The organism is Anabaenopsis sp. FSS-46 (assembly GCF_029891665.1).
GTDB lineage: Bacteria > Cyanobacteriota > Cyanobacteriia > Cyanobacteriales > Nostocaceae > Anabaenopsis > Anabaenopsis arnoldii.
In genome coordinates this window covers 1-54,658 of record NZ_JANQDG010000132.1, presented here as the reverse complement: position 1 = coordinate 54,658, position 54,658 = coordinate 1, and the positions used below count along the sequence as shown (strand labels likewise).

At 41.3% G+C, this 54,658-nt stretch carries 50 protein-coding genes; 24 read left to right on the top strand and 26 right to left on the bottom strand.

What is annotated here, in order from left to right; all coding sequences use genetic code 11:
• The first annotated feature begins 135 nt into the window (after positions 1-135).
• From NWP21_RS16185 to NWP21_RS16165, 5 genes are all read left to right on the top strand, one after another.
• Positions 136-1,101 (top strand): transposase, encoded by a 966-nt coding sequence (locus tag NWP21_RS16185; RefSeq protein WP_280793453.1) that lies wholly within the window; start codon positions 136-138, stop codon positions 1,099-1,101.
• 174 nt (positions 1,102-1,275) lie between these two features.
• On the top strand, positions 1,276-3,912 hold the full coding sequence (locus NWP21_RS16180) for a Calx-beta domain-containing protein (protein ID WP_280793450.1): 2,637 nt from the start codon (positions 1,276-1,278) through the stop codon (positions 3,910-3,912).
• Between the two features lie 279 nt (positions 3,913-4,191).
• Positions 4,192-5,069, top strand: a protein-coding gene (locus NWP21_RS16175) for an IS630 family transposase (RefSeq protein WP_280793449.1) whose coding sequence is annotated in 2 segments (ribosomal slippage) — positions 4,192-4,521 and positions 4,524-5,069 — 876 coding nt in all. Because the reading frame shifts where the segments join, the coding sequence is not laid out codon by codon here.
• 107 nt (positions 5,070-5,176) lie between these two features.
• A complete protein-coding gene (locus tag NWP21_RS16170; RefSeq protein WP_280793448.1) occupies positions 5,177-6,085 on the top strand; it encodes a DUF3387 domain-containing protein in 909 nt (302 codons plus the stop codon).
• 18 nt (positions 6,086-6,103) lie between these two features.
• Positions 6,104-7,273, top strand: coding sequence for a homocysteine biosynthesis protein (locus tag NWP21_RS16165; RefSeq protein WP_280793447.1), 1,170 nt, complete (start codon positions 6,104-6,106; stop codon positions 7,271-7,273).
• Positions 7,274-7,406: 133 nt separating this feature from the next.
• Here the strand turns inward: NWP21_RS16165 and NWP21_RS16160 are convergent, their stop codons facing one another.
• Positions 7,407-8,396: a hypothetical protein gene (locus NWP21_RS16160; protein ID WP_280793446.1), complete on the bottom strand. Its 990-nt coding sequence runs from the start codon at positions 8,394-8,396 to the stop codon at positions 7,407-7,409.
• A gap of 375 nt (positions 8,397-8,771) precedes the next feature.
• Here NWP21_RS16160 and NWP21_RS16155 point away from each other — a divergent pair, with 375 nt between their 5' ends.
• The gene (locus NWP21_RS16155; RefSeq protein ID WP_280793445.1) at positions 8,772-9,611 is read left to right on the top strand and encodes a tetratricopeptide repeat protein; all 840 of its coding nucleotides are present in this window, start codon (positions 8,772-8,774) and stop codon (positions 9,609-9,611) included.
• Positions 9,612-9,633: 22 nt separating this feature from the next.
• Here the strand turns inward: NWP21_RS16155 and NWP21_RS16150 are convergent, their stop codons facing one another.
• From NWP21_RS16150 to NWP21_RS16140, 3 genes are all read right to left on the bottom strand, one after another.
• On the bottom strand, positions 9,634-10,248 hold the full coding sequence (locus tag NWP21_RS16150; RefSeq protein WP_280793444.1) for a TMEM165/GDT1 family protein: 615 nt from the start codon (positions 10,246-10,248) through the stop codon (positions 9,634-9,636).
• A gap of 327 nt (positions 10,249-10,575) precedes the next feature.
• Positions 10,576-11,079: an SgcJ/EcaC family oxidoreductase gene (locus NWP21_RS16145; RefSeq protein ID WP_280793443.1), complete on the bottom strand. Its 504-nt coding sequence runs from the start codon at positions 11,077-11,079 to the stop codon at positions 10,576-10,578.
• A gap of 733 nt (positions 11,080-11,812) precedes the next feature.
• Positions 11,813-13,540: a succinate dehydrogenase/fumarate reductase flavoprotein subunit gene (locus tag NWP21_RS16140; RefSeq protein WP_280793442.1), complete on the bottom strand. Its 1,728-nt coding sequence runs from the start codon at positions 13,538-13,540 to the stop codon at positions 11,813-11,815.
• A gap of 427 nt (positions 13,541-13,967) precedes the next feature.
• On the opposite strand from NWP21_RS16140, the gene NWP21_RS16135 reads away from it, so the two are divergent.
• Together NWP21_RS16135 and NWP21_RS16130 are read left to right on the top strand one after the other, a co-directional pair.
• Positions 13,968-14,537: a hypothetical protein gene (locus NWP21_RS16135; protein ID WP_280793441.1), complete on the top strand. Its 570-nt coding sequence runs from the start codon at positions 13,968-13,970 to the stop codon at positions 14,535-14,537.
• 5 nt (positions 14,538-14,542) lie between these two features.
• Positions 14,543-14,950, top strand: a complete 408-nt coding sequence (locus NWP21_RS16130; RefSeq protein WP_280793440.1) for a hypothetical protein — start codon at positions 14,543-14,545, stop codon at positions 14,948-14,950.
• On the opposite strand, the gene NWP21_RS16125 is transcribed toward NWP21_RS16130, so the two are convergent.
• The 5 genes from NWP21_RS16125 to NWP21_RS16105 all read right to left on the bottom strand — a co-directional run bounded on the left by NWP21_RS16125 (position 14,951) and on the right by NWP21_RS16105 (position 19,240).
• A complete protein-coding gene (locus tag NWP21_RS16125) occupies positions 14,951-15,493 on the bottom strand; it encodes a DOMON-like domain-containing protein (RefSeq protein WP_280793438.1) in 543 nt (180 codons plus the stop codon). It abuts the gene before it with no gap.
• On the bottom strand, positions 15,490-16,590 hold the full coding sequence (locus NWP21_RS16120) for an aminoglycoside phosphotransferase family protein (protein WP_280793437.1): 1,101 nt from the start codon (positions 16,588-16,590) through the stop codon (positions 15,490-15,492). Before NWP21_RS16120 ends, NWP21_RS16125 begins: the two co-directional genes overlap by 4 nt.
• 63 nt (positions 16,591-16,653) lie before the next feature.
• A complete protein-coding gene (locus tag NWP21_RS16115) occupies positions 16,654-17,823 on the bottom strand; it encodes an AGE family epimerase/isomerase (protein WP_280793435.1) in 1,170 nt (389 codons plus the stop codon).
• 229 nt (positions 17,824-18,052) lie between these two features.
• Positions 18,053-18,370 (bottom strand): hypothetical protein, encoded by a 318-nt coding sequence (locus NWP21_RS16110; RefSeq protein ID WP_280793434.1) that lies wholly within the window; start codon positions 18,368-18,370, stop codon positions 18,053-18,055.
• Positions 18,371-18,505: 135 nt separating this feature from the next.
• Positions 18,506-19,240 (bottom strand): class I SAM-dependent methyltransferase, encoded by a 735-nt coding sequence (locus NWP21_RS16105; RefSeq protein WP_280793433.1) that lies wholly within the window; start codon positions 19,238-19,240, stop codon positions 18,506-18,508.
• 164 nt (positions 19,241-19,404) lie between these two features.
• Between NWP21_RS16105 and NWP21_RS16100 the strand changes: the two genes are divergently transcribed.
• The gene (locus NWP21_RS16100; protein ID WP_280793432.1) at positions 19,405-19,839 is read left to right on the top strand and encodes a DCC1-like thiol-disulfide oxidoreductase family protein; all 435 of its coding nucleotides are present in this window, start codon (positions 19,405-19,407) and stop codon (positions 19,837-19,839) included.
• Here the strand turns inward: NWP21_RS16100 and NWP21_RS16095 are convergent.
• Complete coding sequence (locus NWP21_RS16095; protein ID WP_271733347.1) at positions 19,836-20,264, bottom strand: hypothetical protein; 429 nt, start codon at positions 20,262-20,264, stop codon at positions 19,836-19,838. The genes NWP21_RS16100 and NWP21_RS16095 overlap by 4 nt on opposite strands.
• A 370-nt stretch (positions 20,265-20,634) precedes the next feature.
• Between NWP21_RS16095 and psbQ the strand changes: the two genes are divergently transcribed.
• The 4 genes from psbQ (at position 20,635) to hemJ (ending at position 24,142) form a co-directional block, all read left to right on the top strand.
• Positions 20,635-21,093 carry a photosystem II protein PsbQ gene (psbQ, locus tag NWP21_RS16090; protein ID WP_271764434.1) on the top strand — a complete coding sequence of 153 codons (459 nt, stop codon included), beginning with the start codon at positions 20,635-20,637 and terminating at the stop codon, positions 21,091-21,093.
• Positions 21,094-21,255: 162 nt separating this feature from the next.
• Positions 21,256-22,353, top strand: coding sequence for an FAD-dependent oxidoreductase (locus tag NWP21_RS16085; protein ID WP_280793431.1), 1,098 nt, complete (start codon positions 21,256-21,258; stop codon positions 22,351-22,353).
• A 26-nt stretch (positions 22,354-22,379) separates the two neighbouring features.
• Positions 22,380-23,228, top strand: coding sequence for an alpha/beta fold hydrolase (locus NWP21_RS16080; RefSeq protein ID WP_280793430.1), 849 nt, complete (start codon positions 22,380-22,382; stop codon positions 23,226-23,228).
• Between the two features lie 353 nt (positions 23,229-23,581).
• On the top strand, positions 23,582-24,142 hold the full coding sequence (gene hemJ / locus NWP21_RS16075; protein ID WP_280793429.1) for a protoporphyrinogen oxidase HemJ: 561 nt from the start codon (positions 23,582-23,584) through the stop codon (positions 24,140-24,142).
• A gap of 66 nt (positions 24,143-24,208) precedes the next feature.
• On the opposite strand, the gene panD is transcribed toward hemJ, so the two are convergent.
• The 12 genes from panD to NWP21_RS16015 all read right to left on the bottom strand — a co-directional run bounded on the left by panD (position 24,209) and on the right by NWP21_RS16015 (position 36,010).
• Positions 24,209-24,574, bottom strand: a complete 366-nt coding sequence (panD, locus tag NWP21_RS16070; RefSeq protein ID WP_271764439.1) for an aspartate 1-decarboxylase — start codon at positions 24,572-24,574, stop codon at positions 24,209-24,211.
• Between the two features lie 149 nt (positions 24,575-24,723).
• Entirely contained in the window at positions 24,724-25,236 is a 513-nt protein-coding gene (locus tag NWP21_RS16065; protein ID WP_280793428.1) for an inorganic diphosphatase, read from the bottom strand.
• Positions 25,237-25,852: 616 nt separating this feature from the next.
• Entirely contained in the window at positions 25,853-26,038 is a 186-nt protein-coding gene (locus NWP21_RS16060; RefSeq protein ID WP_271764440.1) for a hypothetical protein, read from the bottom strand.
• A 341-nt stretch (positions 26,039-26,379) separates the two neighbouring features.
• A complete protein-coding gene (locus NWP21_RS16055) occupies positions 26,380-27,927 on the bottom strand; it encodes an Hsp70 family protein (RefSeq protein ID WP_280793427.1) in 1,548 nt (515 codons plus the stop codon).
• 281 nt (positions 27,928-28,208) lie between these two features.
• Complete coding sequence (locus NWP21_RS16050) at positions 28,209-28,775, bottom strand: molecular chaperone GrpE (protein ID WP_280793426.1); 567 nt, start codon at positions 28,773-28,775, stop codon at positions 28,209-28,211.
• Between the two features lie 133 nt (positions 28,776-28,908).
• Complete coding sequence (locus NWP21_RS16045; RefSeq protein ID WP_280793425.1) at positions 28,909-29,121, bottom strand: DUF2997 domain-containing protein; 213 nt, start codon at positions 29,119-29,121, stop codon at positions 28,909-28,911.
• A gap of 192 nt (positions 29,122-29,313) precedes the next feature.
• Positions 29,314-29,688 (bottom strand): DUF1257 domain-containing protein, encoded by a 375-nt coding sequence (locus tag NWP21_RS16040; protein ID WP_271733333.1) that lies wholly within the window; start codon positions 29,686-29,688, stop codon positions 29,314-29,316.
• A 94-nt stretch (positions 29,689-29,782) separates the two neighbouring features.
• Positions 29,783-31,393, bottom strand: a complete 1,611-nt coding sequence (locus tag NWP21_RS16035; protein ID WP_280793424.1) for an AAA family ATPase — start codon at positions 31,391-31,393, stop codon at positions 29,783-29,785.
• A 174-nt stretch (positions 31,394-31,567) separates the two neighbouring features.
• Positions 31,568-31,741: a hypothetical protein gene (locus NWP21_RS16030; RefSeq protein WP_280793423.1), complete on the bottom strand. Its 174-nt coding sequence runs from the start codon at positions 31,739-31,741 to the stop codon at positions 31,568-31,570.
• Between the two features lie 327 nt (positions 31,742-32,068).
• Entirely contained in the window at positions 32,069-32,866 is a 798-nt protein-coding gene (locus NWP21_RS16025; RefSeq protein WP_280793422.1) for a GUN4 domain-containing protein, read from the bottom strand.
• Between the two features lie 658 nt (positions 32,867-33,524).
• On the bottom strand, positions 33,525-34,496 hold the full coding sequence (locus NWP21_RS16020) for a DUF362 domain-containing protein (protein ID WP_280793421.1): 972 nt from the start codon (positions 34,494-34,496) through the stop codon (positions 33,525-33,527).
• Positions 34,497-34,600: 104 nt separating this feature from the next.
• Entirely contained in the window at positions 34,601-36,010 is a 1,410-nt protein-coding gene (locus NWP21_RS16015; RefSeq protein ID WP_280793420.1) for an aspartate ammonia-lyase, read from the bottom strand.
• A gap of 71 nt (positions 36,011-36,081) precedes the next feature.
• Here NWP21_RS16015 and pgsA point away from each other — a divergent pair, with 71 nt between their 5' ends.
• Complete coding sequence (gene pgsA, locus NWP21_RS16010; protein WP_280793419.1) at positions 36,082-36,600, top strand: CDP-diacylglycerol--glycerol-3-phosphate 3-phosphatidyltransferase; 519 nt, start codon at positions 36,082-36,084, stop codon at positions 36,598-36,600.
• 96 nt (positions 36,601-36,696) lie between these two features.
• On the opposite strand, the gene rfbB is transcribed toward pgsA, so the two are convergent.
• Together rfbB and NWP21_RS16000 are read right to left on the bottom strand one after the other, a co-directional pair.
• Positions 36,697-37,767, bottom strand: a complete 1,071-nt coding sequence (gene rfbB, locus NWP21_RS16005) for a dTDP-glucose 4,6-dehydratase (RefSeq protein ID WP_280793418.1) — start codon at positions 37,765-37,767, stop codon at positions 36,697-36,699.
• Between the two features lie 184 nt (positions 37,768-37,951).
• Positions 37,952-38,890 carry an NAD-dependent epimerase/dehydratase family protein gene (locus tag NWP21_RS16000; RefSeq protein ID WP_280793417.1) on the bottom strand — a complete coding sequence of 313 codons (939 nt, stop codon included), beginning with the start codon at positions 38,888-38,890 and terminating at the stop codon, positions 37,952-37,954.
• 156 nt (positions 38,891-39,046) lie between these two features.
• Here NWP21_RS16000 and NWP21_RS15995 point away from each other — a divergent pair, with 156 nt between their 5' ends.
• From NWP21_RS15995 to NWP21_RS15970, 6 genes are all read left to right on the top strand, one after another.
• Entirely contained in the window at positions 39,047-40,186 is a 1,140-nt protein-coding gene (locus NWP21_RS15995; RefSeq protein WP_280793416.1) for a glycosyltransferase, read from the top strand.
• 140 nt (positions 40,187-40,326) lie between these two features.
• Positions 40,327-41,109: a sugar transferase gene (locus NWP21_RS15990; protein WP_280793452.1), complete on the top strand. Its 783-nt coding sequence runs from the start codon at positions 40,327-40,329 to the stop codon at positions 41,107-41,109.
• A gap of 496 nt (positions 41,110-41,605) precedes the next feature.
• On the top strand, positions 41,606-42,685 hold the full coding sequence (gmd, locus tag NWP21_RS15985; protein WP_280793415.1) for a GDP-mannose 4,6-dehydratase: 1,080 nt from the start codon (positions 41,606-41,608) through the stop codon (positions 42,683-42,685).
• 25 nt (positions 42,686-42,710) lie between these two features.
• Positions 42,711-43,655 (top strand): GDP-L-fucose synthase, encoded by a 945-nt coding sequence (locus NWP21_RS15980; RefSeq protein WP_280793414.1) that lies wholly within the window; start codon positions 42,711-42,713, stop codon positions 43,653-43,655.
• A gap of 29 nt (positions 43,656-43,684) precedes the next feature.
• Positions 43,685-44,251 carry a 5-formyltetrahydrofolate cyclo-ligase gene (locus NWP21_RS15975; RefSeq protein WP_280793413.1) on the top strand — a complete coding sequence of 189 codons (567 nt, stop codon included), beginning with the start codon at positions 43,685-43,687 and terminating at the stop codon, positions 44,249-44,251.
• A 36-nt stretch (positions 44,252-44,287) separates the two neighbouring features.
• Positions 44,288-45,124 carry a carbohydrate ABC transporter permease gene (locus NWP21_RS15970; protein WP_280793451.1) on the top strand — a complete coding sequence of 279 codons (837 nt, stop codon included), beginning with the start codon at positions 44,288-44,290 and terminating at the stop codon, positions 45,122-45,124.
• Positions 45,125-45,181: 57 nt separating this feature from the next.
• On the opposite strand, the gene NWP21_RS15965 is transcribed toward NWP21_RS15970, so the two are convergent.
• Positions 45,182-48,991 (bottom strand): hypothetical protein, encoded by a 3,810-nt coding sequence (locus NWP21_RS15965; protein WP_280793412.1) that lies wholly within the window; start codon positions 48,989-48,991, stop codon positions 45,182-45,184.
• Between the two features lie 411 nt (positions 48,992-49,402).
• Between NWP21_RS15965 and NWP21_RS15960 the strand changes: the two genes are divergently transcribed.
• Both NWP21_RS15960 and cobT read left to right on the top strand, forming a co-directional pair.
• Entirely contained in the window at positions 49,403-50,128 is a 726-nt protein-coding gene (locus NWP21_RS15960; protein ID WP_271731429.1) for a DUF2232 domain-containing protein, read from the top strand.
• 4 nt (positions 50,129-50,132) lie between these two features.
• Positions 50,133-51,263, top strand: coding sequence for a nicotinate mononucleotide-dependent phosphoribosyltransferase CobT (cobT, locus tag NWP21_RS15955; RefSeq protein ID WP_280793411.1), 1,131 nt, complete (start codon positions 50,133-50,135; stop codon positions 51,261-51,263).
• Positions 51,264-51,382: 119 nt separating this feature from the next.
• Here cobT and NWP21_RS15950 read toward each other — a convergent pair whose 3' ends face one another.
• Positions 51,383-51,757 carry a hypothetical protein gene (locus tag NWP21_RS15950; RefSeq protein ID WP_280793410.1) on the bottom strand — a complete coding sequence of 125 codons (375 nt, stop codon included), beginning with the start codon at positions 51,755-51,757 and terminating at the stop codon, positions 51,383-51,385.
• A 295-nt stretch (positions 51,758-52,052) separates the two neighbouring features.
• Here NWP21_RS15950 and NWP21_RS15945 point away from each other — a divergent pair, with 295 nt between their 5' ends.
• Complete coding sequence (locus NWP21_RS15945; RefSeq protein WP_280793409.1) at positions 52,053-53,318, top strand: extracellular solute-binding protein; 1,266 nt, start codon at positions 52,053-52,055, stop codon at positions 53,316-53,318.
• A gap of 146 nt (positions 53,319-53,464) precedes the next feature.
• Entirely contained in the window at positions 53,465-53,668 is a 204-nt protein-coding gene (locus tag NWP21_RS15940; protein WP_271731436.1) for a hypothetical protein, read from the top strand.
• Positions 53,669-54,658: the final 990 nt, after the last annotated feature.

Sequence of the window (54,658 nt, the reverse complement as noted above, 5' to 3'; positions counted from 1 at the left end):
TAGGACTTACGCATTGACAGAATAACAAAATAGTGCATTGATAAATAAGGGTCGTCTAGTAATGGGTATGGGAGAATGAGAGAAATTACTAAACCCTCGACAGCACAATGCAATCTAGACATCTACACCTTATTTTTGCTGTCAGAGCCAAAGTATGGAGGGTGCAGTAGGTTAGCGGAGATATTGGGAGATGTTTCACATGATAGTGTAAACCGCTTTTTATTGAGAGAGAGATACGAACCCAAAGATTTATTCAGCATAATAGAGAAAATTATCAACCTGGAAGGAGGGATATTAAGCGTAGACGATACAGTCATAGAAAAGATTTACAGCGTTCCTAAAAATGCGGAATTAATCAGTTATTTTTGGTCAGGGAAAGCCCATAAAACAATTATTGGCTTAAATTTAATCACTCTATATTACAGTGATATTCATGGTAATTCAGTGCCTATAAATTATAGAATATATGATAAAAAGGAGGGAAAAACAAAAAACGATTATTTTAGAGAAATGGTAAATGAAATAATAAGCTGGGGAGTCAAACCCAGAATGGTAACAGGAGATAGTTGGTATTCTGGAGTAGAAAACTTGAAATTTCTAAAAAACCAGAAATTGGGTTTCCTATTCGGAATTGAAAAAAATAGAACTGTTTCAAATGAGCCACACAAGTATTGTCAAGTAAGCACTCTGGCTATTCCCGAAGAAGGATTAAGGACACATCTGAAAGAATTTGGATTTATAAAATTGTTTAGGAAAGACTTTAAAAAGCAAGACTCTAGACATTATATTTTATATCTGCCAGATGAGGAGAAAATCAAAGACATAACCAGAAGTACCTTCATCACAATTCATGATAGCCATTGGGGTATTGAAACATTTCATCGAGCCATAAAACAAGTATGTGGAATTTGTCGGTTCATGGTTAGAGATACCTGTGCAATCAAAACTCACATATTTTGTTCACTTCAAGCATTTGTGAAATTGGAGTTTATGCGCTCTGAAAATATAATTAGCAATTGGTATGAAGTACAGAGGAATCTATTTACTTCTGTTGTCCGTGAGCATATTTTTGCTAATCTTAATAGCGATCGCATGATCTAGCCATCATAGATCATGTTTTTTGTCAATGCGTAAGTCCTAATAATAATTTAAGAGCAGATTATATTCTAGCAAAATGATACTGGTGGCATAGGAACTTTTAACAACTCTGGTACTTTCAAGAAAACTACAGCAGATACTGCGTCCATTGGGGTGACCTTTAATAATACCGGAACAGTGAATGTTGAATCGGGAACATTAACCCTATCTGGAGGCGGAACCAGCACAGGTGGTACCTTCGATATATCCCGTAGTCAGACACTTGCTGTTAACGGCTCCCATACCCTAAATAATACAGAAATTAAAGGTAGTGGTAATCTAAGTGTCAGTGGTGGGACATTCACATTAAGTCAAGGCACAACCATTGCCAATACTCTGGGATTATCTCTTAATAGTGGAACTTTACAAGCGGATAATGATTTGACATTACCTGCAACCAGTGCTTGGAATGGGGGCACACTTAGTGTTACAGGTGTGATAACTAATAGTGGTACATTAACCATCGGCAACAGTGATCTCAAGTATGTAAATGCCCAACTCAATAATACAGGCAGCATTATTGAAAACCACTCCTCAAATCGTCATTTATACTTACGAGATAGAGCTATTCTCAACAACTCTGGTAACTATGAATTGCAACAGGGATCAATTCTTAATGTTACTAGTGGCATAGGAACCTTTAACAACTCTGGTACTTTCAACAAAACTACAGCAGATACTGCGGTCATTGGGGTGACCTTTAATAATACCGGAACAGTGAATGTTGAATCGGGAACCCTGAATTTTAGCAATAATTACACCCACAATAATGCTCATTTAATTCTCAAGGGTGGAACTGTTAACTTTAATAATCCCTTACTGATTAACGGTGGTAGCATAGAAGGTAATGGCAGGATTGACGTTACAGTCACAAATGCTGGTTTACTTAATCCCCGCCATGCAAGTAACAGTGAATTTGGCCGTTTAACAATTAATAGTAACTACACGGAAACAGATACTGCTGGTATTAAGATAGAACTAGGCGGGAATACTCCGGGAATCAATTTTGATCAGGTTCATATCAATGGGACTGCCACTTTTGAGGGAACTTTAAATATTAGTCTACTGGATGGATTTACTCCCAGTATTGGCAGTACCTTTGATATATTGACCTTCAACAGTTTAGGCGCAGGTTCCGAACTAGATTTTACTGGCTTACAAATTAATTCGTCTTTGGCGTTTTTACCTGAATTGTATAGTGACAAACTAACTTTAAAGGTTGTTCCTCAATCAACACCAACTACCTTGAGTATTTCCCCCACCAATGCTACACAATCAGAAGGTAACGAAGGTACTACCCCCTTTACCTTCACAGTGACCCGCACAGGGGACACCACAGGTACAAGTAGTGCTAACTGGGCGGTAACAGGTACAGGAGAAAACCCCGCCAACGCCGCCGACTTTGGCGGAAACCTTCCCACGGGTACTGTCACCTTTGCAGCTGGGGAAACATCCCAAGTAATTACGGTGAATGTACAAGGTGATACGGTAGTTGAACCAGATGAGACCTTTACCGTCACCTTATTTAACCCCAGTAACGCTACCCTGAGCACTGCTACTGCTACCGGGACAATTCTCAATGATGATGCTAGCCTAGCGATCGCCCCATTAAACGCTATCAGGTTAGAAGGAAACAGCGGAACCACCCCCTTCACCTTCACAGTTACCCGCACAGGGGACACCACAGGTACAAGCACTGCTAATTGGGCGGTTACAGGTACAGGAACCAACCCCGCCAACGCCGCCGACTTTGGGGGAGCCTTCCCATCAGGTACAGTCACCTTTACAGCAGGGGAAATATCTCAAATAATTACAGTCAATGTCAGTGGTGATACGGTAGTAGAACCAGAGGAAACCTTTACTGTTAGCCTATCTAACCCCAGTAACGCTACCATTACAACTGCCACTGCTACCGGGACAATTGTTAATGATGACTTGTTAGCAAATCCCGGTCAACTGGCGATCGCTCCTCAAACTAGCAAGGTTACACCCGCAGGGGGAGAGATCACCTTAAAATATCGTGTTAATAACTTTAATGATACGCAGATATCCTCTGTAGGATTGTCAATTTACTTTGACAGTTCAGAACTGAATATTAATACAACAGATATTAATCTTTCCAGTTCTGTGGGGACTATAGTCGGGGATAAAATTATCATTGATGACACGGAAAATGGTGATAATGACCCTAACACTGATAAGGAATTGACGTTTATTATCAGCCCTCTTCAATCCACTGACAGTGATAATGTCTTTGTGAATATTCCCTTTACCACCACTGCTGGGTTTGATGGGGAAAGTACAGTTAACTTTGCTGGTAGCAGTAGTAACCCGAATATAGATGTATTGGGAGTACCTTCTGTAACAGTCAGTGGACTTGCTGCGGATATTGATGGTAACGGTAGAGTGACTGGTGCTGATTTATTGTTCATTGACCAATATCTGCTGTTACGCAATAATCCTAACGTTAATGCGATTCTGCAAAGTTCCTTTAATCTGTTTAGCACTGAAACCGTGGGAGCTACAAATACCACCGGTGCAGCTTTGAGGAGTGCGATCGCCAATGGGGTCAACAGATTAGCCTTTGACGTTGATGGTAATGAGCAAGTGACTGGGGGGGATATTTTCTTAATTCGTCAAGGATTGTTACTTAAGAATAACCCTAACGTCAATGCCATTCTGCAAACTACCTTTAATCTGTTTACCAGTGAACTCACAGGACAGAGAAATACAGGAGCCGAAATTAATGCTTTTATCTCTGAGTTGCTGGGGTAAATAAGTAACTGTTGACGGTTGACGGTTGACTGTTGACGGTTGACGGTTGATGGGTCAGGCTTTAAAAGCTACGACCACCGGAAGCCAGGGGTTACAAACCCCTGTCTAATAGCTCAAGTCGGATAAATCCGACTGGGTGTTAAGCTGTTGTGCAGCTAAATCGAATAAACAGCATTACCTTTATTTTTAACTTTGCGCTCCCATTTAATAATATAGCCGTAGCCATCAAGATTAGGACGTAAACTATAAGAGTTCCGACATAGCATCTATCCCAGTTCAATGGCTAAACCCTATAGTGATGATTTCCGGCAAAAGGTTATGCAAGCGATCAAGTTGGACGGTCTCAAGAAGTGTGAGGCAAGCCTTCTGTTCAATATCAGTCGCAACACAATTAACTTGTGGTGTCAGCGTCAAGCCGAAACGGGTGATGTCAAACCCAAACAGAGGAAAGCATCGCCGCAGAAGGGCAAAATTAGGGATTGGGAGAAGTTTCGCACATTTGTCAAAGAGCAAGGGGATAAAACCCAAAGTGAAATGGCACAGCTATGGGAGGGAGAAATTAGCCAACGCACAATTTCCAGGGCATTGCGAAAGATTGGACATACACGTAAAAAAAAACATATGGGTATAGTCAACGAGATGAAACTAAACGGGCAGCCTTTTTGACGCAACTGAAAAACCCTAAAGCGCCCCACCTAGTATATGTTGATGAGTCTGGCATGGATGAACGCGATAATTACGGTTACGGATACTCCCCTGTTGGAGAACGCTTTTACGACCTCAAATCAGGTTGTCGTAAGGGTCGTATTAACATGATTGCTGGCTATCGAGACTGGCAAATAATTGCGCCATTTACGGTCGAGGGGTCGTGTAATCGTACAGTGTTTGAGACCTGGCTAGAAACTTGTTTGATTCCGATGCTACGTCCCGGTGAGTGGGTGATTGTCGATAACGCTACATTTCATCGTGGTGGTCGAATTGCTCAATTGATTGAAGACGCAGGGTGTCAGTTAGTTTACCTACCTCCTTATTCACCTGATCTCAATCGGATTGAAAAGTGTTGGGCAACTTTGAAAAATAGGGTTCGCAAGATTTTATCCACATCGGATAATTTACGTGATGCAATGGAAATCGTTCTCAAGCAAGCAGCGTCCTAATTAATCTGGCTACGGCTATAGTAAAAAATTTTTCATTTTTGTAAGCTTTCTAACCTGTACTCACCATAGTAGTATAATTATACTGTTTATTTGCAAATCAAATAGGATTGCTATATGAGGGTTTTGATTACCAGAAGTTCTTTACAGGTAAACCCACAGAACGAGTATCGATGATTCCCGCCGCCCTGAATCATATTCTGGGGTTGGAAGAGGGTAAACAAGGTTACATTAAGGCTGTGAGTGAGTTATCTAAAGCCTTTGCTTTGGTGAGCAGTACGGATGAGGCGATCGCAATTTGGGATGAGGTGGGATTTTTCCAAGCTATTAAAGCATCTATGGTTAAGTATACCACAGTTAAGGGTAAAACTCCAGAAGATATAGATGCGGCGGTGCGTCAAATTGTCTCCAAAGCGATCGCCAGTAACCAGGTAATAGATATTTTCACATTTACTGGGTTAAATCAACCAAATATCAGCATTTTATCCGATGAATTCCTCGAAGAAGTGCGGGGTTTACCCCACAAAAACCTGGCGGTAGAAACATTACAAAAATTAATTAATGAGGAAATCAAAATCACTGCTCGTAAAAATCTGATTAAATCTGGTTCTTTCCGAGAAATGTTAGAAAATACCATCAAAAAATATCAAAATCGTGCCATTGAAACCGCCCAAGTCATCCATGAACTGATTTTACTAGCAAAAGCCATGAAGGATGCACAAAAACAGGGTCAAGACTTAGGATTAACAGAAGATGAAATAGCTTTTTATGATGCGTTGGAAGTCAATGACAGTGCGGTGATGATTTTAGGGGACCATACCCTCAAAGCGATCGCCCGGGATTTAGTTAAAGCCATTCGTGCTAATTTAACCATTGATTGGACAGTTAAGGAAAATGTGCAGGCTAATTTACGAGTAAAGATTAAAAGATTACTCAAAAAGTATGGTTATCCACCAGACAAACAAGCAAAAGCCATCGCCACAGTGTTAGAACAAGCCGAGTTACTTTATCAATCTTAGGGTATAATTGGCTCAAAAATGCGAACAATAGCCGAAATTAACGACAAAATCAGCCGCCAACTTGCAGTAGTATTGACTGTAGAAGAACTAAAAGCACGAGTTGCTGAAGTTGGTATCACTCAAGTAGCCAAAGAAGTTGATGTCATTACCACGGGTACATTTGAGCCGATGGAGTCCAGTGGTGCGATTATTAACCTGGGACAAACTGACCCCCCGATTAAAATTCGCCGCTGTTGGATAGATGGCGTACCAGCCTACGCAGGGTTTGGGGCAGTAGATTTATACTTGGGTGCAAGTTGTCCCGTAGATACCATGGATGGGGAAGAAGTCCGAGAACATGGCGGGGGCCATGTGATAGAAAATTTGATCGCTGGGAAACCTGTACAGATCAGAGCCTTGGGACAAGTAACAGATTGTTACCCCAGGGCGAGCTTTGAAACTACCATTACCCGTGACACCATCAATCAGTTCTATTTATTCAATCCGCGCAATCTTTACCAAAACTTTATTGTTGGCGTTAATGGGGGCGATCGCCCACTATTTACTTATCTAGGTCCTTTACAACCGAGTTTAGGAAATGCGGTTTACTCTAACCCCGGTGCAATTTCCCCCTTACTCAACGACCCAGATTTACAACTAGTGGGCATTGGTACCAGGATATTCTTAGCTGGTGGTATTGGCTATGTTGCATGGGAAGGAACTCAACACTTCCCCTTACAAAAACGCCTACCCAATCATACACCCATTGGACCTGCTGCTACTGTAGCCTTAATCGGTGATGCTAAACAAATGAATCCCCAGTGGGTACGGGGTTGTTACTTTAAAAGCTATGGTCCTTCATTAATGTTGGGTGTAGGTGTCCCCCTCCCGGTATTAAATGAAGAGGTAGTTAAATATTGTGCCGTCCAGGATAAAGACTTAGTAGCGCCCATCGTGGATTTTTCCATTCCTCGGCGAGTCCGTCCTACCTTTGGACTGGTGAGTTACGCCCAACTCAAGTCAGGGCGGATCACCATTGATGGTAAAAATGTCAGGGTTGCTCCCCTAGCTAGTATATTATTTTCTAGGGCGATCGCCACGGAATTAAAAGCATGGATTGGTGCAGGTACTTTTACCCTCACAGAACCAGTGGCTCAAATTCCTATGGACAGATCATTTTTACCCCAAGATCGCTGGACAGATTTTTAGCATGGGGAATGGGGAAGTGATCATCTTCCCCCCTTTCCCCGTCTTTACGACTCGTGATACTTATGAGTAAGAGTTTTTAACCAGGAGATATCAGCAAATTGCCAAATTTACTTGACATGAAAATCCTAGAATATCACTCCTGAACTTGTTTCGCCCGTTTAATGGGCTTAGGAGCAGGCGCTTTCGGTATCGGTTTAGATACCGCCAATGGTTCGCCGGCTGTTTTCTTGATTGGTTTTGGGGTTTCCCCATTACGTCTGCGGGGAAATGGCTTTCTCGCACCACCACCAGCACGGGGACTACCTTTAAAGGGCGGTTTGCGTTTTTTGGGTAGATCCGCGATCGCCTTAGCTTTTTCTAGTACCAATACGTCACCTTCCCGCTTGGCTTGAAAGTCCCAGAACTTGCTCACAGCTTTGGTGGTCAACACACCCCGCAGTTTCAACTTAAAATATTTGGGTTTATCACCAGTTTTCCGGGGAGCTTGCTTAATTTTGACCACTAAACTTTTAGCGTCAAAAGACTGGTAAACTACCTCACCACGCACGGAAAAAGTACCATCAGCCATTTCGGAGGAAGATAGCACTTCACTTGTAGATTCTTCTTGGTTGTTGGGTAGCTCATCATCGGTTTTGTGTAAATCTTGGATGACGGAATCTTGCTTGTCCTGTTCTGTGGGCTGTTTAGCCAAATTTTCTGGATCCCAAACCCCCACAATTTGCAGGTGTAAGGTGTCGTTTTCTTGGCGGGTGCGTGGGTAAACTACCCACAAATGATCTTTCTCTAAATCTAGGTGATTTTTGACTAAGCTCATAATCCGTCCCAGGAGAACAGCGTTGAGTTGCACGCCATCTGTGGTTATCAGGGCACCTTGAGTAAATTGTTCGCTGCTAGCAAGGTAACGACCCCGGACTAACCCGATGGCTCGGTATTGCATTGTTTCACTGGGTGGTGGAATTGGTTGCACCCGATGAAACTCAGTTTCATTTGAGCTGGTGTCACTAGGCTGAAAGTGGGAATTTTCCAGGTCAGAGTCCTGGACTGCTACTGTATGACCATTAGCAGCTTGATGGTTGGTAGAAATGTTAGAAGATTCAGGTGAGGGCATCAGGTGGGAATTCATAAAAACTCCTTGCGGCGGAGACACATCCCAATTATGGGATTTAACGAAGGCAACTAAAAACAGGGTTTGTGCGGTTAATGAAAATATATTAGCTGTTCACAAACCTACACCAGGGCGAGCCATACAATGGGAAGGAAGCTACATTAATGTATTAACACAAATATAACTGGGAGCCTTTACACTGGTTTGGGAAGCATATCATAAGTAAATTTCTGACGGATCCTCCTAAAGTCATCACTTTTTTTAGCAATGTGAATAGTTAATTGTTATAAAATTCACAGGCCATTGGCGGTATTCCGCAAGCTTTTGGAAATTTTTCGCCTTGTGATTTATGTAAATGATCATGTCGTTTGAATCTTGGAGTAAAACTAAACCGTGTCTCAACCGCGCAATACTTGGAAAATTAAGATTGTTTTAGCCTTGGGAACTATTTCCTTTCTAGGTGCTTCCCTAATTCCGATTATTGGATCCTTGAAAAATCCCCCGCCCTCAACTGAAAATACCCCTGTCAGCACAGCCTCATCTGAGCAATTATCACAGTTGCAAGACCAAGCAAAAAGTTATGAGTTGGTTTTACAACGGGAGCCAGAAAATCAAACTGCGCTCAATGGTTTATTGCAGGTGAGGCTACAACTTCTGGCTTTAAATCAAGGTGATATTAAAGCAGTCATTGAACCTCTAGAAAAACTCACTCAACTTAATCCAGAACGGTCTCAATATGGGGTGCTATTAGCCGAAGCCAAGCAGCAAATGGGCGACCAGGAAGGATCAGCCCAAGCTTACCGCTCAGTTTTAACCACTAACCCCGGTGAGTTGAACGCTTTACGGGGTTTGGTGGCTCTGTTGCTCAAACAGCAACGTCCTGATGAGGCTGTGAGTTTGCTCGAAGACACTCTTTCTGGAAAGACAACCCAAACGGGAAGTTTGGATAGGGGAGCTGTACAGGTTCTATTAGGTACTGTTCACGTTTCCCAGAAACGCTATGGGGAAGCTACCTCTATCTATGAGCAAGCAATTAAGAATGATCCTCAAGATTTTCGTCCCGTTTTAGCAAAAGCATTGCTCCTCAGAGAACAGGGTAAACCAGATGAAGCTCAACCTTTATTTGATAACGCCCTGGCTTTAGCACCTGCTCAGTACAAAGACCAAGTTAATAGGGCTATCGCTCCCCCCACTTCTGCGCCTACTCCATCGCCCACAAAACCAGGAGAGTAACTACATTATTTACAGTGATAAATTACACTCTGATAGCAGCCAGGATGCCAAAAATCAGAAATAGACATCCGCCAGTAAAAGTGAGTTGACGTTCCGAAATACGTCCGGCAATCAGTTTACCTCCAATCACGGCGATCGCAGTGCAAATTATATGCCCTAACACTGCACCCGCAGCTACTCCCACAGGGTTATATCTGGCTGCTAGGGCAATTGTGGCTATTTGGGTGCGATCGCCCCATTCTGCTATAAATGTCAGGGTGAAGGCTTCTATGAAAATTGCTAAGGGGCTTTTTGACTTTCTTTGTAAATCTGCCTTATATACTGCCTCTTTGGCCTCATTGATTACTTCTATCTCCGAGCCTGAGTCAGGCATTTTACTAGCTTCATAGAGCAGTTTGATCCCGAATCCTAGAAATAATAGTATTTCCGCATACTTGAGGTAAATTTCTGGTAAGAAAGATACAAACCTCCCGAATATGACAGACAAAATTGTCATGGCGGCTAGTGCACCCCCTACACCGATTAATACCAGCTTACGCGAGTATTTCATCGCTAAAATTACGCCTATAAAAAATGTTTTATCCCCTAACTCAGAAACTGTAATTAGTAACAAACCTGCTGTAAATGCTGTTAACACTCTCTTTAACTCCTGAAGGATTTTTTACCTGTGTGGAGCTTCAATGAGAGTGGCAAAACTTCACTGAGAGCTACACACAATTTTTTGTGTAAACTCAGTGAAGGTCTCGCTGCCAAATCAAATACTTATCATATTATCATTTGTTATCTGAACCAGGTTCATCACCAGTATGTTGACTCAGATGTTTAAAATAAAGTGACTTTATTCTAAGTGACTTTATTTTAAAGCTACTCCCCTTCTGTATGGACTTAATTATACACCTATTCATGATGGGAGTCAAGGAATATTTATTCTTGCTTAACTCCAGTTTTTGAGAGTCAATAGCGACTATTGAGCACTGCTAACTGGTTCTGGCATAGCTGAAGAGTGATGTTCTGCTATGAGCCATTGATTGCCGACTTTATTATAGACAAAGGTGTATCTGGCTGGAACTTCCTGAGTCTGACCATTACTGGTAAGTCTAAAGGTATATAGTCCTGAATCAATAGCTACACCACAATACAGGCGAATACTGCGGTAATTAATTGTGCCTACGGGCTGCTTTTGTAAGAAAGTTACAAAATAGTCCTGAATTTCTTTATGATTTCGTCGCACTTGGTTGGAAACTGTAGGCAACAAAATGGCATTTCTCGCATAGTTGAGAGTGACTTTATTTGGGTCACCTGTCTGTAAAGACCCGTTCCATCGGTCAAACAGTTGGGCAATTTCTGGTCTAGTTACCTCGGGACATTGAGTTTGGGCTTGGAGAGGACTGGTTTGTAAAACCGTTATGCTAGCAAGTGCAGCACCAACAATTGATGCTAGTGCATAGGGAAGAAATTTTTTTGCCATAAATTTTGTTTGGATCTTGGCGGGACTGTGAACTGTGAATACTCCCTCTTGTGACAAGGAGCGGTTTAAGAGTGAATATGATAGCGGTGTATGCTTCCCATTAGTTTGAGGTGATCAGCGTGAATATTCCCAGATCAACGGTGACTAGAGAACAATAAACTATTAATAGTACAATAACTATTTATTTATTAATATTACTACAATTTAGTATTCACACTCCCCAGTTTTCTGAACCGGGGGAGCTTAACCTCAAAAGGTCTTTTACCAGGTTTTGTCAAATTAGTAATGAGGTTTCGAGTACGAAAACTTCCTAAGAGGATGTTTGTCAAGTATTAAACAGGTAATTTTTATATTAGGGAACACACCGAACACACCGAACACACCGAAGGATTGGGAAGGATTGGGGAACACACAAAAAACAATAAAATCCAGTCCCCTCCCCTTACAAGGCTATCCATTACCCGGATCTTTCTTAACATTCGTGAGATCGATCGCTCGCAAACCCCCAAACCTTAATCCTCCGTTGATGATTCTCAATAAAATAAGGGTTTTATCAAGAAGAATAAGGTACATTTTGTCAAGAGTAGGGAAAATTTCAAGCCTTGAAACCGTTGCCACATAAATGTTTCAAGATTGTTAAGAAAAATGTGGGTAATGAATAGCCTTACAAGGGGAGGGTTAGGGTGGGGTCAAAGAATATTCGATACACTAATCATGACTTATCAAACATCCTCTAATATTTGCGCTCCTTTGGCTCAAACATATTAATCACCACTGGGCGATATTGAATATCAATACCCGATGGAGAATAATAAGCCATGGTGTGTTGCAGAAAGTTGACATCATCCCGCTGGGGATAGTCTTCACGGAAATGTGCACCGCGACTTTCTTGGCGATTCATAGCTGAGGCTAAAATTGTTTTTCCTACTACTATTAAACTTTTTAGTTCTAAGGCTTCTACTAGTTCTGTATTCCAGCAAGTACCCTGATCATCTAAATAAATCTCAGAATATTGCTGTTGCAATTGTGTTATTTTATCCCAACCGTCCCCCATTAATTCGGCGGTGCGAAACACACCACAATGCTCAGTCATGCAATCCTGGAAAGCCTGACGCACTTGGTTAATTCGATATTTTCCTGGTTGTTCTATTAAGGTTTGTATTTCTTCCTGAGCTTGTTGAATGTAACTTTGCTCATCTACATTGGGTAACCGCCGTTTCTGCACATATTCAGCGATCGCCGCCCCGGTACGCTTACCATAAACTACACATTCTAGCAGCGAGTTACTACCCAGACGGTTAGCACCATGAACCGATACACAAGCCGTTTCACCAGCAGCAAAAAATCCTTCTACTAAATGATCACCACTGCTGCGGACTTGACCATCTGTATTCACAGGGATACCACCCATACAATAGTGATTAGTGGGACGAATGGGTATAGGTTGAGTTACAGCATCCACACCTACTAAACGGTGTGCTTCTTCCCAACAGAAGGGGACACGACTCATAATTTTTTCTTTACCCATGTGTCGCAGGTCAAGATAAACAAACGGACCACCCGCACTACCATCAGGATGAATACCACGACCAGCGCGAATTTCATAGGCGATCGCCCGCGAGGTAATATCACGGGGGGCTAGTTCCATGCGACTAGGTGCGTAATTTTTCATAAAGCGATCGCCATCACTATTAATCAAATAAGCCCCTTCTCCCCGCACAGCTTCAGAAATCAGTACCCCGACCGGATACAAACCAGTGGGATGAAATTGCACAAATTCCATATCTTCCAAAGGTAACCCAGCCAAAGCAGTCATAGCCAAACCGTCACCCGTAGAAGCATAATCATTAGAAGTGGTATTATAAACGCGACCATAACCACCAGTCGCAAACATTACCGCCTTAGCTCGTAATACTTCTATATGTCCATCGAGCAAGTGAAACATCACCACACCCTTGACCTCACCTGATTCTAAAATCAGGCGCATCACATACCACTCTTGATAAACTTGCACACCATAACGCCGCAAATTGTTCACCAACTCATGGAGAATCGCGTGACCAGTTTTATCTGCAGCGTAACAAGTGCGATTATGGGAATGTCCGCCAAAAGCCCGTTGAGCAATCCGACCATCAGGTAACCGCGAGAACAAAACACCCATGTGTTCCAAGTCAATCACCACATCTGGCGCTTCTTGGGCGAGAATTGCTACCGCGTCCTGGTCTGCTAAATAGTCAGACCCCTTGACAGTATCAAAAGCGTGTGCTTCCCAACTATCTCCTGAATCAACATTTTTGAGTGAGGCCGCCATTCCCCCTTGAGCTGCTACCGAGTGGGAACGTATCGGGTGAGTTTTAGCCACCAGAGCCACATTTAAACTAGGGTCAGTACGGGCAATTTCCACCGCAGCACGACATCCGGCTAATCCGCCACCCACTATAATCACATCATGTTCGAGCATAATTAACCCTTTGTGCAATCACTTGTTGTTCTATGTTAGTAGAGCAATTCATCTACCCCATTTCACTCAGCAAAAGTGAGGTGAGCATTCCATCCATGGCTAAAGGCGCAAAATAATAATACTGGTATGTTATCTATGTCATCTATCTCCAGATATAGTCATCCTATTTGACTTGAGAAATTATGAGTGAGGAAAGGGAACAGGGAACAGAAATTGTTCATGAATCATTTAGGATTGCTATAGATATTAGGGTAAGCATTGATAAATCAAAACATTGGGGTTCAGAATACAGTCATATTGTGATATATAATTTAACAGTTATATTGATATAATTATGTAAATTTACTTTCAACGAATCAACTTCAAGTTCCCATACCTGTTGATGCTTTTAACCCCAAGTAGGTAAAAGCAAACATTAAATAATCCTATGCAGCAAAAAAAGAATCAATCATCTGCACGGTTTCGTTCCGCCACAGAGTTTCCCAAAACCATTGAGGGACTTAACAACAATGAAGTTGATATCTTGTATCAAGAAATGCGAGCTTGTCTAGTTTTCACAAATCGTAGTCGTTCCCAGTTGCTCCGCAGAAATAAAGAACATAAACAACGGATGCAAGTTCTCATTAACCAACTGAAACAGGAAAAAACAGAAGTTGCCGAAGTTTACCGCCAGACTGTGGTAGAAATGGAAAATGAAATTGGCTCCATGAGCCGATATTTAGACCAACTTTCTACAGCCTTTGATTCAGTCTCAGATATTGAGAATCCAGAACAAGCACACTGGAATTATTTATCTTTTCCCAGCAGGTTCTTCAAATTGGTGCAAGCAATTAAATCAATTGTACTATGGTGGCGGGAAGAAAAGACCCGGGAAACAGTAAAATTACCATCTGCTGTATCCTCCTCTCCTCTTACCCCTGAGCAACTACAGCAAAAACCACAAATGTCTCAAGACCCCCGTTCAATCGGAAAATCTCTTTTAGATAATGAGTCATAAAAATCATGGGTAAAAAACGCCTCAATCAACTGTTAGAGGTTCTCAAGGACAATTACCAACGAGACTTGCAGAATTCCGCCGCCATTTACACAGTTGCACAAGTGGCCGTAAATCAGCTAAACCAGGAAGTTTACCAGAGCAATGAACCCCCCATAGCTGCTTTACCTTTTGCACCCAATTTACTAGATAAAGATCAACTTCTACAACAGTATGGCTCCTATAATGGGTGTCGCCAAGCAGCTAAAGAACGGGGAATTAAATTTTCTCGGACTCCTAGCTGGGAACAGCTAGCAGCAGCTTTGAGTTATGCAGAAATTTTACAAAAAATCATCACAAATTATGTGACTACATACCCTTACCCACAGCTACAAGGAACTAAGTTTGAGTTAGTTTTCCCCGTTGGTGATGAATAGTTACAAATCAATCATAAAGCTATCTCGCCGATGAAAGTCAGGCTCTACCCCACTATGAGTTAATGCCCAGTAAGTAATATTACTATTTTTATCTTCTATTACAGTAGTAATTGCTGCTTCTATTTCCTGTTCTCTGGGGATGACTAGACCCAAATCAAGATCCACAACCAGGGTTAAACTATCTCCTTGGTACTGGGTAGTAAAGGGAAGAAGATTAAAAGCTGTTTCCTCTCTCATCCCTTGACGGTATCCATCAAAGTGATAAACGTTCCAATTTCCAGCAGGGGAAAGGTTGAACTCCCAATACTGTGGATTACCTTTAATACCCAAGAAAAACTCAAAACAAGTATTTTTCCATAGTTCATGGTGACGGGTCGGTGTATCTGATAACCGACGAGGAATCACAAGCTGTTTTAAGTCACCGATAACTTGGTAATTCAGGGTGAGTTGATTTGCATATCGGTGGATATTACCTATAATCTGTATATTTGGTAAGAATTGCTGTGAGGGAAAGGGTAGTAAGGAAAATGTCTGATTTCTCATCTCAAATCTCGGATAATTTGGCGAATTGTGGTTTCTTGAGATTCGATGCTTTCAGTCAGCTTAAATTGAACTAAGGCCCTAGCCAAATTGTGTTCTGGATATTTGACTTTAAAATAAATATTCCCAGCTAAATAGTCAGTAAAAAACCTCAATCCCAACTCAAAGGTAATCAACCTAATGGCATCATAAATGTAGGTGTAGTCATTCTCTGTGAGAAAACCTTGAGCCACAGCCAGATAACCCTGTAGAATTAACTGACATAGTTCTGTATTAAAATAAACTTGTTCCCAATACTGGGTTTCTTCTCCCAGGGGATTGCAACCCGATCGCACGCAGTCACCAATATCATAATGTATTAATCCCGGTTTGACGGTATCCAGGTCTATCAGGCTGACTGCTTTGTGAGTCCCTCGATCAAACAACACATTATTGATTTTAGGGTCGCCGTGGATCAGGCGTAATGGTAGTTTACCCTTGCTGATGGCAGTTGCTAAAATATCTGTAAAACTGGTGCGATCACTAACGAATTGTAAACAATAATTGACTTCTGGTGATAGGTGTGGGTGAGTTTTTGCCAGTATCTCCTCATACTGTTGTAGATAAAGTGGTGTAATATGAAACCCTGGTAAAGTATCCGCTAGTGTTGTTGGCGGTAGGTCACTGATGAGATGATGGAACATCCCCAAAGCATAGCCGACTTCTGAGGCGCGGTAACTATCTTCCAGGGTGTCGAAGCATTGGGCATTTTCCACAAAGCTAATAGCTCGCCAGCAGCGGCCATTCTCATCTAACCACAGGTCTTGACTATCTTCAGTTGATAAAACCCGGGGAAACTTCCAGGGGCGATTAAGTGGGCTATCTTTAAGGCGATCGCCAACATGATCTGTGACAATACGCATATTCTGCATTACCAATTCCGGCTGCCGAAACACCTGGGTATTAATGCGTTGCAACACAAAATGCTGTAGCTTGGCACAATTGAGAGTTACCAGAAAAGTTTCATTAATATTACCATTCCCCAAAGACTGAATGGCTACAACCTGACCTTGATGTGTGAATTTATCCGCAACAGCAATTAAATTAATCTCTTTTGTCATCTTCTTTTACCTGTACCACTCCCCACAGACCTTGCACAGAGGCTATACTGGGAAAAATCCCAGTTAACTGAGCGCTGCAAACTGTTGCCAACAAAGATACAATGCACGGGGTACATGGAAACACCCCTTCCACTTACCGCCCTTGAGATTTAACAACACTTCCCCACGACGATTGAGATAACCGAACCACTCCCCACCTTCAGGATCAGCAAAGTGTGACCAAGTATAATCATGCATTTTCTGGTACCATTGCCAACAAGACTCACGCCCCGTCAAGCGATAGCCCATGGCTAATGCAACTAAAGATTCTAAATGCACCCACCATAGTTTTTGATCCCATTCCAATTGCTGGGGGGGATGACCCTCTGCATCCATAAAGTAATATAATCCGCCGTGTTCATTATCCCAGGCAAAATTGAGGATATTTAGCACCACATCAACAGCTTGATTAATAGTATCAGTATCATTTTTCCGGCTAGCGATATCCATAATAAACCACATAGCCTCAATCCCATGACCAGGATTAATTAACCGCCCCTCAAAGCAATCAATGTGAGAACCGTTAGGGGTGACATTCTCATACATCAGTCCCCGTTCCTGGTCAAGAAAATCCGTCATCACTTCTTTAACAGTGGTAGCTAGGACATTCTCAAGGGTTTCACTGGGTAGCAGCCATGCCATTTCTAAAGTGAGATTAGCTAAAATCATGGGTACAGCCAAGGACTTCATGGGGCGAGTACCCGGATGGGTCTTGTTATATTTGCCTTTAGGATTATCCTGACGGCGCAAAACATTGTTATAGGCTTGCAGCGCCACATCTTTAGCCCAGTCTGCGCCAGAAGCTAAGGCGTATTGACTAAATGCCATGGCGGCAAAGCAATCAGAAAATATATTATAGGGTTCTATCAGTGGCTGACCTGCACGGGTAAGGGCAAAGTACCAATTACCTTCAGCATCTCTGCCATGTTGAGCCAGAAAATCAGCCCCATTTTTGGCAATTGCTAACCAGGTTTCCCGTTTTTCTAGCTGGTTGCATAGCATGGAGAAAGTCCACACTTGACGATTTTGTAACCAGATAAATTTATCTGTGTCATAAACCTGACCACTGCGGTCTAAACAGGTGAAATAGCCGCCATGCTCCCAGTCCAGGGAATATGTTTCCCAAAATGGCAGTACGTCATTGAGGAGTGTATTTTGATAAAGTTCCGCCAGGGTTTTGCAGTTGTAGCCCATATATTTACTGTTGTATGAACCTGAAAAAGAACCCCACCCCAGGGGAGACTTTGACAGGAAATCAAAGACGGGGTGAGGGTTCTTAACAATTATCAGTTAAGACTTGCCAGTTCACAATGTACTCAGGGACACAACTTATTTGGCTGTTTGCTTCTATACTGTGGGTAGAGACACAGTTGCTCATACCCATTATGTCTGCTATCCTAGGTGGAATGGAAAAGATTTACAACTATTCCAAAGAATTACCAGCTTGACAAAGCATTTCTCCGAGTCGCTGCACTTTATCCGCTATGTCACCGGTAGCGTTAGCTGCTGCGGTTTGAGTATCTTCGCCTAAATCAACCAGAATATCCGCAATGGATCCAGCATCGCCACTGAGGAGCGCCTCTTTCAGTTCCCCCAAGTCTTCACCTAGGTCAGTTCCTGAGAGTTCTTGCTGCCAAGTATTGATGATAGCCATGGCTTGGTCTGTAGGGATAGATGTCAGGTCTGTTTGCAATGCGGAGATGGTGCTATCTAGGTCAACGTTTTGGATTGCATCAGCCATAAAAAAAAACTCCTGTATTGAGTTCATCTGCATAATCCACAGTGGATTACTACCTGACCTCATTCTTCTCAAGATCAATACTTAAGTCCTCAGCCTAAGGTTATACAGTATGGAGTTCTGAAAGTTAGAAAAGTATCAAAACTTGACTTTATATAAATCAAATAATTCTCCTGATTGCTGCTTCACTATTTTTGCACCAGTAGCTTTGATCATTTTTTCCCACTCGGCTATCGGTTCTAGAAATACTTCAGCCCCCAAATATGTTTCCAAAACTGCCCAATCTTCTGCTAAAGGGTGTTCTGGGTTAAGGATGTCAAATACAAAATGTCCCTCTGGTTTTAACACCCCCTTGACTGCTAGTAACACAGCATTCCAATATTTTAGGGGAAAATAGCAGCTAAAACCTGTAGCGATCGCCAAATCAAATTGGTTGGGCGAGTAGTTTAATTGATGGGCTGGCCCCAACTCTACACCTTTGAACAGCTTAGAATTCAATTGGGGACCACGGGAATTGAGGGTATCCCGTGCCACAGTGCTGATTTCTTGACCATAAAAATATGCTGACCAATCCCGCCAAGGATAGATTAAGAAGCTGACACCACAGCCAATATCTAAACATTGCTGGTTTTTTTTCGGTTGAGCAATTTCCCAAAAAGGAGAAACAATTCTCCCTGACAAAATCCCCGCTACCCATTCTTGATATATGGGCATTTCCTGTATTTCTGCTGGTAATTCCAAGTCTTGCTTTTGATACTGTCGGTTAAAGCGATACCCTACCTGGGCGACTCTCTCCTCCCAGTTCTCTGACTGATAGGGAGTTTGGGAGGGAAAGAGATTACTGGGTAATGGTGAATTACGCTTTTTAGACATTCTCTTTGGTATTCCTAGATGATTTAGAATTAAATTCTAGTGTACCTAATTGAGGAATGGGGAGATGTTGGTTTTATTTCCAATCAAAAAGTAACACTTTTGCATCAGTCTTTGTACTTATTTTCCTCACTACCTATCTACCTCCATCCAAAGAAGTCAATTTTATGAATTACTACGTTATCTACGATGGAAACTGTAATCTCTGTGTTACCCTAGTGCAATTACTAGAAACGCTAGACCATGGAAGGCTGTTTCGCTACGTTCCCATGCAAGATGAACAAACACTAGCACGGTGGGGAATTACCCCCCAAGATTGTCAACTGGGGATGATTTTAATTTTAATTGATGGCGATACATCGCAAAGACGTTGGCAAGGTAGTGACGCAGCTGAAGAGATTGGGAGGTTATTACCTATGGGAAGAGTATTTGTAGATGCTTACCGGGGTTTACCTGGGATGAAGTGGGTGGGCGATCGCTTTTATGAACAAATCCGCGACCACCGTTATACTCTTTTTGGCAAGCGTGAGAGTACCTATCAATCAGCCTATTGTGTCGATGGTAAGTGTAAAACACCAAGACCCCTGATTAATGAGTCTTAATCACTAGGTTTATTAAACACCTCTAAAATGTGCCGACAAATCTGCTTGAGTTTGTCACCGACTTCTGGAGCAGGTTCACACATACCGACAAAACTCCAGTTTTCTACTGTAGACAGTCGCCACGCCTCACCACGGTGGTCAAAACCTGCAACTTCTAAACCAATGGCACGCCGTGAGTCACTTATGGGATCTTGGTAAAAGCGGATTTGAATTAAGATACTGCGACTGCGCCAAGATTTGCTGATTCCCGGAAAGTGAAAACCGATGTCTATAGAATCTGGATCTACCAACTCCCTGGTATCTGGGTCATTCTTCCAGGGTTTGAGATCTGATTTAGCATCAGGAAACTCCAATTTAAACAAATTCACTACGGTAGCAATCTTGCTGGCGAGTTCAAGGTTTGTTGCTTGTTCAGATGCGTTCACGAAAAAACACTCCTATATTTTACGGAACTATGGGGAATGTTAGGACAGAAAAACCGCCAGAAGGCTGATTATATTAGTGTTTGGAGCTTATCAGTACCTTTGATACTTAGCAAATTTAAAATTTCCCTTTCTTGACAATTCTGGAGATTAACAACTGCTGATTAAGTCTTGGGAGACTGCTCAGGGTTATCTTGAGTAATTATACTTAATTTTCCTGAAAGTACTCAGTAATTATGGAATAAAGCCAAAATACCAACCCCCATAACTAGATTTTTCAGGAAAATACCTTGTGAAGTAGAACGATAAATCACCCCAACGATCTAAAATTACACTGTTAGTCGGCACATACAAAACAAATTCAATTCAGTTTATGGCGCGTCAACGCTCGATTTTTTCGCTGATTTTAGTATTATTAGCCACATTACTTATTAGCTGTGGTGGTCCTAGTGGCACAGTTGCACCTCCAACTTACTCAGCAACTCAACTAGAGAGAATTCAGGAATATGTTCCCAAAATTCAGGCTGTGCGCGATCGCGCAGCAGAACTAAAAACCCTGATTGAAAAAAAGGATTGGATTAATGTAGGTAATTTTATACATGGTCCGATGACAGAAGCTAGGTTGAGCATGACTTATATTATTCCCAATCTCCTGCCTTCGTCCCAACCCACAGCACGGGAAAAAAACCGAGATTTGCTGAACCACTTAGTTAAAATTGATGAAGCTGCTGGACAGGGTAATACACAGCCGGCTTTGAATAACTACCAAGCGGCTTTGGGAGATATTGACCAATTCCTGCAACTGCTTCCTGATACCAGTGGGAAATCATAAGTACATTAGGCACTAGCTAGAATACAATGGGTAGAGGGTAAGCAGTTTGTTGTTTTTCTCTCTACCAAAAAACACGCACAGTGCCCCTAGTTTCTAAGTATGGGGGTGTAGTGCGATAGGGCAAAGGCTGCTAGAAATACCAGCATAAATTCCTCTAAAAACATGGATATAGTGATTATCGGTTGTGGTATTGTGGGAGCGGCGATCGCCTATGAACTCAGCCTAATTAAGAGTCTTAACATTACAGTCATTGACCGTCAACCACCCGCCCAAGCTTCCACAGGTGCGGCACTAGGGGTTTTAATGGGTGTGATTAGCCATAAAATCAAAGGTCAAGCTTGGCAAAGGCGACAAACAAGCATCCAACGCTACGAAACCTTAATTCCCGAATTAGAAGCTCTAACAGGTCGTAAAATTCCTTTTAACCGCCAAGGGATGATCAAGCTTTTAGGGGCAGAAGAAAATTTACCAGAGTGGGAAAAACTGGCGGAAATTCGCCACTCTCAAGGCTGGAAGTTAGAAATTTGGGACACAGCCAAACTCAAAACTTTTTGTCCTCAAGTGAATCACCCTCAAGTTACCGCAGCAGTGTATTCTCCCCAAGACCGTCAACTAAATCCCAGGGCTTTGACCTTAGCTTTGGTTGAGGCTTCCCAATACAATGGGGTAAGGTTTAAATTTGGTGTGGATGTTTTGGGCATTGAACAAGAAGGTAATAACTTTCCTGCACTTGCCACTACAGAGGGTAAAATTAATGCTGATTGCATAGTCGTAGCAGCGGGACTAGGTTCTACATCACTCACAGCACAACTAAACCAGATGGTTAATATTCGTCCGGTACTAGGACAAGCGTTACAAGTACGTCTAGAACGACCATTAGGCAATAATCCTGAGTTTCAGCCGGTTGTGACTGGGAATGATGTACATATTGTCCCTGTGGGGAATGGTAATTATTGGGTGGGTGCGACGGTAGAGTTTCCTAGTCATGATGATCAAATCCCACCTAATCAAGAATTGTTAGATCAAGTTTGGCAGCAAGCGATCGCCTTTTGCCCAGATTTAGCCACAGCCGAAATTATTCGCACCTGGTCGGGTTTACGTCCCCGTCCTGAAAATCGTCCCGCGCCAGTGATTGACAAACTACTAGGCTTTAGTAACGTCCTCTTAGCCACTGGACACTACCGCAATGGGGTTTTACTAGCACCGGCCACAGCTGACGCAATTCGTGAGATGATTATTTATATTGAAAATAAAAAATAGTTTTTAGATTTTCTTAGGAACATAACGTGTCTTTAAAAGAACATAAAATTACCGTAGATTCTCTACAATGGTTTTATCGGGAATCTGAACCCATTGGCAAAACAGATTTACTGCCTGTGGTGTTACTACACGGTTTAGTATCACAGAGTTACAGTTGGCGGAACATTATGCCGGCTTTAGCCAGTCAAGGAACCAGAGCGATCGCCCCTGATTGGATTGGTTATGGCTTTTCCGCCCAGCCAGAAAAATGGGATTTTGCCTACACACCCGATAAATTTATCACCGCCTTAGAAGGATTCATCAAAGCCTTACAATTGGAACGTTTTTCTTTAGTTGTTCAGGGATTTTTAGGCTCTGTAGGGTTACAATATGCCTTGCGCCATCCAGAACAAATTGCTAACATAGCTATTTTAAACACACCAATTTCCACCACTGCCAAATTACCTTGGAAAATCAAACAACTGGGTTTACCATTGGCTGGTGAAATGCTGACCCAAGACCCTCTGTTGGTTGATCGCACACTAGAAGGCGGTAGTCGTTACCGCATCGAAGATGAAGATTTAGATATTTATCGCAAACCATTTTTAAAAGCTTCCACTGCGGGGCGAAGTCTGCTGGCCACTATTCGCAACTTACAACTAGACAAATCAATGTCGGAAATAGAATCTGGCTTTCAGCAATGGGAACAACCCATTCTGATTCAGTGGGGAATGATCGACCCTTGGCTATCCATAGATGTAGCAGAAAAATTTGCTCATTCTGTGCCTCATGCCGAATTAATAAAAATTAATAATGTCGGACATTACCCTCAAGAACACTACCACAAAGAGATTTTAGAAGACCTTTTACCCTTTGTCCGGCGGATAAATACCTAGTCAGAAAATAGCTAAATCTGGGAAAAATCGATATTATAGAGCCAGGAAAATACTTGAACAATTCAAAATCTCAACTTATCTGTTTCAGTGATTGGGTAAGTTATCGGAATAACTATAGAGAATAAATTACAAGAGTCAGTCAAAATATCTCTAAAAACATATTTTAGGCGTTTGATATGTGGCTCAGTGTTTATTTAGTAACTCCTGTGTAATTCAATCAAAAATCATTTTTTTGTCTAAGTTTAAGTATGGTCAAGGCTAGTGAACAATGATTTTCTCGCTTTTGATAATATTATTTAAGACTGCATTTATCCAATTTTTATTAACAATAAAATTGATGGAGATTTGAGTTCATGGCTTACTCGTGGTTTAAAGCATTTCATTTGATTGGCATTGTAGTTTGGTTTGCGGGATTATTCTATCTAGTACGTCTATTTATCTACCATGTAGAAGCCAACCAAGAACCAGAACCAGCAAAAACCATACTGAAAACTCAGTATGAGATTATGGAAAAACGGCTCTACAATATCATTACCACTCCGGGAATGTTGGTAACCGTCGCAATGGCTATAGGTTTATTAAGCACTGAACCCGAAGTTTTAAAACAGGGTTGGTTGCACATTAAGCTACTATTTGTTTGTCTTCTAATTGGTTATCATTATTACTGTAGTCGTCTGATGAAACAGTTGGCCGCCGATGAGTGTCGCTGGAGTGGTCAGCAGTTGCGGGCTTTAAATGAAGCACCGACCGTGATGTTACTGGTGATTGTCTTATTGGCTGTGTTTAAAAATAATCTACCAACAGATATTACAGTTTGGGTGGTTTTTGGCTTGATCATCTTGATGGCGGTGACAATTCAGCTTTACGCTAAAAAACGCCGCCGGGATAAAGAAAAGCTGATGGCACAAAACTAACCTCCTAGCTCTCCTGATGGATGCACAGGAGAGCGTTAATTGTTTTCTATAAGTACTTACCCAGGACTAGACATACTGTCTCACTTCTAATGGTCGGTTGTTCTCGTCCACCAGGACTACCTTAGGAGCGTAATTTTGTAACTCTTCTGGGGTAAACTGGCCATAAGCCATAATAATCACGCGATCGCCTGAAATTCCTAGACGTGCTGCAGCGCCATTGAGTTCAATCACGCCGGAATTAGCTGGGGCTGGTATTGTATAAGTAATAAAACGCTCACCATTAGCATTATTCACTACTTGCACTTGCTCATAGGGTAAAATTCCAGCTTTGTCCAACAATACTTGGTCGATGCTGATACTACCCACGTAGTTGATATTTGCCCCCGTGAGGGTACAGTTATGAATTTTTGCCAAAAGGAGAGTACGCTGCATTTTTTTTCAGATTTTTAGAGCATTTTTTGCCGTTCACAACTGGCCAAGGCTGTTTGTGTCTTGACAAAGGTAATGGACAGTTAGAGTTAGGAGTTAAAAACCAAAACTCATAACTCATAACTGATAACTGATAACTGTGAGCTTTTGTATTATGCTTTAGCAGCCCTAATAAATTTCTCTACTAAGGGTGCCACTTTGTCAACATCTTGCCAACCGAGAATTTCTGTAACCTTTCTTTCCAAATTTTTATAACTGCGGAAAAATTCGGCAATTTCTTCTAATCGGTGTGGTGCTAAGTCTTTGAGAGATTTTACATGAGCGTAGCGCGGATCTTTGTCAGGAACACAAAGAATTTTCTCATCGCGATCGCCGCCGTCGATCATTTCTAACATCCCAATTGGTCGTGCGGCAATCACACAGCCTGGAAAGGTAGGTTCATCCATAATCACCATACCATCGAGAGGATCGCCGTCATCAGCTAAGGTGTTAGGTACAAAACCGTAGTCATAAGGATATCGTACGGAAGAATAAAGCACTCTGTCCAGGGCAAAGGCTTGTAAATCTTTGTCAAACTCGTATTTATTTTTACTCCCGCCGGGGATTTCAATTAAAACATTGAGTATACCCGGTTTTGGTTGAGCAGGAATACGGGATAAGTCCACAAAAAAAACTCCTCTGATAACGGTAAATTAAATTAGCATTCAGTTTGGCTGCTTGTACACATTTGTCAAGTACCCACAACTGATGCGATGTATTTGACACTCCCCCACTAACCTCAGAAGGGGAGATTCTTGCTACCTTGCGGGAAGGCTGCGCCTATACAGAAAACCGCTTTTTGGTACAAGTAACACCTGGTATTTCACGTCGCAGCCACAAGCTTGAATTCCTGTGTGTTTCACAGTACTGTAATGTTCTGTCTTCTGACTTAACCCAGTAATTTTGCTTGATTGTCACAACTACCCAGCTTTAATGGGGCAATTGGTGAATTGCCCCTATTAGTATGCTACCAAAGTCTCTGCGGTACAATTCATCTTACCGCTAAAACTTTGTGCGCGGGAGTCATCCGACGCATACAGGAAACGCTGCGGCCAGAGGAAGGATGTCAAAGTATATATAGATCTCTAGGAAAACATCAAGATATCTGTTCACAGAAAGAGGGATTCCCGCCGTCGCCAACTTCCTCAGGCTGCTCTGTCTACACATTCAAAATCTTAGCTCACAATCTGTTTTCTCCTTTCTCGAGCTAACTGGCTGTGATCCCTTTGTTGTAAGTATTTTTTAATTTCCACTTCTTGGTGGTGTATAGGTTGGGGGTTGCTGGTTATTTGAAGCATCAGTTGAATAGTGGGCAATGACAAACACAGGTAGTGTTAGAGTCACTAGAGCGATCGCAGTTCCCACAATGTCTGCCAAACGATGGGAATATGTATCGGTAGGGCTGGCAGACTGGCTAGTTGCATTCATACAAATTGAAATTTGTCACTTTTGTGGTAGGTTAACCCTCTAAAAGAGAGTATTGATGTTATTCTAACTATTTTTTTCAGGTCAATTATGTAGCAGGGAAAAATTTTGACAGTTTGGCAACTTTCATATTAGTGCTTTATTAGCTGGTATTTTTGATACAATTTTCTACACAAGTGTTGTATTCCTGACTTTAGTAGCGCCGCTGACTGTAATGTTGGCTTTTATGTTAAGAATAGGTTAAGCCAATTAGTGATCAATCAAATGAAATGGATAAGCAGCCATCTGCTTGCGCCATAGGGATTTTAGAGGATATTTAGCAGTTACTACTAATGATCATGACATTACCTCAACTTATATACTTCTCCTCTATCAACCAATATCTCACCGGTCAATAAATCCTTCACAGTAGCTAATAAAGTCCGATGAGAATCTACGTAAAATAACACAGATATCCTATCAAAACCTGCTTCTCCGGGGGGGTTAAGTTTAGCTACACAAACCTTTTGATGCTGACTATCTAAAGAACGATAAGTTTCTTGGTGTTGGACAATACTGCTTGTCATTCTTCCTGACGCATCAAAAGCGATTTCTGTTTGCGTCATATCGCCTAATTCACCAATATCCAAATGCACCTCCATTTGTCCATTATTTGCAACTTGTAAATTTAACCATGCTTTAGATTCACAAGGATATTTTGTACCTTGAGTAAATAAGCGATGATAAGTATATGTTCTACTGTAAGCATCCCATAAACGAATAGCGTAACTATGATGCAAGAAATCATCAACCTGTGTAAATTTACTCACAGTTAAAGCACCATGACACACAGCATCAAAGGGCTTATTAAGTTTTACCTTATTCTTACCGAAATAAGATATAATTAGTTGTCTGACTGCCGGAATTAAACAACTTCCTCCTACTAATAAGACTTCATCAATATCATTTTTATGAATACCTTTTTTGAAAGCAATTCCTAACACATCATCTAAAGCTTCCCGCAACTGTTGTAAAAATTGTCTATTTTCTAAAATTTCCTCTAATTTTTCACGATTCATTCTCAATTCATAAGACATAAAAGATTCATCATCAAACCATGTTTCACTAACAGATTGATTTTTGGATAATTGAATTTTTAGCTTTTCGGCAATTTCTAACAAATTTTGATAAGCAATTTGGCCTAATTGTTCCCGTCTTAAATTCTGAGAACGTAAATAATCTTCTACTATCCAAATATCAATATCTTCTCCACCTACATAAGCTTCAGATTTAGCTAAAACCTCAGCGCGTAAATTACCATTGGGACTAGAATGAGGAACTGTTTTGAGTAAACTTAAATCTAGAGTTCCTCCGCCAAAGTCCACCACTAACATCAACACACCAGGATGTTTGATAGCATATCCCAAGCCAGCAGCCGTAGATTCATCTATAATTGAAACCTCAGGAACATTTAACTTTGCTCCCAAGTCTCGAAACCAATCTAAATAACGTTCAAAAGCACCAACAGGAACAGTAAAAACTAAATGATTTGGTTTAATATTTTGTTTTTTAATTTCTCTCCAAATACTTTGAATAAATAACTCACATATTGATCTAGAATCATAATCTCTTCCCTCGATATGTATCGGGGGTGATTGATAATCTCCAGCTAAATCACGTTTAAATTTTTTAAATAATCGCTCAGGAGGGTAACTTTGAGAAAGTCCTAGTCTTTGACTGCGGACCCCTTCACCTAAGATCACCTGGTTATGTGATTTAATAAAGAGTACGCTGGGAATAACTGGAATTTCTAATCTTTCACCGTGAGCAGAAGCACCAATAAATAAACGGGATAGATTAGGAAAACGTAAACTTTTAGGTAATTGAGTATCAGGTTCTAAAATACTGACCACAGTATTACTTGTACCAAAATCAATTGCAACAGTTGTCATAATTCAAGATTGAAAGTAGGTTTGGTTTCAACGTAAATCAACAAAACCATGAGGTCATGAAATTTTTCATTTTTGCTTCTAGCAATGGTAAAATTGCACCTGAAAAGGTGGTATTATTTGACAATAATTATCTAATACGGCAGTTTTAAAAATGCCGTAGTATACCGGGATATTTAAGTATAGATTTATCTGTGATTGCTGAAGTTTTAAGTTAGTAACCCCAGCCTACGATATGAAAGATTTTAACATTTATTATATCTACCTGGAAGAGTGCGACTAACCTTAGCTGGATAGAGAATATTATCACCTTTTTGATAACCAATAAAACGAATATATACTAATTCTCCTTCTAGGATCTCATCACTATCAGCTTGATGTAATTGGGGATGATAGTTTACCTGTTCCCAAGTTTCACCAATGGGGGTATAACCCCAACTAGAAATAAGTTGCTCTAAAGATGTGAATAGGGACAGTATGTTTTTAGCAGGTAATTCAGGTTGTGCTAGAGCCATTTTCTTGACTGTAGGATAGTTGCTGAGTAAGGTTTGCAGTTGGGTAAAAGTCTCACACTGAAAATCACTTTGTAATTGTTGAGCTTGTTGTTTTAACTCTTCTCTGAGTCGTTGACATTGAATTTCTAAATCTTGGATTTTTCTGTTTGTGTCTGGAGAAATTACAGGTTGATTGATAATAGGGAGAGCTTGATATTTTTCTAAAAATAGTGACGACAAAACCAGATAAATCGCCACTACCATAATTATACCAAAAGTCAGATGATTTATTTGTTCTAGCATATTATTTATTGACATATTTTTGAAATAAAAATGGTTTAAAAGATAAAATCATACTGTCTAACTCACTTTTATTATGCATGAGAAGATAAATCTTATTTCCAAGATATTTGTGTGCTGCTGCGATTTCGACAGGAATGATATGATGTTATCACCACTGCTGCAAGGATTGATTTTCACATATATTGATTAACCCATCTGGTTCGTAATATTCAGGTAAAAGTTCCTGAGATTCTATTGCTCCCAAGGATTTTTCTAAACCTCGTGTCGTTTCTACACAACTAGATCCGGTTGCATTTAAAACCTTTTCGACAATCTTACCATCTTTACCAATGTGATATTCAACTTTTTGATATTCTGCCATGATGCTTCTTCCTTTATGCTCATTATAACCAATAATACTTTTAAACTGGGAGCATTTCATTTTTTTGATAACGCTGATAAAACCTCAACCCAAACCTCTCTTGATGAATAGGAGAAAGGGCGAGTAGAAATTTTATTTCCTTCCTTCACCAGGGGGATGTAATATACAGAGGTAAAACAGAGATGTTAACCCTTAAACCCATCTACCTACTACAACCCTGATCGTACCATCTTCTAATATTTCTTCTGTTTCTATATTAAATCCCTCAGTTTCAATTGTCTTCATCAAGATTTTGTGGGCATATTTTTGACTAATATGATTGACAAACTCCTGTTCATCAATTTCTGCACCCCAAAAATCTGCAACTAATTCATAATTTTCTCCCTGTGGACGAAAGCCTAAATCATAACCATTTTCTTGGGGGATGACATATTCGGCTGTTGTGCTATCACCCATGTAACCCCGTACATTGGTGTTTTTTTCTACGGTATAACCTAACTCTCGTAGGACTTGATGCAGAATTTCCCCCTCTTTAATTTGGATTTGGATAGTCGTAAAATGAGACATATAAAACTCCTCAATGTAATTGCTTCTAGCGGAATAGTCATGTTATGAATATGATATTGTGGCAGAAGAGAATATTCACCTATTCCCCTTTCTTTTAATCTACTTCTAGGGGAGTTAAGCCTTGTTGCTGAGAATAGTTTTTTAACTCCTCAACTAATTGGGTATCTATAGAAGCTGTTCTGGCTCCTGCTTCCGCAGCCCAGCGTTTTAAACTAGCGATTTGTTCTTTGGCTATGGCTGCTAAAGGTACTGTTTCTGATATAGCGGCTAAAATATCATCTGTGTTAAAATCACGCCGATTACCATTTACCAGATTACCAAAAGCTCGATGCATTCCATCAATAATCACTTGCTGAATTTCAGCACCGCTAAAGTTTTCTGTATGTTCAGCAAGTTTGGGTAAATCAAAGTCTCGCTGTTGGGAGGGACGAATTTTTTGCAGGTGGACTTTGAAAATATCATGACGTTCTTGTTCTGTAGGTAAATTTAAAAAGAATATTTCATCAAAGCGACCTTTCCTTAATAACTCAGCTGGGAGAATTTGCACATTATTGGCGGTAGCTACCATAAAGACTGGACTTGTTTTTTCTTGCATCCAAGTAATTAATGTCCCAAATACCCGGCGAGAGGTGCCAGAATCACCATCAGCACTACTATTAATATTACCAAATGCTTTATCTATTTCATCCATCCATAATACACATGGAGAAATCGCTTCTGCTAATTGAATCATTTTGCGAATGCGATTCTCACTTTCTCCCACTATTCCCCCAAATAGTCTACCCACATCTAAGCGTAAGAGAGGTAAACGCCATTCATGGGCGATGGTTTTGGCTGATAATGATTTACCAGTTCCTTGTATTCCTACAAGTAAAATTCCTTTGGGGTTAGGTATTCCATACCGTCGAGCTTCTTCGGTAAAAGCATCTTGACGCATCCGCACCCACTGTTTAAGATTTTCCAATCCCCCAACATTCTTTAATGATTCATGGGCTGTGTAAAATTCTAATATTCCTGTTTGCCGAACTGCTTGTTTCTTGGCTTCTAAAACTCCGTCAATATCTGATTCGTTTACTTGTCCTTTGGCGGCTAAAGCTGCTGCTAAAACTCGCCGAATTCTAGCGCGACTTAATCCTTCACAGGCTTTGATGAGTTGCTCTTTTCCTAGTCCGCTTAACTTGAGTTTCTCAGGAACCACTAGTTGGTGAATCAAGTAATCAATCTCTGCAATCTTTGGTAAAGGAAAATCAATAACTGTGATTTCTTCTTGTAATTCTGGAGGAATAGTTAATGTATGACTGGTGAGGATGAGGGTCTGACGGGTGCGGTTGAGTTGTCGAGTCAGATTTTTGAGCGCGCGAATCACGGGAGCATGTCTTTCCATCTCCGGGGTTTTGAGGATAAAATGTATGTCACGCAATACAAATATAGTAGTTGTGTTTTCTGGTGCTTTGGCTATTCTGGCTAATGCACTCATGACGGATCCTTTATCGTTTCCGTTGTCATTCCAACCGGTAACTATGTCCCAGAATAATAACTGACGCTGTGACTGGGATAGTTGCGTGACTTGTTGTAGTACTTCTTCTATGGGTTCTTCTTCGGTTCCCACTATATAAAGTAGTGGATAGCGGGCGCGAAGCATTAAGTCTAATTGCTGGACTAGTTTTTGATGGGGACTTGCGGTGCTCACAGCATTGTTAGTCATTAGTATAAATGGCAAATGAATTATTAATGTATGAAATTTGTCTAGGAGATGTCAGCAGTTATAAGTTGGGCTATCCTGTCGCTAAACCACCACCTATCTTTATGGTTCAGCTATTTATTTCGATTCCTATCCTAATAACTACCCGACAAAAAGCTTTATAAAGTTAGCTAATGGTCAAACACCATTGGCTAGATTTTCGCCTCGATGATTCAAGCCTTGTGGGTGAGGATAAGAATAGCGACATCTCAGGCTGGGAATAGCATTTAAAAGGGCTGGTAACTCCGGCGCTTGACTTGGAATATTAAGCACAGTATAATGTCCTTCCGGTTCCTGTGGATTATTCATCATTCCTCAACACTAGGTTTACTTATTGCTGTATTAAAAATATCATACTCCCGCAGGATAATAAACGCTCCGTCTATTTATCCCCAGTTCCTATATGGCGAAGTGAGAATAAATTTCTGATTTTTGACCTTTGCTAGAGCGTTTATGGCGGCTCTTGTTGAGCGATTACCTTGGGATCTGCGCGATAGCTGGCGTGGCGCAGCCATAGGGCGATCGCACGCTATATCATAGCTAAACCTTGAGCGGATGGCAATTGCTAATTTTTGGTATAGCTAGTACGGTCAGACAAAGCATGACCGCCAATTCACAATAAAAGTTTACATTTTTGTGTCACCCTAATATGCTACAATTGGACAGTTTAGAAATCAGAGAAATAAACAAATCTCGACCACCCACAAAACAAGACTCCACACAACACCAAAGAGCTAAAAAATTAGGCATTTGTACCGTTTGATTTCTCCTATCACAATTAATCTCAGTGCATTGCAGGCAATGGTTAGTCTTCCTCCATCCTACTCTGTCCCCGAAAGCTTTCCAAACTTCATAGTCCCACTCTTGAGTTCCCCCCAAACTTTCATAAATCTGCTTTTGAACAGAAAAACCAAACAGCCCATCGCTGTACTTTAACCACAACTGGTCAATGGTACCAAGGTCTGCACAGGGAAAGTCATGAATACTTTGAATATTTAACCAGCCTTCCTCTTCCCTTTGCGCAACAGCTAACATTACCCGCTTTGTTTCGTCATCAGCTGCTTTCCACTTCTGTTTTGCGAGTAAGTCGCGCAGGTGAGTATAGTCTGCCCCTACAACTGAGTATAACTCTATTCCGTCCTCAAATATTCTTAACGCCTCTTTGGCCTTGGCTTCTGTGCGAGACTGCAACAACGAATAAGCTGCATATTGTACCTTTGGTGACTCATCATTTAAAGCCTGAATTAAGAAATCTAAACCCAGTTCGCCATAATTGAAAGCTTGTGCAATTCCGAGGATTCTCACCTGGGGATTAGGATTACTAAAGCGTAATATCACCCCTTCCATACCACCTAAAACTGCTGCGAACTGTGGCGCTGTATGTTGTCCACCAAGTACAGCATCGTATTCACCAGGTTCTTGCGGATTATTCGTCATTGCTCTATCTCTAGCCTTGATGTATTGCTGTGTCCAAAAGATTGGACCTAGTGAGACGGTGGGACGACAGATGTCAGAAACTTATGCATATTGATCAACTTATGCAGTTTGACAGTTGTGACTATGAGCAAACATTTTTTATTCAGTTTTATTTACCGGAGATGATATGCGGCTAAGTATCGCCAGTAATATAAATATATAAATGCAACTAATAGTTAACTTTGGCATAAGCTACTTGCAGAAGTTCGCTATACAGTAAAGGCGCTGCGGTTTGCAACCCAATCACAACAATCTGTGTCATACTGGTAAATTCACAAAAAAACTCTATCTCTATCTTAACGACAATAGAGATCATAAGTTTATGTGACTCCCAGTGCTGAGGAATCGCGGATTTTGGGGATGGTGTTTGAGCAATCTCGTCCCTGTTGATAGGTGTTCTTATGGCACCAGAATATCTGGCGACGGCCGACATCTCTACCCACAAGAGGATAGGATTTTACGCTCTACCAATCAACGGCCTTAACCCCATGTCCTAATTATAGTATCACCCAAGTATTATGAGAAATACTTGAATAAATCTTAATTACTCTGAACATCACCCCAAAAACCCTATGCTAATTTCATGTTTTAACCTAAACATACAACGAGAATTAAGAATCTAAGCTTTACCATAAATACTCATCGGCTCCTTGAGGAACTTAATATAAAAATGTTTAAACGTAGACTTAATCACCCGAGGCATGGCAAAATCAATTGGCATTAACTGATCTGGTAGTTGCCAATCTGTTATTGTCAGTAAATCTGGATGTAAATGGGGAAAATCAATTTCGGTAAGTTCAGGACAAACGCCCAATCTTTGAGAAGCTGCAACCGTAGGTACTTGTTCCGGTGATACCTTGAGAATTTCCACCATTGACCGATCTAAAGCAAATACATCTGATGCTGCTGCTAAAATACCCAAATCACGGGGTTCTCCCCCACTAGGTCCATTACCTTCATGACCGATGATACCATCTAAAATGGTTAGGTTGGGATTAATTGCCCTGGCTGTCTCTACTAACATTTCACCAAATCGGTGAGTATCTTTCCCCGCTTCCATGTGCCACCAAGCTTTCATTTTACCCGGAACACAACCAAACAGATTTTTTACCCCCATAGTTAAAGTCAACTGCATATGTGATTTGACTTTGGGTAAGTTAATGACTACATCTGCTTCCATAGCCTCTTTACATAGCCGCAGATGATTAAAATCTTCACTGACAGTTTGGTAACGCTTACCGTGAAACTCAATAATAGGAATATTCAGTTCTTCTAAAAGCGGGAGATAGCCATTAACTTGTGCTACTCCTTTGGCGCTTCCAAAAGCCGGACTGTCCCCTAAAAAGGGCTGACCACCAGCGTCTATGACCATCTGGGCAACTTCATAAACCAGTTCCCGGCGGGTTGTACACTCCTTATGGGGACGGGCCCCTGTGAGAAGATTCGGTTTGAGTAACACTCTATCCCCTGGTTTCACAAAGGCAGACATCCCCCCCAAAGGTTGCAGCAGGGTAGCTAAAGATGCTTGTAAAGCCTCCTGTTCATAGGAAGTAGCCCGAATCAAACTAACGGATGGTTTTTGAGTCTGCATGGATAATATATAGGATTGATATAAGTACAATTATACGCCCCTCTTCTTGGTAAGGAGAGGGGAGACCTGGAAGTGAGTCAAAAGTGAGGTAAGGTGTTTGAATTTTATGTTAGAGGCACAATGGCGCTCATTTGTTCCAAATCTAACACTTTTGCTAATTCCCCTTCACTCATTAACCCTCTTTCTAAAACAATTTGCCTGAGAGATTTACCGGTTTCTAAAGATTCTTTGGCTACAGCAGCCGCATTTAAATAACCAATGTGGCTATTTAGTGCGGTGACTAATGCTAAACTACCTTCAGCATAAGTTAAACAACGTTCCCTGTTGGCAATAATTCCCTCAATACAGCGTTGGGTGAGAGCCGCGATGGTATTACCGAGAATTTCGATACTGTGAATCAGATTATAGGCGATGAGGGGCATCATCACATTCAATTCTAATTGTCCTGCTTGAGCAGCTAAGGCGATCGCATGATCGTAACCCATTACCTGAAAACATACCATAGATGTCATCTCTGCCATAACTGGGTTATATTTACCCGGCATAATTGAGGAACCCGGTTGTACTGGGGGTAATTGAATTTCTTTAAAACCAGTTTTGGGGCCTGAGTCCATTAACCGCAAATCATGGGAGATTTTGACTAAATCCTGGGCTAAATTGCGTAAAGCACCGGAAACATTCACAAAAGGTGCCATACTCTGCATTGCGGCCATTAAATGGGGTGCTGGTTCCAATGGTGATTCCATCAACTGGGAAATCACTTCTACCACACGGGTGCGATACTGGGGATGAGTATTCATTCCAGTACCAGCAGCACTACCACCCAAACCCAAGACCATTAAATCCCCAGAAGCTATATAGATGCGGTTCTGGTGGTCTGATAATATCTGCGCCCAACCGCCGAAATTATCACCCAAACGCACAGGGACTGCATCTTGTAAGTGGGTTCTCCCTGATTTGACGATATCTTGAAATTCTACAGCTTTGGTTTCTAATGCGGCGATCGCTTTTGATAGAGCGGGGTGTAATGTGTGGGTGAGGGCTAATAGTCCCCCAATCCGAATTGCCGTAGGAATCACATCATTGGTAGACTGTCCATAGTTTACATGGTCATTGGGACTCACCCGCTGATAATTGCCCTTTTCTTCCCCAAGAATTTCTAAAGCTCGATTTGCTAAAACTTCATTGACATTCATGTGGTGAGAAGTCCCCGCACCAGCTTGATAAACATCTACTACAAACTGATCTCGTAACTTCCCGTCCAATATTTCATCAGCAGCTTGGACAATTGCTTGACTGATATCTGAGGGAATACAACCCAATTCTCCGTTGACGATAGCGGTAGCTTTTTTGATAATTAAACAAGCATCTACATAAGTAGATAAGGGTCTAATGCTGCTAATATCGAAGTTTTCTACTGCTCGGAGTGTTTGAATACCGTAATAAGCGCTACTTGCAATTTGGCGATCGCCCATGGAATCGCGTTCAATGCGAAAATCTTTATTTTCAGTCATAGTGTTCTGTGGATCATGTCAAAATACAGATCATGCCATGCAAATACACTAAAAACCTAATTTGGTGCTATATGAATTTACCCAACTTAATTACCTTTTCTCGACTTTTGGGAATACCGTTTTTACTTTACGGCTTATATAATCCTACACCCCAAGCTAGATGGGTCTGTTTGACCATATTCTTGGTCGCAGCGTTAACTGATTGGTTGGATGGCTATTTGGCGCGCAAACTCAACCAAATTACTGATTTAGGTAAATTTCTCGACCCTTTAGTGGATAAATTACTCGTACTTGCGCCCTTGTTAGTCTTAGTGGAATTAGAAACTATTCCCGCTTGGGGGGTGTTTGTGATTTTAGCACGGGAATTGGCGATCGCAGGTTGGCGGGTCAATCAAACTACAATCACAGGGGCGAATATTTGGGGGAAACTTAAAACCGTCAGTCAAATAATTGCTATATCACTGTTAATTGCTCCTTTATCCACAGCTTGGAAAACTCCTTCTTTGATTGCTTTTTGGGTTTCTGTAGTTTTGACTTTAATATCTGGGGTCATTTATCTGATTCCATCTAGGAATCAAAACAGTTTGTAAGATAGCATCCCATTAGTGATATGAGAAAGGCTATAAATTTTATCAAAAAGAACATGGTTGGTTGTCTGGTGGTTTTAGATTTGATATGATTCTTAGTTAGGCTGTCCTCTTTTCATAGTTTTGTTTTATCCAGGATTGATATTCTCCTGAGCGTACCTGATTAATCCAATCGGTGTTATTCAGATACCATTTGACAGTTTTCAATAAACCACTATCAAAGTTCTCTTGAGGTTGCCAACCTAATTCATCAACAATTTTACTACAATTAATTGCATATCTCCTGTCATGTCCCGGACGGTCTTTGACAAAACTAATTAAATCAGAGTGGGAAAAATCAGATTTAGGGGCTAATTCATCTAGAATTGCACAAATTTTCGCCACAACTTGTAAGTTTGTTTGTTCGTTCATTCCACCAACATTATAAGTTTGTCCAAGTTTTCCCTGTTCTAGAACCAGTTTAATGGCTTGACAATGGTCGATAACATAAAGCCAATCTCGAATATTTTGACCATCCCCATATATAGGTAATGGTTGACCTTCCATCCCATTCAGGATAATCAAAGGAATCAGCTTTTCAGGAAACTGACGCGGACCATAATTATTAGAGCAATTTGTGGTTAAAGTTGGTAATCCATAGGTGTGATAATAAGCCCTTACAAAATGGTCAGATGCTGCTTTCGATGCTGCATAAGGACTATTAGGCGCATAGGGGGTATCTTCTTTAAAAGCTTGTTCTTGGGGACTTAGTGAGCCGTAAACCTCATCTGTAGATATGTGCAAAAAGCGAAACTGGTGCTGTCTTATTGGTGACAATTTTTGCCAATATATCCGACTTGTTTCTAATAGCTGAAATGTACCAACTACATTAGTTTGAATAAAAGACTCAGGACTTAAAATAGAACGGTCAACATGACTTTCAGCCGCAAAATTAATAATTGCTTCTGGCTGATATTTTTCTAATAAAAAACTAACTAATTCACAATTACTAATATCTCCGCGCACAAAAAGATAGTTCGGATCATCTTGTATTGCTGCTAAAGTTCCTAAATTACTTGCGTAGGTTAATTTATCTAAATTAATGACTTTAGCCCATCCTGATCTCCTCGCTTCTAACACGAAATTAGCACCAATAAAACCCGCTCCGCCGGTCACCAATACAGTTTGCATATCTTCTCAAATAGTTGATTTATTAATCTTTTATTCGTCCCGTAGTGATTAAAAGTTATCTTAACCACAACCTAAACTATAGCAGTCCTAAATCATTTATAAACTCCCCTCTTCCCTTAGATACCTAAACGACTAAAGCCCTGGAGAAATTTTGAAATAGAATTGCTATAGTCCCCGCCAAACCCTAGACAGCGCGCAAAATTTCCTCATCTAGGGAGAAATCAATTTCAGCTTGATCTTGTCTAGTTTTGAGATAATCCTTTTCTAGAGAATCAGCTAACCCAGAAATTAAATCATATTCAGGTTGCCAAGTTAATTCTCTCATAGCTTTATTCACTGATGCAAAGAAATGCTGTACTCGCATGGGAAAAGCTTTGCGCTTGCCAAAATCGAATTTTTTCGGGTCATAATGTACTATTTTAATGGCATCAGGTGATTTACCCGCTGCTACAGCACAAGCACGGGCTAAACCATCAAAGGTCACAAAGCGATCGCCGGAAATATTATAAATTTGTTTTATGGCTTGTTGATTACCGATGACCTGTGACATAGACTGAGCTAAATCTTTGACATGACCTAACTGGGTAATATGCAAGCCATTACCAGGAATGGGAAGGGGGCGATCGCGTAAAATTCTATCAAAAAACCAGCTTTCTAAAGGATTATAGTTACCCGGTCCGTAAATATAAGTTGGACGAATCGCAGTAAAAGGTAAATTTTGTTGAGTTAGGTAAGCTTCTGTTTCATGCTTACCCCGGTGGCGACTTTTCGGATCTACTGCATCCCCTTCTATGTGCGGTAATTGGTCAGATTTGAGATATACCCCCGCAGAACTCATATATACAAACTGTTGTACCCGTCCTTGATAGATTTCTGCTAAAGGTTGAGTATCCGTAAGTTCCCGACCGTTATTATCAAAAATGACATCGAATTCCTCCGATGATAATTTTTCTTTTAGTTGGTTGGGGTCAGTGCGATCGCCTATAATTTGTCCTACTCCCGGTAAAGAAGGTAAAGGACGATTCCCACGATTAAACAGTACCACCTCATGCCCTTGTTCTACCAACAGTTGAGTCAGATAAACACCAATGAACCTAGTACCACCCATGATTAAAATTCGCATAAAATCCCACCTGAAAAAAAATACTTGTTGTCAAGAGGCTGAAGTCGCTATTACCTAGTCCCTAACTTGAGGTTATCAGGTGGCCGTATCCCTGTGGAACCTATAAAGAAAAAACCACTACCTATTTTGTCTGTTTTTTACCAGTGAGAGTTAGCCGTGTCTTTAAAATATGCTTTAGTTCATGAGTGGCTCACACCTAAAGCCACTGGGGGTTCAGAAATAGTAGTCGAGGAAATTCTCAAACATATTAATGCTGATTTATATGCCCTGATTGATTTTGAGTCAACCAATCCTCACAGTTATTTATACAAACGGCAGATTGGCACAACTTTTCTTCAACACTGGCCTTATGCTCAAAATGGTGTGCAAAAGTACTTACCTTTCTTACCATTGGCAATTGAACAACTGGATTTACGGGATTATGATGTTATTCTTTCCTCATCCCACGCAGTGGCGAAAGGAGTTCTCACAACTCCCGATCAGTTGCATATCTGTTACTGTCATACTCCCATGCGCTACGCTTGGGATTTGACATTTGATTATCTGCGCTACAGCAACTTAGGAAAAGGTTTACTAGGATGGGTAACTCGATATTTACTACATAGTTTACGCCAGTGGGATGTCTTGAGTGCCAATCGCGTAGATTACTTTATCGCCAATTCCCACCATACAGCTCGTCGCATTTGGCGCTGCTATCGGCGAGCAGCAACGGTTATTTATCCACCGGTAAATATTGATAAATTCCCATTGGTGACCCAAAAAGAAGATTTTTATCTCACAGTTTCCCGGTTAGTCAGTTACAAGCAGGTATCCTTAATCGTCAAAGGTTTTAATCAATTACAACTCCCATTGGTAATTATTGGGACAGGATCGGAAATACCAAAAATTCGCGAAATAGCCAATTCCAACATCCAAATACTTGGATGGCAACCCGATGATGTGGTAAAAAAATATATGGCTAAAGCTAAGGCATTTGTGTATGCAGCTTGTGAAGATTTTGGCATTGCCTTAGTAGAAGCACAAGCTTGTGGTACTCCAGTCATTGCTTACGGTGCTGGAGGTGCTTTAGAAACGGTGCGCGATCTGCGCGCTTGTACCGATACAGCAACGGGCATATTTTTCAGCACACAAACAACAGCAGCCTTAATGGAGGCAGTAGAAAAATTTGAAATTTATCAAACTTCATTCAATCTTGAGTATATGCGATCGCACGCTGCCCAATTTTCATCACCAGTTTTTGCCCAGCGCTATCTCAAATTTATAGAGCAATGTTACCAAGAAAAAACATCCCGATAGCGTAGCATGGCCTAAGCCATAAGTGAACATCCAAAGTTAATTTCTGCTTTGGTAGTGCTTATTGGCACTGGATGCCCAGAAATGTTTCATTTTAGCTGTAAGATTGAGACTATGTGTGGTGTGGATTATTAAGGAGTATGATGACTGGCCAGAGCTCACTCCTCTCCGTTAAGCGATATCTAGGCTTCAGGAATGGTAAAGCCCAACAGCAAAGCACTAGTACGTCTATGCGTACTTTTATCAGCCGGGGACAAAAAACCAAGACGCCTAAACTCAAACCCAGAAGTTTGTCTTTACAGGGTTTAAACGGAGAGTTCGCTAAAAGATTGTTTGATATAGTGTTTTCACTGTTGGTATTGATTTTGTTCTTCCCACTTTATTTAATTTTGTCCCTGCTGATTGCTGTTAGCTCAGAAGGCCCAATTTTTTATATCCAGAAACGGGTAGGCAAAAACTACAAGACCTTCAATTGTATTAAATTTCGGACGATGGTCAGCAATGCAGACGAAATGCTCACGGAAATCATGGCAACATCACCTCACTTGCGAGAAGAATTCCAGAGCAATTTTAAGCTGAAAAAAGACCCCCGAATTACCAAAATTGGTCAATTTTTACGAATCACCAGCTTGGACGAATTACCTCAGTTTTGGAACGTTCTCAAGGGAGACATGAGTGTTGTCGGTCCTCGTCCCTTAGTAGGCTCCGAACTTGCTAAATATGGTTGTCACATTGATCATATTTTAACAATCCGCCCCGGAATTACGGGATTGTGGCAAGTTTCTGGGCGTAATGACATTCCTTACCCGCGAAGAGTCCAAATAGACCTGCATTATGTCAAATTTAGAAATTTCTGGCTAGATTTATGGATAATATTTAAAACAATTGATGTGGTTATTTTACCTAAAAATAAAGGCGCATACTGACAGCTACAGCTTGCGTAACCCATAGAATCACTCCCACTGTATCGGGAAATTCCTGGGGTAGTTTCTCCTAGGAAACCATCAAAACCTCCCTTAGGTGTTGGGTAAGACAACCTTAATCATCCTTATGAAACAGAGAAATTTCCGTATTTCTCTGGGTGAGGTTTTTCAGTATTTACCGGTAATTGCATAACTAGTATGTACACCATAGGTTAGTCTGGGTAAGATGGTGTAAAATATCCTATTGATTAAAGTGATACTAATTCTTTGCCAAGCATAAATAATGTACACAAAATAATTAGGTTACTTTTGAGTTAAACTAATTCGGGGTGACTTGTGAAATGACTGACATATCAACAACGATAGCTACCGCTTGCGTAAGCTATGCAAAGCAAGCCTTAGACATATTGTTAACATCAATAGTTTTACCCTGAGATTATCTAGCCAAAACTGGATTTTCTGAATCCGCGTTTAACCATTTCAATAGAGACAAAAGAGCATGACACAAACCAAACGGGCTTTAATTACTGGTATTACTGGTCAAGATGGTTCATATCTGAGTGAGTTTCTGCTTGATCAAGGTTATGAAGTCCATGGTATTATTCGCCGGACTTCTACCTTTAATACAGACCGCATTGATCATATTTACGAAGATCCACATAAACCAGGAGTACGGTTGTTTCTGCACTACGGCGACTTAACCGATGGTACAACCCTACGCCGGATTATAGAACAAGTCCAACCGATAGAAATTTATAACTTGGGCGCTCAATCCCATGTCCGAGTCAGCTTTGACTCACCGGAATATACTGTTGATGCGGTAGGAATGGGAACACTGCGATTATTAGAAGCCATCCGGGACTACCAGCAACGTACAGGAATTCAGGTGCGTTTCTATCAAGCTGGTTCCTCAGAAATGTTTGGTTTAGTACAAGCAGTACCCCAAATGGAAACCACTCCCTTTTACCCACGCAGTCCCTATGCTTGTGCTAAAGTTTACGCCCACTGGCAAACGGTAAATTACCGCGAGTCCTATAATTTATTTGCCTGCAATGGCATACTTTTTAACCATGAATCACCCCGTCGGGGCGAAACCTTTGTGACTCGCAAAATTACCAGAGCGGTGGCTAAAATTGTCGCAGGTAAACAGAAAAAGATTTATATGGGTAATCTTGACTCCAAACGAGATTGGGGATATGCGAAGGATTACGTACGGGCGATGTGGATGATGTTGCAGCATGATCAAGCCGATGATTACGTAATTGCTACTGGGGAGACTTACTCTGTACGGCAATTTTTGCAGGAGGCTTTTAGTTATGTGAACCTGAACTGGGAAAATTATGTCGAGTTTGACCAACGCTATCTTCGTCCCGCAGAAGTAGACTTGTTAATTGGCGACCCCACGAAGGCTAAACAAAAGCTTGGTTGGGAGCCTTCGGTAACTTTTACAGAACTAGTCGCTCTGATGGTGGAAGCAGATTTACAAGCATTGGGTTTGACTTCGCCAAATGGTAATGGTGCGAATATTGCTGATGATATTGCTACTATTCGTCAAGAACTGGGCGCTCTCCATTTCTAATCTATTCCAAATAAAAGTATAAATTATGACTGCATTAGAACTGAAAAATCAACGGATTCTCGTAACTGGTGGCGCAGGCTTCCTTGGCCGTCAAGTAGTTAATCAGTTATGTCAAGCAGGGGCTGACATTGCTAAAATTGGCATACCGCGATCGCGTGACCATGATTTACGTCTGCTGGAAAATTGCCAACGTGCAGTTGACCAACAAGATATTGTCATCCATTTAGCCGCTCATGTGGGTGGTATTGGTCTGAACCGCGAAAAACCCGCGGAGTTATTTTACGACAACTTAATCATGGGGACTCAGCTGATTCACAGTGCTTATGCAGCTGGAGTGAAAAAATTCGTTTGTGTGGGTACTATTTGCGCTTATCCTAAATTTACACCAGTGCCATTCCGAGAAGATGACCTATGGAATGGCTACCCAGAAGAAACTAACGCCCCCTATGGAATTGCTAAGAAAGCACTGTTAGTGCAATTGCAATCTTACCGCCAGCAGTACGGTTTTAATGGGATTTACTTGTTACCAGTAAATTTATATGGACCTGAAGATAATTTTGACCCCAGTAGTTCCCACGTGATTCCGGCTTTAATTCGCAAGGTCCATGAAGCCCAAATCAAGGGGGAAACACAACTCCCCGTTTGGGGTGATGGTAGCCCTACCCGTGAGTTTCTCTATTCGGAAGATGCGGCGCGGGGTATTGTGATGGGGACTCAGTTTTATAATGACTCTGAGCCAGTTAATCTAGGAACGGGTGCAGAAATCTCTATCTACGATTTAATTACTCTTATCTGTGAATTGATGGAGTTTGATGGTGAAATAGTTTGGGAAACAGATAAACCTAATGGTCAACCCCGGCGCTGTTTGGATACTCAACGCGCTCAGGAGGCTTTTAACTTTACTGCTCAGGTCAGCTTTAGACAAGGGTTACAAAATACTATTGAGTGGTATCGGCAAAATGCTGTATAACTAATGTGCTGAGGTGGGTTGTTTGAGTTTTGTTAGATAAAGCTGAGTTACGCCGTGTTTTACTTCAAAAACGCCAGTCCATGTCTGTGGAAGAATGGAGACAAAAAAGCGATCGCATTTGTAGACAACTACAAAGGTGCACTTTATTTACTCAAGCTAAAACAATACTGGCTTATTTCAGTGTTCGTCAAGAACCTGACCTCAGTCTATTATTTGCTGACCCTCAGTACCGTTGGGGATTTCCCCGGTGTGTTGGTAAGTCCCTCAACTGGCATTTTTATACACCCCTCGATGATGTTAATATTGGCGCTTATGGGATTACTGAACCCCATCCCCAGGCGCCAACTGTACACCCTGAAGCCGTTGACTTGATACTTATTCCTGGTGTGGCTTGCGACTATCAAGGATATCGCTTAGGTTATGGTGGGGGTTATTATGATCGTTTACTCAGTTCTCCAGGATGGGTAAGTAAGTCTACCATTGGTATTGTCTTTGATTTTGCCTATTTACCTCAGTTACCTGTAGACAGTTGGGATAAACCATTACAAGCTGTGATTAGTGAAAACCGTTGCAGCTATACCAATTCCTCCCCCTAATATAAAAATAACCTGTATTGACAATCTCAATTGACAATTTTGAACATCCCCAACTCACGACTAAAACTGATTTTAATCTACGGGTTATTAGCAGCGATCGCACTAGTAACTCTGTTTCCCCTGCTGTGGCTGATCAGCACAGCCTTAAAGTCTCCCACAGAAAATATTTTACAGTCCCCGCCCCAGTTATTACCCAGTCAACCCACATTCAATAACTTCTTGACTGTGTGGCGATCGCTACCTTTTGCACAATACCTCTATAATAGCACCTTAGTAGCACTGCTCACAGTAGCCTTGAATCTACTGTTTTGTTCCCTAGCCGCTTACCCCTTAGCTAGACTATCATTTGTGGGGCGAAACTCTATTTTTATTGCTATCGTCTCTACAATCATGATTCCCTTTCAAATCGTCATGATTCCCCTATACATATTGACAGTGCAACTGGGTTTAAGAAACACTTACTTAGGCATCATTTTTCCCAGTTTAGCCTCAGCTTTTGGCATTTTTTTACTGCGACAAGCCTTTATGGGTGTGCCCAAAGAACTAGAAGAAGCTGCCCGCATGGATGGTAGTTCTGAGGTAGGCTTATGGTGGCATATAATGTTACCAGCAATTCGCCCAGCATTAGTTACCCTGTCGATTTTTGTATTTATCGGCTCTTGGAGTGACTTTCTTTGGCCATTAATAGTCATTCAAGATGAAGGCTTATATACCCTTCCCTTGGGAGTCGCCAAATTAGCCGGGACATTTTCTTTAGACTGGCGCTTAGTAGCGGCTGGTTCCATCATATCCGTTGCGCCCATACTGCTATTATTTTCATTTTTACAGCGCTACATCGTACCAACAGAAACTAGTACTGGTGTCAAAGGGTAAAAATCCTCTGATTTTATAGCCAGTCAGAGCTACCATTACTTACTAGTACGGGCAGGTTCATATCACCTTTAAACTGAAATTGACGGTGTAATGCTCCTCCATTGTTTGCTGATTACTGGCTTTGATAGCATCTAGATAGGGTTGTAAAACTTGCAACTGTGGCAAATTCACACGATAAGTGATATTTCCGCGTTTTTTAAACAGTGGTGCCGCTGCAATAGACTGGTAGAGAGAATTATTTCCAGTACTTTCACTTATCCAGGCAGAATCTGGAGTTGCAGGTATTAAACCCGGAGGTAACTCACCTTCCAAGAAAGCCAATAAGCGTTCCTGGCAAATAGTCGTATTAATACCATCACCCTCAAATAGCTGGAGAATTTCGTCAAAAGATAAAATTCTATGAGAACAATATTGCAGTAACTTCGTGAACAGGAAATAGTCACTGTATCCTTGCCAGGATTGTTCTAAAACCTGGGGATGCAAAGGTAACATCGCTAAACCATAGGCTACCCGACTACAATTGGGAGTGCCGTTTTTACCCAGATATAAATCTTGAATAATCTTAGCGTCAGGTAGTTCTTGCTGTAGCCACGTATTCACAATTTCTAAAGAAGCCATCCCCCCAGTTAAAATAGCCTGATTAATTGCTGTCGCCGGTAGACCGCTAACTGCTAACAACTTTTTCAACTCTTGGTTTAAACGTCGCACAAAGGGAGTCAACACATGGTTTTCTAAGTCGCTTCGCCGTAATACCCACCGTTGATCTGCTAATTCCAGCGCAAAAGAATCCTGCTGTTGTAAAATTAGCTTTAAAGCCAAGGCTGCATCTAGTACCGCCTGTCCTAACAAAGAACTTTGTAACTTCTGCTGGAGACGAATCCGAGCCTTAATATCCGGTTTCCCCACTTGTGGTAAATCTAATTCTGCTAGTCCCAAACTGCTAGTGAAACTTACTTTGTCAGCAAAAGTAGGTTGCCATTGCCAAAAGTTGTTAGCGGTTGTTGTACTGTCTTCCTCATAATTCTGGCGTGTTTTTCGATATGTGGGGGGAAGCAGTAACTGACAGATAATATCTTGCTCAATGGCATTGCTAGCATAAGCAAAACTATGGAGCATGAAATCACCGTGTACTAATTGCTCTAGGTTCTCTGGTAAATTAACCAGGGCCATTTCGGTTGTAGTCGCGCCAAGATTAATCACCAAGGTGTAACCAACCATAGGATGATCATCAGGTCTGGCTGGATTTAACCCCTGGTAATCAGTAAGCACTGTTTCACCATGAGCGCCATCTAGTCTACCCAGTAGACTAGCAATGGCTTCCTCCAGAAAAAATACTTGCTGTGGATGTAGGACTAATTTACTAGAGAGTACAGCTTCCCGCACATTAAACCGATATGTTTCTGAGCAGCTAGATGGACAGGTGCAAATGACACCAGCAATTTTATTAATAATCTCATGGAATGTTTCCTGATTTAAACCCACAGCACTAGCGGTTAAACCTTGAGTGGTACTATGGCCATCTGATTTTAAGGTTAACAGTAACTTGGAGAGCGATCGCACAACCCAAATTAAAGGACCCGCAGAAAACTTGTTGAACTGCAATATAGGTTCCCATGTTTCTTGTTCATTCTGATATGGGATAGCTACCTGCAAATATGGCTTCAACTGTACTGAATAAAAATTATGCTTCTGCTCTTGATTAGCTTGCGCCAAAAAATTTTGAACCTCTGGGCTTTGCGTTTCCGCTGGAGGTACAGAACCTGTGGGTAGATAAACCTCTGCTGGTAAACGAAACGACTCTTGAAAAGAACTAACCCCCCGTTGCTTGTCTGCTGACCAGCAGATAGGATAAAGCACAGCAGTGGAAAGATTCAACAAAGCCGCAGAAATTCCAGTAGTACCCAGATCAATACCTAGATACCAAATCGATTCCTGTATATTTAGCGCCACATCTTTATTCTTCACAAACTTAGGACTGCCAATTAAAGAGGCTCTGTGCTCAGTACTGACTTGCTCTTGTGTTTCTGTTGTGGGGCTAAAATCGAACTCAGCTTCGGTTTGCGGCGAAGAGATGGGATTAATCTGGAATACATCCACATCAGAGTCAGCCTCAGTTGCAGTTGCAAAATTGTTTGGCGGCTGGTTTATACTATCTTCCAAAGCTGCGAAAATTAGACTCAAGTTGAAATCCGGCTCTAGCATTTCACTCAGGTCGGCTAAATCCTGATCAAATTCTTGGGTCAGATCTTGACTCAGACTCATCTGATCCGGATTAACAGACTGGTTTTCCCCGGGTGATAGCTGGCGTGGCGTAACCATGGATAAGTTGTCTGTGGGCGCTGTGGAAATATCGTGATCTAAATGTTCCTGTTCCTGCTCATGCAGCACTAGTGAAGACTGCTGACTATCATCCTCAACCTCTGCTGTTTCCAAGCCAGAAGAAACTTCTAACTCATCTTGTTCACCATCTAAATTAGTCAATAATTCACTCACTGGGCTAGTATCAGCACTGCTTGGCTGTATCGAAACAGTACTAGTGAATCCCTCTTCTGTTGGCCACAAGCCAGATAAATCAGTAGGTTGTTCTGGGTTGGTATCTTCCTCAAAAGACGGTTCTTGCCATAACTCTAATTCTGCATCTGCTTCTTGCAAGGAAGAATCTAATAACTTTTGCACTGGTTCCATTGGAGATTCAAGAGTAGTCCCTCTCCCATCTGCTTCTAATGGATTACTTGGAGATTCAGGTATATTTTGTGCAATATTCGACGGTGGTAAATCTTCTACATCACCCCTCGATATAGTTAAATTATCATTACCCCATAAACTGGCATAAAGTTCATCGACTTGATCACCAGGTGATTCTAAGCTATCTACAAGGTTACTAGATGATAGATAATCATCTTCTACTGCTGCTGGCGCAATATTATTTACCTGAGTTGATAATGATGGTGCTGGAGATACGGATTGATTTTTTTGTAACTCTGGGACAGATAACAGATTCATTGCGGCTTGTTGCTGCAATTGCTGCGTTAAGTTTTTCACAAAGTTGGTCATCAACTGCTCGCCCTGCACACCTGTACTGTGCATTCTCCCCAACCCTTGATTTAAAGACTGGTGATAAGTGTTGATATTGCGTTGTAGCGCCTCAAAGACGAAATTTACAGTCGCATCAAGGGATAATAGACGTTGATCCAGTTCCCTGGTCAGGTGTGTTAACCGTTGGGTCTGTTCTGATGTTTGTAATAAAGGTTGACTCCTAGAGAATGCGGGTGTGTTTTTGTCATTATTAGTACTATTTGAACTGGACTCCTTACTGTAATTTTCTAGGATATTTGGTATTAAATTAGATACAATTCGGCTCATAAGTAACTGCAAAAATTCGGAAATCATCTGCTCCTGTTGAGCATACTGCTGGCTTAAAGAGTAGTTGTGCAGTTTCCTTTGCTCGAGCTGTCTAATTTCTTGTGCCAGAATTTTCCGCTCTTGCATCATTGCAGCTAATTCCGCTTGTAATGGCTGTATTAATGTTGATAATTCGCCCTTTAATTGATTTAATAGCAAATTACCTTGTTCCCGGTCAGCTTGGTTTGGCTCTGTCCTTTGGCTAGACTGATTACCATCAACCTGAGTGAGAAATTTCTCTGACAAACGTAACTTTTCCTCCGCCACCCTCAACTGGTTTTGGTTATGATTATTTAAAGTCTCACGTTCTTTTTCCTGGACAAGGAAGGTACGAAGTTTTTCTAAAACCTCTCTGGTTTCCGATCCTTGATCAGGTAGAAGCGTTAAGTCAGGCTGAACACGGCTGTTAATTAAGTTGTCAATGTCTGCAATTAATTTTTGGATTTCATCTGCGCGGGAAGTCACTTTCAATTACCTTGGCTAGAATTGTTACTTACATGAGAATTACCACATTTCACCAGGTGGTAACCGTTTGACAAAACCTACTAAAATATACTAGTCTAAAAGAAGGATTTATCATCATCAAATGTCCTTGGTCGTCTTTTGTCCGGCTAACTCTGGATTCAGGTAAATTTGGGTAGGTTTAACAGATCGGTATTATGCCAGTTACGTAAGTCCTGTAATTCTAACCTATAGGAGTCCTATCCGATTTTTAAATAGGCTGGAATATCTATCCCTTGTTTCCTTCCCATACCAGTAAACAAGAACTGTCAGCGCATGATATTTTTTGCTCATGGACTGAGGAACCAGCGTCTAAATACGCAGTATTGACTATAGCGGAACACTGAGGTCAAAGTCGTTCAAACTTTTTTCACCATGAGTATTTCAAATTCTCTACCAGATGAAAACCCAGCCCCGGAATTTCCCGACTCCATTAACAAACAATTAGAACCAGAGCATTTGAGGCGACCTAGACTAAAAGTTGACGCGCCTTTACGAATGGTAGAAACAGCATTTTTAGCCAGTGCTGCTAGTTTGATTTGGTTAATTAATTTCTACTTTCCTTTGGGCCCGGTATTACGGATATTCTTTCCTGTACCCATCGCTCTAGTTTACCTACGTTGGGGCAAAAGAGCTGCCTGGATGGCTGCTGTTACTTCTGGTTTGCTGCTATCAGTTCTCATGGGGCCTGTTCGTAGTCTATTATTTGTTATGCCCTTTGCCTTTATGGGTGTGCTTTTAGGGGCAACATGGTATCGTCGTGTTCCCTGGATTGTATCTATTACCTTGGGTACCCTCTTGGGTACCTTAGGGGTGTTTTTTCGGTTGTGGTTGCTGTCTGTGTTATCGGGTGATGACCTGTGGGTTTATGTGATTAACCAGGTAACAGAACTGATAGAGTGGGTATTTTTGAGGCTACAATTATTAGCTAGCCCTAGTTTGTTTGTGGTGCAAGTGGGAGCAGTCGCTTTGATTGTCTTCAATAATTTTATTTACCTGTTTATGGTACACCTGGCAGCATGGCTATTATTGGGCGCTATTGGAAATCCGATTCCGCGTCCGCCACAATGGGTGCAGGTGATTATGGATTATGAAGGTTAAGTAATTGATTCGTATTTATACCCAAATCCAACAGGGTCAAAAATGGATTACTAAGTATAGGGGTGGTTTACCCCTGTTTGCCTGTGTTTTAGGTTTTACTGACACTGGCCTCATTCCGGGTATTTCAGCGGCTGGTAGTACTCCAGAAGCTCGAAAGTATACAGCTTGTGCTGATGCTGAGTTTTTATATTACGGACCAGGACGAAAACCTCTCTATCCCCTACCACCGCTGACCGCGGGCGCTTCGCCTGTAATCATTTCTCGTGCTGTTGTTGAGGCGCTCAATATTCCAATTTATTTGTTTAATGCTGGCTTACCTCAGCCTCCCGCAGTACCAGTTATTGATCTGGGTGGCTACCCGGCTAACTGTTTAAGTAAAGGTGCTGCTATGGAAATTACAACGGTACACCATTTGCTCAAGCAAGGGCTACTCTGGGGAGAACGCCTGGCTACTAATGTTGGAAAAGGATATGTGATTTTAGGTGAGTGTGTTGTCGGAGGTACTACAACCGCTCTAGCAGTTTTAACTGGCTTGGGCATAGACGCTGCTGAAAAAGTCAACAGTAGCCATCCTGTTTGTAATCATACACAAAAGTGGGCAGTAGTACAAGTGGGACTGGAAAGGATGAGGCTCCCCGCGCAAAAAGAATCATCTCCCCCATCTGACCTCATAGATCCTTTACAACTTGTGGCCGCAGTGGGTGATCCCATGCAGGTGGTGGTAGCTGGAATGACTATCGCAGCTAGTCGCCATTGTGGTGTTCTTCTGGCAGGTGGTACACAAATGCTGGCAGTTTATGCTTTAATAAATGCGATCGCTGATGCTTATGACTTGTCCTGGCAACCAGCAGAAGTAGTTGTAGGTACAACCCGTTGGGTAGCAGAAGATCCCACTGGTAAAACCGTTGACTTAGCCCTGAGCTTAGGTAAAAATATCCCCCCTCTACTTGCTACTCAGTTAAATTTTGCTAACTCTCGTTATCCGCAACTCCAAGCTTATGAGCAGGGCTTTGTCAAAGAAGGGATAGGTGCTGGAGGTGCTTGTATTGCTGCTCATCTCAGGCAAAATTGGCAGCAAAATCAACTTTTAACTGCCATTGAAGCTCAACTAGACCAATATACCTCTAATTGCTAATTCACTTCAAAAATGTCCATTGTACAATGATGAAATTATCTGAGACTCGTTCTCCTGCAATGGGTAGGAATGCCTATCCACACGCCCTTATCGAGAGTTATGTGGTGCAACACCGTAAGTCAATGAATTCTAATTTTCATTAATTGTTCTTCTAAAGCAGCAATGCGATTGTATGCTGCCGTTAACTGTGCTGTTAGTCGTTGTATTTGAATTTCCGGCGTTAAGTTCTTATCTGCACTTTGCCGATTCAGGTCTAAAGACATACCATCTGTCAATACATCCTTATGCTCAAGCTCTGGATGTAAGTTCATATCTTCTTTTAACTGGGAGCGAACTACATCACTCTTTCCTAGAGAATTCTTCCCAGCTTGTGTGTTTGCTAAAGAACATTCCGAGAAAGCTTGAGCAATTTTACTATCAAGTGCTTCAATCACCTGGTAGAGGGAATCAAGCTTATGACTCAAATTTATAATTTGCGTTTGCAATGTCTCCATTTAATATCCTATTCCGTATATTTTCCTTATGTTATTCAATTTGTAGGTGATATTAACTATGCTTTTGAATTATTTAATTTTTTCCACAAGGGATCAGGGTATAATCAGTAAGTATTTAATCCTCAATAGAACTTAAAGTTTCTTAAAAGTATAATTTTGAGGATAATAAACTTACGGGCAGTTTTTTTTTGAGAAAAATACTTTAAAGTTACTTAATGCCTCAAGCTTACTAATATTATTCCGACAATACCTCTAAATCAGCACTTGGAGTATATTCTATATATTTATTTAATATATGTGTAATCAAGAATCCAAAATTCCAAATCCACAATCGATAGATCGACGTTCTTTTTTATTGGCTGCGGGTGCAGTGGCGCTGTCCCAGATTCTGGTCGGTTGTGATACAAGCAATCAAACACAACTGCATATCCAGTTATTAAAAGGTTCCATCCCCGGTCAGATAGTTCCTCAGTTTCGCCGAAGTTTACAGCAACAGGTACAGTTGAATTTTGCCCCAGTTGAACAAATAGAAGATTTATTCAAACAATTGCAAGCTTGGGAGGATACCTCAAAACCCACTAGCAAGGGATTTTGGAATCGGTTTATACCATTTATGCGATCTGGTAGCAGCAGCGCTTCGCGATCGCAACCAGCAGTTGCATCTGACTTAGTAACATTGGGAGATTACTGGCTCAAAGCAGCTATTGAACAGAAACTCATTCAACCACTAGAAGAAGTCAAACAGTTAAAACATTGGTCCGCTTTAGATCAAAAGTGGCAGCAATTGGTAATACGCGATGATCAAGGTAACTTAGATCCTCAAGGAAACGTGTGGGCGGCTCCGTACCGTTGGGGAAGCACAGTAATTATTTATCATCGTGAAAAGTTGCAAAGTTTGGGTTGGACTCCGCAGGATTGGAGTGATTTGTGGCGAGATGGACTACAGCAGCGGATTTCTTTACTCAATCAATCTAGAGAAGTGATCGGTCTGGTTTTAAAAAAGCTAGGAAAATCCTACAACACAGAAAATATTCAGACCATACCAGACTTAGAAAATGAACTCAGAGCATTAAATAAACAGGTAAAATTATACAGTTCCCAAAACTATCTAGAACCGCTCATTATTGGAGATACTTGGCTAGCCGTTGGTTGGTCTAGCGACATAATACCGGTTTTGTCACGTTATCCTCAATTTGCCGCAGTTATACCCAAATCAGGAACAGCAATTTGGGCTGACTTATGGGTATGCCCTACAAAAGTGAAAAAAGAGACTTTTTTATCACAGTGGATTGATTTTTGTTGGCAACCAGACATCGCAAAACAAATTTCTGTGATCACTAGAAGTAATTCCCCAATTTCTCCTCATGTTGACCTATCAAACCTGCAAGAACCATTTAGAAGCCTACTACAGAGTAATCGTCAAGTTTTCGAGAACAGCGAATTTCTGAGTTCCTTACCTCCATCAGCAATTCAGGAATATGAATCTTTGTTTGCCAAAATCAAACAAGGGTCAAATCAGTTCCCAGACGAGGTTACCAATATCCCAGTTAATGATCAATGATATCGTCAACCCACCAGTAGCTATTAATTGGCAAGAAATTATGGTTCTGGCAAAGATGAGTATGATGAACAGAATGATTGAGGTGGAATAGTTATTCTGATAGCAGCTATAAAACTGCCATACTGTCACACATTAGTTGGAGATCCATGACACCTCAAGAATTTTTAAACAATTTGGCAGCAGCCTCAACAGATCCAGAAAAACTCATGGTTGTTGCTCAATACATAGAAACAACAGCCATGGACAATGCCACAACACCAAAATGGCGGCGCATTGCTTACAGTTCCGAGATTGAAATGGCCCTGAGTAATTTGGCTTTTCATTTAGAAGCACTAGCCGAGAACGCTTGACTTTGCTGCTTCAATTACCTTTTCTTATCCACTCTCTGGCGGCTTTCTCTGCTGCTTCTGGGCTATATTGACCCACCGGATGGGCGCTTTTGGTTTGGTAATACATATGAGAAAGCGAATCGATACCCAGAATAGTTGAAAATTCCCGTTTGATGCTACACGCGGAACCGGGGGTTAGAAACCCCCGTCTCAAAGCTAAAGTCAGATAAATCTGACACCGAAGATCATGTATTTGATGATCTTGACAAGATGCGATAGCGAAGCGCTGCTGTTAAAGGCGATCGCTATTCCGGGATCTGTGACGGGGCGTAAGATCCCCCACTTCTCACATCATCACACATAATCTAGGATAACTTAACTAGAAGTCGGGGATCTGTGTGACCGTGGAAGGGGGCGTAAGATTCCCCACTTCTCACATCATCACACATAATCTAAGATAACTTTGCTTAAGATCCCCGACTTCTCACATCATCACAGATAGTCTAGGATAACTTAACTAGAAGTCCGGGATCTGTGTGACCGTAGAAGGGGGCGTAAGATCCCCCACTTCTCACATCATCACACATAATCTAAGATAACTTTGGTTAAGATCCCCGACTTCTCACATCATCACAGATAGTCTAGGATAACTTAACTAGAAGTCGGGGATCTGTGAGGTGGTTAAGATTCCCCACTTCTTACATCATCACAGATAATCTAAGATAACTTTGCTTAAGATCCCCGACTTCTCACATCATCACAGATAATCTAGAATAACTTAACTAGAAGTCCGGGATCTGTGAAGCCGATCGCCCGGGGGTTAGAAACCCCCGTCTAATAGCTAAAGTCAGATAAATCTGACTAGAAAATCATGTATGTGATCATAGTCTAGACCGCCAATAAACCTTTGCGTACCTTTGCGCCAACCTTTGCGCCCTTTGCGTTTAACAACAGATAGTGGATATAAACGAATAGATGATAGATCACATGGGGGGTTTTATCTCTACCCTA

Excerpts from the sequence above, each read along its gene's own strand:
- NWP21_RS16165 (WP_280793447.1), top strand. The coding sequence starts at position 6,104 with ATGCGAACAATAGCCGAAATTAACGACAAAATCAGCCGCCAACTTGCA.
- NWP21_RS16160 (WP_280793446.1), bottom strand. The coding sequence starts at position 8,396 with ATGAATTCCCACCTGATGCCCTCACCTGAATCTTCTAACATTTCTACC.
- NWP21_RS16145 (WP_280793443.1), bottom strand. The coding sequence starts at position 11,079 with ATGGCAAAAAAATTTCTTCCCTATGCACTAGCATCAATTGTTGGTGCT.
- NWP21_RS16140 (WP_280793442.1), bottom strand. The coding sequence starts at position 13,540 with ATGCTCGAACATGATGTGATTATAGTGGGTGGCGGATTAGCCGGATGT.
- NWP21_RS16135 (WP_280793441.1), top strand. The coding sequence starts at position 13,968 with ATGCAGCAAAAAAAGAATCAATCATCTGCACGGTTTCGTTCCGCCACA.
- NWP21_RS16130 (WP_280793440.1), top strand. The coding sequence starts at position 14,543 with ATGGGTAAAAAACGCCTCAATCAACTGTTAGAGGTTCTCAAGGACAAT.
- NWP21_RS16125 (WP_280793438.1), bottom strand. The coding sequence starts at position 15,493 with ATGAGAAATCAGACATTTTCCTTACTACCCTTTCCCTCACAGCAATTC.
- NWP21_RS16120 (WP_280793437.1), bottom strand. The coding sequence starts at position 16,590 with ATGACAAAAGAGATTAATTTAATTGCTGTTGCGGATAAATTCACACAT.
- NWP21_RS16115 (WP_280793435.1), bottom strand. The coding sequence starts at position 17,823 with ATGGGCTACAACTGCAAAACCCTGGCGGAACTTTATCAAAATACACTC.
- NWP21_RS16110 (WP_280793434.1), bottom strand. The coding sequence starts at position 18,370 with ATGGCTGATGCAATCCAAAACGTTGACCTAGATAGCACCATCTCCGCA.
- NWP21_RS16105 (WP_280793433.1), bottom strand. The coding sequence starts at position 19,240 with ATGTCTAAAAAGCGTAATTCACCATTACCCAGTAATCTCTTTCCCTCC.
- NWP21_RS16100 (WP_280793432.1), top strand. The coding sequence starts at position 19,405 with ATGAATTACTACGTTATCTACGATGGAAACTGTAATCTCTGTGTTACC.
- psbQ (WP_271764434.1), top strand. The coding sequence starts at position 20,635 with ATGGCGCGTCAACGCTCGATTTTTTCGCTGATTTTAGTATTATTAGCC.
- NWP21_RS16085 (WP_280793431.1), top strand. The coding sequence starts at position 21,256 with ATGGATATAGTGATTATCGGTTGTGGTATTGTGGGAGCGGCGATCGCC.
- hemJ (WP_280793429.1), top strand. The coding sequence starts at position 23,582 with ATGGCTTACTCGTGGTTTAAAGCATTTCATTTGATTGGCATTGTAGTT.
- panD (WP_271764439.1), bottom strand. The coding sequence starts at position 24,574 with ATGCAGCGTACTCTCCTTTTGGCAAAAATTCATAACTGTACCCTCACG.
- NWP21_RS16060 (WP_271764440.1), bottom strand. The coding sequence starts at position 26,038 with ATGAATGCAACTAGCCAGTCTGCCAGCCCTACCGATACATATTCCCAT.
- NWP21_RS16050 (WP_280793426.1), bottom strand. The coding sequence starts at position 28,775 with ATGTCAATAAATAATATGCTAGAACAAATAAATCATCTGACTTTTGGT.
- NWP21_RS16045 (WP_280793425.1), bottom strand. The coding sequence starts at position 29,121 with ATGGCAGAATATCAAAAAGTTGAATATCACATTGGTAAAGATGGTAAG.
- NWP21_RS16040 (WP_271733333.1), bottom strand. The coding sequence starts at position 29,688 with ATGTCTCATTTTACGACTATCCAAATCCAAATTAAAGAGGGGGAAATT.
- NWP21_RS16035 (WP_280793424.1), bottom strand. The coding sequence starts at position 31,393 with ATGACTAACAATGCTGTGAGCACCGCAAGTCCCCATCAAAAACTAGTC.
- NWP21_RS16030 (WP_280793423.1), bottom strand. The coding sequence starts at position 31,741 with ATGATGAATAATCCACAGGAACCGGAAGGACATTATACTGTGCTTAAT.
- NWP21_RS16025 (WP_280793422.1), bottom strand. The coding sequence starts at position 32,866 with ATGACGAATAATCCGCAAGAACCTGGTGAATACGATGCTGTACTTGGT.
- NWP21_RS16020 (WP_280793421.1), bottom strand. The coding sequence starts at position 34,496 with ATGCAGACTCAAAAACCATCCGTTAGTTTGATTCGGGCTACTTCCTAT.
- NWP21_RS16015 (WP_280793420.1), bottom strand. The coding sequence starts at position 36,010 with ATGACTGAAAATAAAGATTTTCGCATTGAACGCGATTCCATGGGCGAT.
- pgsA (WP_280793419.1), top strand. The coding sequence starts at position 36,082 with ATGAATTTACCCAACTTAATTACCTTTTCTCGACTTTTGGGAATACCG.
- rfbB (WP_280793418.1), bottom strand. The coding sequence starts at position 37,767 with ATGCAAACTGTATTGGTGACCGGCGGAGCGGGTTTTATTGGTGCTAAT.
- NWP21_RS16000 (WP_280793417.1), bottom strand. The coding sequence starts at position 38,890 with ATGCGAATTTTAATCATGGGTGGTACTAGGTTCATTGGTGTTTATCTG.
- NWP21_RS15990 (WP_280793452.1), top strand. The coding sequence starts at position 40,327 with ATGACTGGCCAGAGCTCACTCCTCTCCGTTAAGCGATATCTAGGCTTC.
- gmd (WP_280793415.1), top strand. The coding sequence starts at position 41,606 with ATGACACAAACCAAACGGGCTTTAATTACTGGTATTACTGGTCAAGAT.
- NWP21_RS15980 (WP_280793414.1), top strand. The coding sequence starts at position 42,711 with ATGACTGCATTAGAACTGAAAAATCAACGGATTCTCGTAACTGGTGGC.
- NWP21_RS15960 (WP_271731429.1), top strand. The coding sequence starts at position 49,403 with ATGAGTATTTCAAATTCTCTACCAGATGAAAACCCAGCCCCGGAATTT.
- NWP21_RS15950 (WP_280793410.1), bottom strand. The coding sequence starts at position 51,757 with ATGGAGACATTGCAAACGCAAATTATAAATTTGAGTCATAAGCTTGAT.
- NWP21_RS15945 (WP_280793409.1), top strand. The coding sequence starts at position 52,053 with ATGTGTAATCAAGAATCCAAAATTCCAAATCCACAATCGATAGATCGA.
- NWP21_RS15940 (WP_271731436.1), top strand. The coding sequence starts at position 53,465 with ATGACACCTCAAGAATTTTTAAACAATTTGGCAGCAGCCTCAACAGAT.